Origin of the sequence: Pantanalinema rosaneae CENA516, from assembly GCF_050753385.1 — a bacterium.
In the GTDB taxonomy this organism is placed as follows: domain Bacteria; phylum Cyanobacteriota; class Cyanobacteriia; order Leptolyngbyales; family Leptolyngbyaceae; genus Pantanalinema; species Pantanalinema rosaneae.
Window position 1 is genome coordinate 56,582 of the sequence record NZ_JBLZFZ010000020.1, and the last position, 52,481, is coordinate 109,062.

Annotated in this window: 41 protein-coding genes (1 of these 41 cut by a window edge); 25 read left to right on the top strand and 16 right to left on the bottom strand. The window is 49.5% G+C overall.

Annotated features, from left to right (window positions below; translation table 11 throughout):
• The 3 genes from ACN4EK_RS13775 to ACN4EK_RS13785 form a co-directional block, all read left to right on the top strand.
• Positions 1-51 carry the 3' portion of an anthranilate synthase component II gene (locus tag ACN4EK_RS13775; protein ID WP_431658505.1) on the top strand. 546 nt of this gene lie to the left of the window's left edge, so 51 of the gene's 597 nt are visible here — the last part of the coding sequence; its start codon lies beyond the left edge, outside the window; its stop codon occupies positions 49-51.
• An 83-nt stretch (positions 52-134) separates the two neighbouring features.
• Positions 135-911, top strand: coding sequence for an MBL fold metallo-hydrolase (locus ACN4EK_RS13780; RefSeq protein ID WP_431658506.1), 777 nt, complete (start codon positions 135-137; stop codon positions 909-911).
• A 118-nt stretch (positions 912-1,029) separates the two neighbouring features.
• Positions 1,030-2,643: a peptide ligase PGM1-related protein gene (locus ACN4EK_RS13785; protein ID WP_431658508.1), complete on the top strand. Its 1,614-nt coding sequence runs from the start codon at positions 1,030-1,032 to the stop codon at positions 2,641-2,643.
• Here the strand turns inward: ACN4EK_RS13785 and ACN4EK_RS13790 are convergent.
• Entirely contained in the window at positions 2,640-4,766 is a 2,127-nt protein-coding gene (locus ACN4EK_RS13790) for an NACHT domain-containing protein (RefSeq protein ID WP_431658509.1), read from the bottom strand. The genes ACN4EK_RS13785 and ACN4EK_RS13790 overlap by 4 nt on opposite strands.
• Positions 4,767-4,960: 194 nt before the next feature.
• Between ACN4EK_RS13790 and ACN4EK_RS13795 the strand changes: the two genes are divergently transcribed.
• Positions 4,961-5,542 (top strand): NADPH-dependent FMN reductase, encoded by a 582-nt coding sequence (locus ACN4EK_RS13795; protein WP_431658510.1) that lies wholly within the window; start codon positions 4,961-4,963, stop codon positions 5,540-5,542.
• Between the two features lie 84 nt (positions 5,543-5,626).
• Here ACN4EK_RS13795 and ACN4EK_RS13800 read toward each other — a convergent pair whose 3' ends face one another.
• The 5 genes from ACN4EK_RS13800 to ACN4EK_RS13820 form a co-directional block, all read right to left on the bottom strand.
• Positions 5,627-6,814, bottom strand: a complete 1,188-nt coding sequence (locus tag ACN4EK_RS13800; protein ID WP_431658511.1) for an LptF/LptG family permease — start codon at positions 6,812-6,814, stop codon at positions 5,627-5,629.
• A gap of 66 nt (positions 6,815-6,880) precedes the next feature.
• Positions 6,881-7,609, bottom strand: a complete 729-nt coding sequence (gene lptB / locus ACN4EK_RS13805) for an LPS export ABC transporter ATP-binding protein (protein WP_431658512.1) — start codon at positions 7,607-7,609, stop codon at positions 6,881-6,883.
• Between the two features lie 125 nt (positions 7,610-7,734).
• A complete protein-coding gene (locus tag ACN4EK_RS13810) occupies positions 7,735-8,415 on the bottom strand; it encodes an LptA/OstA family protein (protein ID WP_431658513.1) in 681 nt (226 codons plus the stop codon).
• Positions 8,416-8,577: 162 nt separating this feature from the next.
• Entirely contained in the window at positions 8,578-9,018 is a 441-nt protein-coding gene (locus ACN4EK_RS13815; RefSeq protein WP_431658514.1) for a DUF309 domain-containing protein, read from the bottom strand.
• A 5-nt stretch (positions 9,019-9,023) separates the two neighbouring features.
• A complete protein-coding gene (locus tag ACN4EK_RS13820) occupies positions 9,024-10,211 on the bottom strand; it encodes a DUF58 domain-containing protein (RefSeq protein WP_431658515.1) in 1,188 nt (395 codons plus the stop codon).
• A gap of 351 nt (positions 10,212-10,562) precedes the next feature.
• Between ACN4EK_RS13820 and ACN4EK_RS13825 the strand changes: the two genes are divergently transcribed.
• Positions 10,563-11,786 carry a type IV pilus twitching motility protein PilT gene (locus ACN4EK_RS13825; protein WP_431658517.1) on the top strand — a complete coding sequence of 408 codons (1,224 nt, stop codon included), beginning with the start codon at positions 10,563-10,565 and terminating at the stop codon, positions 11,784-11,786.
• Between the two features lie 74 nt (positions 11,787-11,860).
• Here ACN4EK_RS13825 and typA read toward each other — a convergent pair whose 3' ends face one another.
• The 3 genes from typA to ACN4EK_RS13840 all read right to left on the bottom strand — a co-directional run bounded on the left by typA (position 11,861) and on the right by ACN4EK_RS13840 (position 14,754).
• Positions 11,861-13,660, bottom strand: coding sequence for a translational GTPase TypA (gene typA / locus ACN4EK_RS13830; protein ID WP_431658519.1), 1,800 nt, complete (start codon positions 13,658-13,660; stop codon positions 11,861-11,863).
• 216 nt (positions 13,661-13,876) lie between these two features.
• A complete protein-coding gene (psb28, locus tag ACN4EK_RS13835; RefSeq protein WP_431658520.1) occupies positions 13,877-14,218 on the bottom strand; it encodes a photosystem II reaction center protein Psb28 in 342 nt (113 codons plus the stop codon).
• 173 nt (positions 14,219-14,391) lie between these two features.
• Complete coding sequence (locus tag ACN4EK_RS13840) at positions 14,392-14,754, bottom strand: DUF1830 domain-containing protein (protein WP_431658521.1); 363 nt, start codon at positions 14,752-14,754, stop codon at positions 14,392-14,394.
• A gap of 329 nt (positions 14,755-15,083) precedes the next feature.
• Here ACN4EK_RS13840 and ACN4EK_RS13845 point away from each other — a divergent pair, with 329 nt between their 5' ends.
• From ACN4EK_RS13845 to ACN4EK_RS13870, 6 genes are all read left to right on the top strand, one after another.
• The gene (locus tag ACN4EK_RS13845; RefSeq protein ID WP_431658522.1) at positions 15,084-16,670 is read left to right on the top strand and encodes a photosystem II high light acclimation radical SAM protein; all 1,587 of its coding nucleotides are present in this window, start codon (positions 15,084-15,086) and stop codon (positions 16,668-16,670) included.
• 2 nt (positions 16,671-16,672) lie between these two features.
• Positions 16,673-18,109 (top strand): DICT sensory domain-containing protein, encoded by a 1,437-nt coding sequence (locus tag ACN4EK_RS13850; protein WP_431658523.1) that lies wholly within the window; start codon positions 16,673-16,675, stop codon positions 18,107-18,109.
• 58 nt (positions 18,110-18,167) lie between these two features.
• A complete protein-coding gene (locus ACN4EK_RS13855; RefSeq protein ID WP_431658524.1) occupies positions 18,168-18,797 on the top strand; it encodes a pentapeptide repeat-containing protein in 630 nt (209 codons plus the stop codon).
• 313 nt (positions 18,798-19,110) lie between these two features.
• Positions 19,111-20,220: a hybrid sensor histidine kinase/response regulator gene (locus tag ACN4EK_RS13860; RefSeq protein ID WP_431658526.1), complete on the top strand. Its 1,110-nt coding sequence runs from the start codon at positions 19,111-19,113 to the stop codon at positions 20,218-20,220.
• A 68-nt stretch (positions 20,221-20,288) separates the two neighbouring features.
• On the top strand, positions 20,289-21,083 hold the full coding sequence (locus ACN4EK_RS13865; RefSeq protein WP_431658527.1) for an ATP-binding cassette domain-containing protein: 795 nt from the start codon (positions 20,289-20,291) through the stop codon (positions 21,081-21,083).
• Positions 21,080-21,709 carry an ABC transporter permease gene (locus ACN4EK_RS13870; RefSeq protein WP_431658528.1) on the top strand — a complete coding sequence of 210 codons (630 nt, stop codon included), beginning with the start codon at positions 21,080-21,082 and terminating at the stop codon, positions 21,707-21,709. The genes ACN4EK_RS13865 and ACN4EK_RS13870 overlap by 4 nt, the downstream gene beginning before the upstream one ends.
• Positions 21,710-21,739: 30 nt before the next feature.
• Here ACN4EK_RS13870 and ACN4EK_RS13875 read toward each other — a convergent pair whose 3' ends face one another.
• Positions 21,740-24,541 carry a GAF domain-containing sensor histidine kinase gene (locus ACN4EK_RS13875; RefSeq protein ID WP_431658529.1) on the bottom strand — a complete coding sequence of 934 codons (2,802 nt, stop codon included), beginning with the start codon at positions 24,539-24,541 and terminating at the stop codon, positions 21,740-21,742.
• 282 nt (positions 24,542-24,823) lie between these two features.
• On the opposite strand from ACN4EK_RS13875, the gene ACN4EK_RS13880 reads away from it, so the two are divergent.
• The 4 genes from ACN4EK_RS13880 (at position 24,824) to ACN4EK_RS13895 (ending at position 31,353) form a co-directional block, all read left to right on the top strand.
• Positions 24,824-25,717: a glycine betaine ABC transporter substrate-binding protein gene (locus ACN4EK_RS13880; RefSeq protein ID WP_431658530.1), complete on the top strand. Its 894-nt coding sequence runs from the start codon at positions 24,824-24,826 to the stop codon at positions 25,715-25,717.
• Between the two features lie 695 nt (positions 25,718-26,412).
• Positions 26,413-29,493 carry an MFS transporter gene (locus ACN4EK_RS13885; RefSeq protein ID WP_431658531.1) on the top strand — a complete coding sequence of 1,027 codons (3,081 nt, stop codon included), beginning with the start codon at positions 26,413-26,415 and terminating at the stop codon, positions 29,491-29,493.
• Positions 29,494-29,592: 99 nt separating this feature from the next.
• Positions 29,593-30,666 carry a DUF3616 domain-containing protein gene (locus tag ACN4EK_RS13890; RefSeq protein ID WP_431658533.1) on the top strand — a complete coding sequence of 358 codons (1,074 nt, stop codon included), beginning with the start codon at positions 29,593-29,595 and terminating at the stop codon, positions 30,664-30,666.
• 237 nt (positions 30,667-30,903) lie between these two features.
• Entirely contained in the window at positions 30,904-31,353 is a 450-nt protein-coding gene (locus ACN4EK_RS13895) for a Na-translocating system protein MpsC family protein (protein ID WP_431658534.1), read from the top strand.
• Here the strand turns inward: ACN4EK_RS13895 and ACN4EK_RS13900 are convergent.
• From ACN4EK_RS13900 to ACN4EK_RS13910, 3 genes are all read right to left on the bottom strand, one after another.
• Positions 31,350-31,748: a response regulator gene (locus ACN4EK_RS13900; protein WP_431658535.1), complete on the bottom strand. Its 399-nt coding sequence runs from the start codon at positions 31,746-31,748 to the stop codon at positions 31,350-31,352. The genes ACN4EK_RS13895 and ACN4EK_RS13900 overlap by 4 nt on opposite strands.
• A gap of 373 nt (positions 31,749-32,121) precedes the next feature.
• The gene (locus tag ACN4EK_RS13905) at positions 32,122-33,357 is read right to left on the bottom strand and encodes an ABC transporter substrate-binding protein (protein WP_431658536.1); all 1,236 of its coding nucleotides are present in this window, start codon (positions 33,355-33,357) and stop codon (positions 32,122-32,124) included.
• A gap of 108 nt (positions 33,358-33,465) precedes the next feature.
• Positions 33,466-34,578, bottom strand: a complete 1,113-nt coding sequence (locus ACN4EK_RS13910) for a leucine-rich repeat domain-containing protein (protein WP_431658537.1) — start codon at positions 34,576-34,578, stop codon at positions 33,466-33,468.
• Between the two features lie 739 nt (positions 34,579-35,317).
• Between ACN4EK_RS13910 and ACN4EK_RS13915 the strand changes: the two genes are divergently transcribed.
• From ACN4EK_RS13915 to ACN4EK_RS13940, 6 genes are all read left to right on the top strand, one after another.
• The gene (locus tag ACN4EK_RS13915) at positions 35,318-36,682 is read left to right on the top strand and encodes a CmpA/NrtA family ABC transporter substrate-binding protein (protein WP_431658538.1); all 1,365 of its coding nucleotides are present in this window, start codon (positions 35,318-35,320) and stop codon (positions 36,680-36,682) included.
• Between the two features lie 45 nt (positions 36,683-36,727).
• Positions 36,728-37,570, top strand: a complete 843-nt coding sequence (gene ntrB, locus ACN4EK_RS13920) for a nitrate ABC transporter permease (RefSeq protein WP_431658539.1) — start codon at positions 36,728-36,730, stop codon at positions 37,568-37,570.
• Between the two features lie 58 nt (positions 37,571-37,628).
• Positions 37,629-39,635 carry an ABC transporter ATP-binding/substrate-binding protein gene (locus tag ACN4EK_RS13925; RefSeq protein WP_431658540.1) on the top strand — a complete coding sequence of 669 codons (2,007 nt, stop codon included), beginning with the start codon at positions 37,629-37,631 and terminating at the stop codon, positions 39,633-39,635.
• Positions 39,636-39,817: 182 nt separating this feature from the next.
• Positions 39,818-40,654, top strand: a complete 837-nt coding sequence (locus tag ACN4EK_RS13930) for a nitrate ABC transporter ATP-binding protein (protein WP_431658541.1) — start codon at positions 39,818-39,820, stop codon at positions 40,652-40,654.
• Between the two features lie 201 nt (positions 40,655-40,855).
• Positions 40,856-42,421: a glycosyltransferase family 39 protein gene (locus ACN4EK_RS13935; RefSeq protein ID WP_431658542.1), complete on the top strand. Its 1,566-nt coding sequence runs from the start codon at positions 40,856-40,858 to the stop codon at positions 42,419-42,421.
• Positions 42,422-42,830: 409 nt separating this feature from the next.
• Positions 42,831-43,505 (top strand): cadmium resistance transporter, encoded by a 675-nt coding sequence (locus ACN4EK_RS13940; RefSeq protein WP_431658543.1) that lies wholly within the window; start codon positions 42,831-42,833, stop codon positions 43,503-43,505.
• Between the two features lie 122 nt (positions 43,506-43,627).
• On the opposite strand, the gene ACN4EK_RS13945 is transcribed toward ACN4EK_RS13940, so the two are convergent.
• Positions 43,628-45,079: a hypothetical protein gene (locus tag ACN4EK_RS13945; RefSeq protein WP_431658544.1), complete on the bottom strand. Its 1,452-nt coding sequence runs from the start codon at positions 45,077-45,079 to the stop codon at positions 43,628-43,630.
• Positions 45,080-45,113: 34 nt separating this feature from the next.
• On the opposite strand from ACN4EK_RS13945, the gene ACN4EK_RS13950 reads away from it, so the two are divergent.
• Positions 45,114-46,166 (top strand): WD40 repeat domain-containing protein, encoded by a 1,053-nt coding sequence (locus ACN4EK_RS13950; RefSeq protein ID WP_431658545.1) that lies wholly within the window; start codon positions 45,114-45,116, stop codon positions 46,164-46,166.
• On the opposite strand, the gene ACN4EK_RS13955 is transcribed toward ACN4EK_RS13950, so the two are convergent.
• Positions 46,143-47,591, bottom strand: a complete 1,449-nt coding sequence (locus tag ACN4EK_RS13955; protein ID WP_431658546.1) for a B12-binding domain-containing radical SAM protein — start codon at positions 47,589-47,591, stop codon at positions 46,143-46,145. The two genes, ACN4EK_RS13950 and ACN4EK_RS13955, sit on opposite strands and share 24 nt — an antisense overlap.
• A 115-nt stretch (positions 47,592-47,706) precedes the next feature.
• Between ACN4EK_RS13955 and ACN4EK_RS13960 the strand changes: the two genes are divergently transcribed.
• From ACN4EK_RS13960 to ACN4EK_RS13970, 3 genes are all read left to right on the top strand, one after another.
• The gene (locus ACN4EK_RS13960) at positions 47,707-49,227 is read left to right on the top strand and encodes a phenylacetate--CoA ligase family protein (protein ID WP_431658547.1); all 1,521 of its coding nucleotides are present in this window, start codon (positions 47,707-47,709) and stop codon (positions 49,225-49,227) included.
• A 352-nt stretch (positions 49,228-49,579) separates the two neighbouring features.
• Positions 49,580-49,948, top strand: coding sequence for a J domain-containing protein (locus tag ACN4EK_RS13965; protein WP_431658548.1), 369 nt, complete (start codon positions 49,580-49,582; stop codon positions 49,946-49,948).
• A complete protein-coding gene (locus tag ACN4EK_RS13970) occupies positions 49,945-50,112 on the top strand; it encodes a hypothetical protein (RefSeq protein WP_431658549.1) in 168 nt (55 codons plus the stop codon). Before ACN4EK_RS13965 ends, ACN4EK_RS13970 begins: the two co-directional genes overlap by 4 nt.
• Positions 50,113-50,119: 7 nt before the next feature.
• Here ACN4EK_RS13970 and ACN4EK_RS13975 read toward each other — a convergent pair whose 3' ends face one another.
• Positions 50,120-52,309, bottom strand: a complete 2,190-nt coding sequence (locus ACN4EK_RS13975) for a tetratricopeptide repeat protein (protein WP_431658551.1) — start codon at positions 52,307-52,309, stop codon at positions 50,120-50,122.
• Positions 52,310-52,481: the final 172 nt, after the last annotated feature.

Here is a 52,481-nt window from a genome sequence, read left to right on the forward strand (position 1 = left end):
TCTGGTAAACAGCTATTGCGGAACTTTCTAGCCTCGATCGGCAATCAGTGAGTAGGGAACAATCAACAGGTGGGGGATTTGTGAGCAACGGCTCTGCCCTCCCTGATAACTGGCAATCATGTGGTGAGGAGATTATGAAACGGCGGCAATTCGTGCGATATGCAGGGGCAGGGGCACTGAGTACCTTAGGATTAGGGTTAACTTCTGGACTGTTCCCGTCTCAGGCACAAACGGGCGGTTTATCCGTTCAGTGGTTGGGACATACCTGTTTCCTATTTAGTGGCGGTGGCAAGCGGATTTTAGTCAATCCGTTTCGATCGCTGGGTTGCACAGCAGGCTATCGTCCTCCCACAGTGGCGGCTGATTTGGTGATGATTAGTAGCCAGTTGCTCGATGAGGGGGCAGTAGAAATTCTACCTGGCAATCCCCGCTTGCTCTACGAACCGGGAGTATATCAACTCAGTGGCACTCAAATTGAAGGAATTCGGACGGATCACGATCTAGTGGGTGGCAGACGCTTTGGGATCAATGTGGTCTGGAAATGGCAACAGGGCGGGATCAATATTCTGCACATGGGCGGTGCCGCTGCGCCGATCACGGTAGAACAGCGAATTCTCATGGGTCGTCCCGATCTGTTATTGATTCCGGTAGGGGGTGGACCCAAAGCCTACAATCCCCAAGCGGCAAGACAGGCGATCGAGGTTCTGCAACCCAAAGTGATCGTCCCCACCCAATACCTGACCCAAGCCGCCAACAACGATCGTGCCCGGTGCGATCTGGTGGCAGTGGATGAGTTTCTCTCCGTCATGGGTGGCACTCCCGTCCGGCGAGTCGGTGACTCCATTAGTCTCAGCCCCCGAGATTTACCAGCCAATGGCATGGTAATTAATGTCATGAGCTATCGGTTTTAGCCAGGTAGCGGTAACTTCTGCCTGCTGGCTGCATAGTTCCCGCCACTGGAAAGACCGCTTTTTTCGTGTGAGCCAGTTAACATGACTGGTAAGGTTAGCGGGCAGTAAGCGGGTAGATATGATGCAGGCAGAATTAGAACCTTCTCCAGAGGTGGGCGAACAGTTTCAGCAGCTTAAGGATCAGTTACGCGATCGCTGGCAATCGGTAGAACGGTACGACACCAGCAGCGATGCGGATATTGTGGTCGTGCCGTCTTTAAGTTTGGATCAACGGGAACTCCTGAAAATTGAAGGGTTTCATCATTACGAAGAACGACTACTGTTTTCGTTGATTCGGTTGCGGAATCCGCGCACTCGGCTGGTTTACATTACCTCCCAGCCGTTACATCCCAGTGTGGTGGACTACTACCTGCAATTGTTGCCTGGGATTCCGTTTTCCCATGCCCGCGATCGGCTGTTATTGCTATCGACCTACGATTCTTCTTTAAAGCCTCTGAGCCAAAAAATTCTGGAGCGTCCCCGGTTAATTGAACGGATTCGGCAAGCCGTTCGGCACGATCGTTCCTATCTCAGTTGCTACAACTCCACTCCGGCGGAGCGCCAGTTAGCGATCGAACTAGGCATTCCCCTGTTTGCGCTTGATCCAGATTTACTCCAATGGGGCACTAAAAGCGGCAGTCGGCAGATTTTTGCAGAAGCCAGTATTCCCCATCCCGATGGCAGTGAACTAGTTTGGAACGCCGCCGACTTAGCCACTGCTGCCGCCGAACTCTGGGAGCGTCAGCCCTACTTAAAACGCATGGTCGTCAAGCTGAACGAAGGCTTTTCGGGCGAAGGCAATGCCCTGTTAGATTTGCGACCGTTACAGGAATATGCTCCCGGTTCAGCCACTCACCCGGAACGCGTCGCTGCCCTACAAGAAAATTTTGTCCACCTCAAGTTTGAGGCAAAGGGAGAAACCTGGTCAAACTTTGGCAGTCGCATTCCCGAACTAGGCGCGATCGTGGAAGCCTTTATTGAAGGAGCCGTCAAACGATCGCCGAGTGTACAGGCTCGCATTTTGCCAACGGGGGAAGTGGAAATTCTGTCTACCCACGATCAGATCCTGGGAGGTCCCAGTGGTCAGGTTTATTTGGGTTGTCAGTTTCCGGCAGACGAGTCCTATCGGTTGCGGTTACAGGAATTAGGCTTACGGATTGGCAAAAATCTAGCCGACAAGGGGGCGATCGAGCGCTACAGTGTGGACTTTATTGCTGTGCATCAACCGGATGGCGTGGGGAGTCGGGAGTGGGATATTCAGGCGATCGAAATTAACCTGCGGAAAGGGGGGACAACGCATCCGTTTATGACCCTGCGCTTCCTGACCAATGGACGGTATGACCTCTCTAGTGGCTTGTTCTACAGCCAACAGGGGCGGGCAAAATACTACATTGCTACCGATAACTTGCAGAAAGAGCGCTACCGGGGACTGCTGCCGAATGACTTGATGGATATCATTGCCCAAAACCAACTGCACTTTGATACCAGCACCGAAACCGGAACCGTCTTTCACCTTATGGGTTGCCTCTCGGAATTTGGCAAATTGGGGTTAACCAGTATTGGCAATTCCCCCCAGCAAGCGGAAGACATCTACAGCCGCCTGGTCAAAGCCCTGGATGAGGAAACTCGCCCCCTGTCCGATGACGATCCCAGCGCCAGTCGGTGTATGCCCATGAGTTGGAGTCGAGCTTAGTCAGCAGGCTCATACACCCGTAACATCCGGTCTTCGATCGCGCCCCACGTTTGGGGTGAAACTCGGACTGCCGCCTGTTTACACCGCACCATTAACCAATTGGCATAGAGATAATGTTCTAAATGCTGTAATTCCGTGTCCGATAAACTGATCCAACTCGGATTCAGCCGCAGTGCCGTAAACCAGGTATGCACGATCCGAGCATGAAAATCCTGATGGGCATGATCCGGTTGGCGAATATCCGGGGCTTTGGCTTTCAGCGCTTCCAGCCGCGCAATCAACACATTAAAGTTGACATCATTAAACACCTGAAGTTTCTCTAATTGCTCTACAAACGTTTGGGTCATGGCGCGGGCAAACGCTCGGGGGGGAGCCGCCGCTCGGGCAGGAGTGTGCGTCAGTGTATGGGTGAACTCCGGCACACGGGCATGGGTGAGGGTACGCGCCAGATCCAGAGTTCGTGCCAGACCGGGATTGAGGGCATGGGCAAGATGCAACGCCCGATCGCGGATCAGTGCCAGAAATAGCGCCGTCGTGCGTTTAGCACAGGGATGTAACGCACCGGGAGAATTGCAGGTGATCTCATGCGCCCATTCCAGCAACGCCTCTAGCTTGGGCGTATTGATGTAGGTGCGAGTCTGGGCTTCCATTGCCAGCAGTAGGCGATCGGTTCCCCCTCGCATCAAGCCCGCCACTAACAAAAACACCTCCTGCCAGCGTTCATTGGTTAAATGCTGTTTGACCAGATCCTCAATTAAATAATGGTCATCAATATAGTAAGCGGTTAAATATTCCTGCAATGTGAGATGAGAGAATGAGTAAACATCCTCGGCTCGTTCCACCAGAATCCCCTGCTGAATCGCGATCGCATTTAACACTGCTTCCCCGTTTAAATGTTTGGGCGCATTCAGATTATTGGTGAGAAAATCCCGAATTTGATCGACAATCTCTCGCTGTGAAAAAAACAAGCGATCGGCTTCAAAGCCCACATAGGCAATTTCGGATAAGAGAATTTCTTCTAACTCGGTATTCATGCCGTCATAGATTTGCTCTCGCATGATCCGTTTTTCGGCGGCCCATTCTTCCAGTAACACCCGCAAGGCTTTACGGTACAAACTACTGCGATTGGTAGGAAAGTTTTGCGATCGGTCATAGACCAAACACAGCAAGGTAAGTAACAACGGAGTATGGGCTAACTCCTTTGCCGCTAAATTCTCCGGTTTCTGGAGCAACGACCAACACCGCTGGGCTGTCCCCACAGCTAAATCAGCGTCTGAACTAAACCAATTCCGAATGAATTGCTGAATTTGTGGCTGATCAAAATCTGCCATGGCTACATCGGTAAACCGACGAAAATTATGCCGATAAGCTGCCACCCGACAGGAGGCAATAAAGCGATTTTGATCGTATTGATCAACAAAATTCTGAATCTGATGAATGGCTTCATCCGTATTTTTCATCGGCACTTCATCTAAGCCATCTAACAGAATCAGTAACTTACCCTGTTCCAATAACTTCGCGGTTGTATCCTCCGGATGGGGCAGGTTGCAAATGCGAAATTCCTGGGCGATCGCCGCTTCAATGTTGATTTCCTTCGTAAAATTTTTTAATTCAATTAAGACAGGAATACACTCATGGTCGTAACCGCCATCCGCTCCTTTCAAGGCTTCTAGCCCAATCTTGCGAATAAACGTCGATTTCCCGGCTCCCGGCCCCCCTAACACCATCAAAAATTGCTTCTCATTCGCCACCCGTAAGCCATCCCGCCGAGTGGCATTTTTCGGTTGAAATCCGCGTTTGCCAGTTTGGCGATAGGCTTGTTCTAACCGTTCGATCGAGTCAAACCAACTAATTCCCGATCGATCCAAAAATTGCACTGTCGTATAAATCGACTCTAGAGCAACCGGCTCTCGCATCCCCAATACTTTCAAGATCCCATGTCGCCCTGTAAAATTCTGCACATATTGTTCAGCCGCTTCTTTAATCAGCTTTTCGGTACGTTCATCCAGGGTTTTTCCCATCCAACTAAACATGCGACCACTGCCATCACACAATACCTTCGTGACGATCGTGGCAAGAGCCATGCTGGCAGCTTGAATCAAAATCCGTTCAAATCCGGTCATGGGTGGTTATCTGGTTTGGGTGGGCGATGAGCAATCGGGCATCGAAGCTGGACTAACGACGAAATTTTTCCATAGTGTTCCCCGCTACTCTGTATGTTTAGAATGCCAGGAAAATGCTGTCCCTTTTCGATCAACTTTAATCCTGCCATAGGGATCGACTACCCTAAGGGGAGTAACATTGACGGGGAATTTTTATGAGCTATACGCCCAAAATTCTGGCATTTGCAGGCAGCACTCGCACAGCCTCTTACAACAAAAAATTAGTCAAAATTGCGGCGGATGGCGCGAAGAATGCTGGTGCAGAGGTGACATTTATTGATTTGCGTGACTTCCCAATGCCCCTATTTGACGAAGACTTAGAAGCCAACCAGGGTACACCTGCCCCCGCCCGACAATTCAAGGAGTTGCTATTAGCCCACGATGGTTTATTAATTGCCTCTCCCGAATATAATAGTTCGCTGACGGCTGTGCTGAAGAACGCGATCGATTGGGCATCCCGTCCGGCAGCCAACGAACCGCCCTTAGCCTGTTTCGCCAATAAAGTAGCGGCAATTATGAGTACGTCCCCTGGAGCCTTAGGCGGCTTACGGGGATTAGTCCATCTACGATCGATTTTGGGCAATATCAAAGTGATTGTGTTACCGGATCAAATTGCCGTTGGCAAAGCCCAGGATGTGTTTAATCCCGATGGCAGTTTGAAGGACGCTGACCAGCAAGCGGCGATCGAAAAATTAGGCGCTAATGTCGCTCATGTGATTGCCAAGTTGAACGCCTAAACTCAGCATCTGACTGCCTCGAAAAAATAGGGGCGGTCCGCCCCTATTGATGCTCAATTCGGTTTGTTGCTCAATCTTCGCCAGCTAACGATTGCGTTGGATCAGGATCAGAATTCCTGCCCCTAACGCCAACAGTGTCGGCAACCAGGCACCTAAAAAGGCAGTGAGAATGCCCTGGAAATACAACACTTCACATAGGCTAAACAGGATGTGGTAGCCAACAATCAAAATCAAGCTAATCCCGAAACTGGTTGCCCGAGCAGTCCGCTGCCCTCGCACTCCCAGGGTGGAACCAATCACCCCAAACGCTAAACAAACCAGGGGAAGCGCGACTTTCTGTTCCAGCCGCAGTTCCATCTTTCGTACTTCTTTGCGGCTGCCCGATTGCCGAATCAGATTCAAATACTCCCGCATCTGTGCCATATTCATCTCGCCTGGATCGCGGGAGTTATTGGCTAAATCAAACGGAGTGCGCGGCAGTTGCAGTTGATAGCGCTCAAACCGGAAAATATTGCGATAGGAACCATCGGGCGATACCCCATAATTAGTCCCATTAAAGAAATTCCAGGTTTTGTCATCCGCATCTAATACCGCCGATTCTGACGTGAGAATTTGGTTCAGTCCTGTCTGAGTAAAATCCAAAATCGTTACATCTTTCAGCCGAACCCCATCGTATTCCTTGGCATAGTACAGCCGCCCAATCCGTTTGACCTTTTGCCCATCCTCTTTCTTCTCGTTGTGATATTCCTGATACAGAATGTCACTTTCCCGGTAATTCGGCTCCCGTTTGTTCAGCGCCTGCCGCAGCACCAGGTCAGCCTGCTGGTTACACATCGGCACGATCGCTTCATTAAATGCCAAGGTTAGCCCAGTCACCACTAAACTCATGGCGATCGCAGGCATGACCAGACGATACACACTCACCCCGCAACTCCGCATCGCGATCAGTTCGCTGTCGCTGGAAAACCGCCCGTAGACAATCAGGCTGGCAAGCAACATCGACATCGGAAACGAATAGGTGATGTAGTAGGGCAGCTTGAGTAATAACACCTGAATTGCCGTGGTTGCAGGTAATCCGGCATCTGCCATCTTCCGCATCAGGTCAAATAACACCCCGATCGCTACCCCACCGGAGGACAATGCCACGACACCAAACAGGAATGGCATCAATAGTTCGCTAATAATATAGCGATCCATTACCGTCATGCCGAAGGACAGCCAAGCCAATGGGTTGAACGGTGGTCGATTTGTGGTGGAAACACCAGATGCCATAAGCGTATGAGGTAAAAACGAAACAGCAAAAAAATTAAGCGAACGGTTGCCCCGTCCAAATCACCACTACGGCTGAAAGTGATCGCCGAGATAATATTGTCTAACTAAAGGATTTGTATACAATTCATCCGAACTACCAGCCGCTAAAATTTGTCCGTCTCGCATAATGTAGGAGCGATCGGTAATCGCCAGAGTCTCCCGCACATTATGGTCAGTAATCAAAATTCCTAATTGCCGATCGCGCAACCGCGACACAATTTGCTGAATTTCGGCAATCGCGATCGGGTCAACTCCCGCGAACGGTTCATCTAATAATAAAAATTTGGGTCCCACACGACCTGCCGCCAGCGATCGGGCTAATTCCGTCCGTCGCCGTTCTCCTCCCGAAACCCGAATCCCCAGCGTATTTGCCACTTTTTCTAAGTGAAATTCGTGCAGCAAATATTCCAACCGCCGATTCCACTCCTGCCGGGGCACATTGGTTTGCTCCATCACCAGCAGAATATTCTCCCGCACCGTCAAATTCCGAAAAATACTGGCTTCCTGGGCTAAGTAACCAATGCCTAACCGGGCGCGGCGATGGATGGGGAACGTGGTAATCTCCGTATCATTCAGCCACACTCGCCCCTGATCCGGCTTTTCCAGCCCCGTCGCCATATAAAAGGTCGTGGTCTTACCGGCTCCATTCGGGCCCAGCAAACCCACCACTTCCCCTTGTGCCACGGATAGACTGACACGGCTGACAACGGCTCGCCGCCCGTAGGTTTTATGAACATTCTCCAGTACAATCTTCAACAGCCCACTCCTGGCGACCTCGTTCTACCAAGCCACTCGGCAATGATGATTGTAAGCGAATGCGTCTGCTCGTGGCATCCCCTTACCGAGTGCTACTCCATCCCCTCCTCCGCGAGCGATCGTCCTCAAAGTTGATTCGGACGGCTTGGGGCAGTTTGAGTTGGGGCACTTGGCAAGACGGGCGCTAAGCGATCGGGCGTAATGGGCAATGACCCAGGTGATACTGTACCCGGTGCCGCCCCGGGCAAGGTCGCCGGTGCAGTAATTGGGGTGGAAAATTCCGACTGAGTGCCAAAGGGAGCCGTGGGATTCGGAGTCACGGCAGGGTTAGCGGGGGGTAAGGTGGGAGCCGGAGTATCCTGCACCAAGTAGATAGACTCAACCTGTCTGGGCGGCTGAGGCAATGCCACAAATCGTCCTTCGTCAATCAGATAAGTTACGGTTTCACCCCGCAGGCTATTCCCTTGTTGCAATACATACACATTGCCACTTAAGACAATCCGGCGTTCTTTACTAAAGTATTGAGCCTGAGCCGCCGTAGCTTGAATTTGGCGAGAAGGATAGTTAATTTGCACATTGCCGCGAGCCGTCACCACGCCAGTTTTAGCATTGGCTTCTTGAATATCCGAGCGGAGAGTCATCGGCTGATTGGGCACAGGGGCAGGTACTTGCGCTTCCGCCATCAGGTTACCGATCGGAATCAAGGAACCATCTGCCAGCAGGGTTGTAGATAGAACCGTAGCCGCGATCGCCCCAAGTCGCAGGCGATGCCAGGAAGAGTGAGAGAGCCGAAAAACACACATCATGGAGCGACCAAAATAATATAGTTCAGCGATGAGATTGAAACTGGGCGCTAACCCCTTAAGTTTACCTATATCCTACCGAGAGACAAGCAAATCAATCTTAGATGACTAAAGTAGCTGGACGCGGGTAGGCTTAGAAAAGTTTCTTAAGTGACACATCACCTCCTAGTGCCCCACTCTTTCTAATCGGGGCAGGCGTAGTCCGGAAAGTTCGGGAAATTCTTGAGTGATCGTGGTCGAGGCGAGCGCATCCGGGTGACTGAGGGATTGGGCAACGATCGCGACATGTTCGGCTCCGGTTTGCTGCAAGCCTTGCAGTAATTGCCTGGTTTGTTCGAGCAAGCGATCGAGGTCGATTTCGGCATAGTCCGGTCGATAGCCCTGTAACCGACTCATGCCCTCCCCCAACAAAATCACGGCACCGCGCCAATTGTGATTTTCCAGATGATGCAGTGCCACCGCAATTTGCAGAATCCCTTGATAGAATTTTTTATCCGCCTCGATCGCCTCCATCCATAACGCCTCTAGCGTGTCATGACAGGCGTAAAACTGTTGCTGGTTAAATTGCTCGACACCTAACCAAAATGCTTCGGGAATCGTCTCCATCGGGTTTAACCTCTCGCTCCCAAGGCAGCCTGTAATTGCAGTTGTAACGGGGACTCTGGTTTGATCACAATGCCAACACTCGAGCGGGTCAGCAAAGCAGATTTCGTTTCGCTCTGCCATTGCTCTGGCGGTTGATCCCCCGTCCATAAGATCCAGCGGCTACCGGGCGGTAGAGTATTCAAACTTGCCGGATTTTGTGTTAACCAGACTAAAGGAACGGTTGGCAAACTCTCTGCCCGAATTGATTCCCCAGGATAGGTCGCCGCCAGTGCTTCTAACACACCCTGATTCCCCTGAAGCAAGCCGGTTCCCGCCGTCCACAATCGGACACTCATACTGCAATGACAGGCATAGAAATAGAGGGAAGCCGCCGCAATTACCGCTTGTTCAAAGTCCTCGGGTGGCTCCGCCAAGGTAGTGGACGATCGCCAGGAGGCAGCACTATCTAAACAAATGATCAGTTCCTGTCCCCCCGTAAACACTTCTAATTCCCGGACTCGCAATTCACCATAACGGGCACTGGTACGCCAATGGACAAACCGGGTGGCATCTCCCCAACGATAGGGACGCAAGGAACGGGTCAAGCCTTCGGTCGCCGCCTGGGATCGCCGATCGCTGTTTAACTGCAAGCTGGTATCCCGTCCCATTTCATCAATCAGAGGGCATTGGGTTAAGGGTAATACCGTGGGATAGACGATCGCGATCGCCTTCACGGTATGCGATCGGCGGCACCAAAATAATCCCCAGGGAGCTGCTGTCCTGACCTGGAGAGATTGCCAGCGATAAATGCCCCGACGGGAGGTCGGCTGGGTATAGATCCAGCGATAACTGTCGTGTGGGGCAATTTGTTCGATCGAGGTAACGACGGGTTGCCCTAGCACATGCGGCAATAAGTCCCTGACCTGAAGTAAGGTTTTGCTGTGCTGACTGCGATTCTCAATCAACACTTCGATCGTCAACACATCCCCAGCACTAACGGGATGAATCGGGCACCGCTGAATCTGTAAATGGCGCACCATCCGTTCTGGCAAAATTGCCGCGATCGCCAGCAGAGCCAGTCCAATCCCACTAAGGACATAGAGCCAACCCGCCATTGTATTTGTAGCTGCCATAAAGAAGAAGATCGACACTCCTCCTAACAACCAGCCACTATAGGCAGGCGCAACCCAATGGCTTTCTAGCCAATCAGCCATTCGTCTTGTGATCTTCATTGCCCCATATCCCTGATCAACTCACTATTAACCCCACGAAACCTGTTTATCCGATCAGCCAAAATCGATCGTCGGTTCCCTGCTGCCTGGATCAATCATGGCTTACCCCCAATTCTTTAGCTTGATTTAATGACAACAATCTAAAGATAGAGACTGCTAGAAAGTTACTCGATACAATAATTAGATATCGTTAAAGGCAATGATCCGTAATTTAGCGGTCGGTTTCATTGGAAGCAGGTTTGGCTTCCTCAGGCTAGTTTAACCAGGTTAAGTGGACTCAGTTACCCTGGTTGACATAGTTGCCCGATTCGATGAACTACCAGGAAGATAGCAATGAGCAGTTCGATGTCCCCCCGACCCCACGATAACCCGTCCTCGGTTCCCCCTCCTCCTCCTGCACCCACCCCGATCGTCGCCCAATCCCGCAGTACGATCGAGCAAATGGTTCGGGATGCTCATGCGCGACAAGCGTCGGATATTCACATTCGGGTGGGAGAGTTACCCCGCTTTCGCATCCAGGGGCAGATGATGCAACCGCGTGATCAGGTTAAAGTCACACCACAGATTTTTGAACAATATCTCAACGAAATCTTGACTCCCCACCAACGACAAGACTTTGCCCGGACTAAGGAGCTAGACACCGCCATCTACTATCCTGACTTAGTCCGCTGTCGGGTCAACGTGTTTGAGTCGTTAACGGGGGGCGCGATCGTACTGCGATTGATTTCTCTGGAAGTTCCTTCGATCGATGGTTTGGGCTTACCCGATGTCCTGAAATACCTGGTGTCCTACCCTCAGGGCTTGATTTTGGTGACTGGCCCAACGGGTTCCGGGAAATCGACCACCATTGCCGCCATGATTCGGCATTTGAACGAAAGCCTGAATAAACATATTGTAACGATCGAAGATCCGATTGAATATGTGCATCCCTCCCAAAAGTGCCTGATCAGCCAACGGGAAGTCGGCTTACACACCTTGGAATTTGAACATGCCCTACGCGCCGTGTTGCGGGAAGACCCGGATGTGATTCTGATTGGGGAAATGCGCGATCGAGTTACCGTCGATACCGCATTGAAAGCGGCTCAAACCGGGCACTTAGTGTTGGGTACTCTCCATACACGCAGTGCTTTGAATGCTCTGAATCGCTTACTCAATATCTACAACCCGGACGAACAGCCTGCCATGCGGGTACAGATTACCGAGTCTCTGGTTTCGGTGATTGCCCAATTACTGATTCCGACCACGGATGGTCGGCGGACGGCCGCCCACGAAATCCTGATTAATACCCCCGCCATGCAGGATTATTTGCTCAAGGGCAATGAAGCTGAGGCATTCCAGTTAATGGAAACTGGAACTAACGAAGGGATGCAGGTGATGAACCAGGTGCTATGTGATCTGGTGCTGCTGGGTAAGATTAGCCCGGATGAAGCGGTGAAAGCCTCACCGGATGCGGGTGATCTGCGGCGACGAGTCCGCAATGAAGGCTTTGATCCCTCGCGATCGTCGAATCGTGATTTTGAAGGCATGGGAACAGGACGGGAATATCGCCCCGTGTAGGCGGAAGCCGTCTACAAATGCCAATTAGCCATGTGGGACAGTCCTCTCGGATTGCCCCACTCTGATGAACTAGCCTACTTTTTACCTGCCAACTTTTTTACCTTTGCCAACTTCCGCAAGCGGATTGACTGGGGGGTAATTTCCAGCAATTCATCGGGACCAATATATTCCAACGCCCGCTCCAGGCTCATTTCGACTGGGGCTTGCAATTGTACCAGTTCCTCGCCACCCGATGCCCGGTGGTTGGTCAATTGCTTCGTCTTACAGACATTCAGTTCCAGATCCTGCGGACGATTATGTTCGCCCACAATCATGCCCTTGTACACCCGAGTGCCAGGGATGATGAAAAATACTCCCCGATCCTCCGCATTCTTCATGGCATAGAAGGTGGCTACCCCTTCCTCAAAGGCAATCAGCACCCCATTCCGACGGGCTTCAATTTCGCCCGATAGCGGACGGTAATCCAAAAAGCTATGGTTCATGATGCCTTCGCCTCGGGTCATCCGCATAAATTCACCCCGGAAGCCGATCAAGCCCCGCGCCGGAATCACAAACTCTAACTGAGTGCGTCCGTTTGTCCCTACCTGCATATCCTGCATTTCACCCTTGCGTTGCCCCAAGCGTTCGATACAGCTACCCACCGCTTCCTCAGGCACATCCAGCACCAGGGTTTCATAGGGTTCGCAGGGTTGCCCATTTACTTCCCGATAGATCACCTGAGGCTGGGATACCTGGAATTCATAGCCTTCCCGCCGCATGGTTTCGATCAAAATTCCGAGGTGAAGTTCTCCCCGACCCGAGACAAGATACTTATCGGGAGAGTCGGTTTCTTCTACCCGTAGAGCCACGTTCGTCTCCAATTCGCGGAACAGGCGATCGCGCACCTGGCGAGAAGTCACCAGCGACCCTTCTTGTCCGGCAAACGGCGAGTCATTCACCGAGAAGGTCATCTGTAACGTGGGTTCATCGACTTTAATCAGGGGCAGAGCTTGGGGATCATTTGGATCCGTAATGGTTTCGCCAATATTGGCATCAGCAAAGCCAGCTACCGCCACAATATTGCCTGCCGAAGCAGATTCAATATCAATCCGCTTCAGTCCTTCAAAGCCCATCAGCTTGGTGATCTTGGCTTTCACCATCTGTCCGGTTTCCGTCATCAGCGCAGCTTGCTGCCCCATGCGGATCACGCCATTGTGGATCTTGCCAATCACAATCCGCCCCAGGTAATCCGAGTAGTCCAGGGTCGTGACTTGCAATTGCAATGGCTTTTCTGGATCACCAACTGGCGGGGGCACATGGCGCAGAAAGGCATCAAACAACGGCTGCATGTCTACCCGTTCATCTTCGAGCTGATCGATCGCGAAGCCAGCTAAACCAGAGGCAAACAGGTAAGGAAACTCACACTGGTCATCATCTGCGCCCAGTTCCAGAAATAGATCTAAGACTTTGTCAATTGCCCCGTGGGGATTTGCCTGGGGGCGATCGATTTTGTTGACCAGCACGATCGGGCGTAGCCCTTTTTCCAGAGCCTTCTTCAACACAAACCGAGTTTGGGGCATCGGACCTTCGTTGGCATCCACAATCAGTAGACAGCCATCCACCATTCCCAATACCCGCTCTACCTCGCCACCGAAGTCAGCGTGTCCCGGCGTATCAACAATATTGATCAGCGTATCTTTGTAGCGAACCGCCGTATTCTTCGACAAAATTGTGATTCCCCGTTCCCGCTCTAGCGCGTTCGAGTCCATCACACAATCGGGTACGTCTTCGCCTTCCCGAAACGTTCCAGCTTGCTTAAGGAGCGCATCAACGAGGGTGGTCTTGCCGTGATCAACGTGAGCAATGATGGCAACATTGCGGATAGGCAGGGTCATAAAAAGGGATCCAGGTAAGAGAGGATGTGTGAGTAACTGGCTTCTTAAGCAAGTTTTCCTAAAGACAAGTCACGAATTCTGGTAAAGAAGCCTTAACAATTCTAACCTAATCTACACAACGATCGCCGAGTGTTTCCGACGAACTGATTCAAAAAAGGGCACAAAAATTGCGCCCTTGCAGGAGTCAAGTCACCCTAAAGAGTACCTGCGTCGCACCTAACCGTCAGATTTAGTAAAGCCCAGATCATTCTCTTGAGCATAGCGTTCCATAAACCGCATAAAGCGATCCCATTCTTCTACCGACTTCATTAAGTAGACCGCTTCTAACGCTTCGGGTTGACCATTGATAAATTTTGCTTTCACTTCGCGGGTACTCAGTTCGCCCTCTTCATCAATTAAATACATCCCGGTAATTCCTTCAGGCTGAGCACTGGTTAATGCCTTGGGATTTTGGAAATAGAAAGTTGCTGTACCATTGCTACCATCCCGCGCTCGCGTCAGCCGCACATCAGGAATTACATCTTCATCCACGCCTCTCGCAAATTGAATTCGAGCCATATTGATGCCTACTGTGTTGTGAGTCACTATTCTCCCATCATCCCATCATCGGGGGTAGGACTAGTACAGCTTGGCAAAAATCACTCCACCAACCGATCCCAGACCCACCTGCTGTCCTTGACCTGAGGTATCCCCCAGCAGAATCAGGCAATCCGCCACTTCAGTCAAGACAATCAGGAGGCAGCCGCAGGCTCGGTAATCGATTCACTTGGCACTCCCATGCCATCATTCAATTCCTCTAGGCGTTGCTGATGCTCTAGATCTAGAGCCGTTGGCAGAATATCTTCTACTTGCAGTCGATCGCAGGGGATCGTATCGGACAGAATTGCACTTGCCATCATGCCACAGTGGATTTCTAGCAAGCCTTCAGGGGGAGCTTCAAAGATCAAGCGCTGACCCGGAAACACGACGCGTTCAAAATACCAGTTGGCAATATTGGCAATGCGGGCGATTTGCATGCGACTAGTCGCATTGACATAGCAGCAAACAATGGGATCGTGGCTACCGGACGGTAGGGGATCAAGGACTTGAGCCATGATTAAATAAAGTTAAAAAAGATTCTGAGGCATTAAAGGTTATATACAAGCTAACACCGAGCGATCCCCTACGGTTGTAAATCCGGTTACCATCTCAGCGATTCTATGAGTTACTGCCCTCAAATCCCCCTTAAGGATGACTCGGCATTTACACAACGATCGTACTGAGGTAACGTGCTGCCACCCCGACTAGCGTTCATCTTTCTCTGTTGACAAATAAACCCCTGTAATGATCGTGACCAATTGATCATGCAGGGAAAAGAAGTCGGTGGTATCGTAAAGTTATATGAAAATAGTTTTCAGATTTCTGACTTACACGATTATTGATAATGACCAACCGGATTCTTTACGTTCGTCTCCCGTGTAACCCGATTTTTCCGATCGGGGTGGTTTACCTGGCCGCTCATGTCCATAAAGTCTTTCCGACGATTCCTCAGAAAATCTTTGATCTAGGCACCGTACCGCCTCTGGACTATGCTTCAGCGCTGGATGCCTGTATTGATCAATTTCAGCCCACCTTACTGGTTTTCTCCTGGCGGGATATTCAGATTTATGCCCCGGTCGGTGGGCGGGGAGGCAATCCACTCCAACATGCCTTCGAGGTGTACTATGCCCGCAATCCGTTGATTAAGCTGCGGGGAGCCTTAGGGGGCTTGCGTGTCATGACAGCCTACTACGCCGAACTCTGGCAAAACCTGAGCTTAATTCGGCGCGGCTTAAACCGGGCTAAACGGTATCAGGCTCAGGCACAAGCCGTCGTCGGTGGTGGGGCAGTCAGTGTATTTTATGAACAGCTAGGCAAGAGTTTGCCTAAAGGGACAATCATCTCCGTCGGGGAAGGAGAGATGCTCCTGGAAAAACTGCTACGGGGGCAAGACTTCCAAGATGAGCGCTGTTATGTCGTGGGGGAAACTACTCCCCGTGATCGCTTAATTCATGAAGCTCCGGCGGCGATCGAGAAAACCGCTTGTAACTATGACTATATAGAAACGATCTGGTCAGAATTTGAATATTATTTTCAGGCAGAAGATTTTTATGTTGGGGTGCAGACGAAACGGGGGTGTCCTCATAATTGCTGCTACTGCGTCTATACGGTAATTGAAGGCAAACAGGTGCGGATCAATCCTGCCGATGAAGTGGTGGCAGAGATGCGCCAACTTTACGATCGCGGCATTCGCAACTTCTGGTTTACCGATGCCCAACTGATCCCTGCCCGGAAGTATATTGATGATGTGGTGGAACTGCTGCAAAAAGTCTTAGATGCTGGTATGCAGGATATTCACTGGGCAGCCTATATCCGAGCCGATAATTTGACCCCAGAACTGTGCGATCTGATGGTCAAAACGGGGATGAACTATTTTGAGATCGGCATTACGAGCGGTTCCCAGGAACTGGTACGCAAAATGCGGATGGGGTATAACCTGCGGACGGTGCTAGAAAACTGTCGTGACCTGAAAGCGGCGGGATTTAATGATCTGGTATCGGTCAACTATTCCTTTAATGTGATCGACGAACGTCCGGAAACCATCCGCCAGACGATCGCCTACCACCGGGAACTAGAGAATATCTTTGGGGCAGACAATGTTGAACCCGCCATCTTCTTTATTGGACTCCAACCCCATACCCATCTGGAAACCTACGCCTTCCAAAACCGCATCCTTAAACCAGGGTATAACCCCATGAGCCTAATGCCCTGGACCGCCCGCAAACTCCTGTGGAACCCGGAGCCTCTGGGTTCATTTTTTGGGGAAGTGTGTCTGCAAGCCTGGCGACAGAATCCCAACGATTTTGGTCGCGAAGTGATGAATATTTTGGAAGCTCGCTTAGGTCGGGCAGATCTGGAAGCCGCACTCACAGCTCCGATCGCAGCCCCAGCCACCACCCCATCGCCCTCAGTTCTTGTTACCCAGTCCTGACCATGTTAGAAGGCTCGATTCTGCATCAGTTGAAAGTAGCACACCAACCGGGGCAACCGGGGAAACGCGCCCTCAATTTTGGCGTGTACTACAAAAATACCCTGGTGGCACTGTGTCACGCGCTGGAAGACTGTATTCTGTCCTGCCATAGCCAACCCTTAGTGATTACCGCTTTTCAACGGGGCAAATGGTACTTACAGGAAGCCGATCGCTATGCTGAGTTAGCCGAACGATCGCGGCAGATCGTGATCATGGCAACCCCAGATGCCGGATTTGCCGAGCATCCCACCAGTCAGCGATCGAATGTAGAGCTAGTCCATCTACCGCCTGAGGATCCGGTGGCACAGGAATGGCACTTGATGATTCTGGCTCCCACCTATGCAGCGATGGTGTTGTGCCAGGAGCTTGCCCCGGCAGATTATGGTGTCCAAGGAATCCCCTCGGAGGATCTAGAGCGCAAGTTCTATGGCTTCTGGACCTTTGAGAGCAATTTGGTACAGGAAACGGTAAAACTGACGATCGATCATATCCAGCCATACAACCCCACCCTGGCAGCACAGCTAGCGACCCAGGTACAGGAGATTACCACCACGCCAGCCGAAACAACGGATGATTTGGGCGAGATCGTAGCGCGGGTCGTCAATTACCTGCAATCCAGTCAGATCAGTTTAACCAATCCAGCCGCCGCCCAGATTTCAGCCAATCTGCACCAGGATATTCTGGACAACAATTTAGTATCCAATGAAGTCCAGGCCTTCTTACGCATGGCGCAGTTAACCGATCAAGCCGATGCCATCAATCCCACGGCAGCGGCGGAAGTGGCGGTTTTAGCGGAAGCGATCGGGCAACTGCTCGATTTACCTGTTTGGCAGCTCCATCGCTTGAAACTTGCTGGATTGCTGCATCGGTTAGCTCCGCTCCAGAAATCGGAACCCATGCTAACCGCCAGAACCACCCGTTATAGCGATACCGCCGAACCAGCCGCCCCCAGTTGCCCCCTCATCCCTGGTGCCCAGGTGTTACGCACAATGCCGCGTTTACGAGCGATCGCAACCATTATCACCCACCAAACCGAACATTGGGATGGGTCAGGACAACCCGCCGGACTGGCAGGAGATGAAATTCCACTGGAGTCCAGAATTTTGGGATTAGTGGAAGATTTCCAACAACGACTAGCCCAGATGCGCTATGCCCAGGCACAACAGCAGACGGTCGGAGTCCCTGATCCGCTCAGTCCGGCGGAAATGATGGCAAAAGCCTTAGCCGATTGTCGGCAACACCAAGGCGATCGCTGGGATCCCAAGCTAATGGAAACCCTATCCCTCCTCGTTTGCGGCTTACAACAGGGATTAAATCTTTCAATTAATCTGCCCAAAATTTCGGCGGGGCTATGGCTGATTGATTCTCACTGTAGCGATACCCTGTTTGGCAACCCCTAATCCCTAACGACCTGATCTCCCTATTTCCCTCATCCCCTATCCTTCCCCTTGTCAACCTATGAATCTCAATGCCTTGCGTTCTGGAACCCTGAAGCAACTGCCTGGTGCCGATTTAGAGGATGAGGATCTATCCGGTCAAAATCTGCAAAATGTTAACCTGGCTGGAGCAAGGCTAATGGGAACCGATTTGAGTGGAGCCTGCCTCACTGGAGCCACCTTAGATGGAGCCACCTTAATTGGCGCGAAGTTGGTTGGGGCAGATGTGCGAGCCAGTTTGGTGGGAGCCAATTTAATGCAGGCAGACTTGACCGAGGCAGATTTGCGATCGGCGAATTTGCGCGGAGCCAACCTGATGCGATCGCGCTTACATAGAGCCACCTTTGCCGGAGCGTTTCTCAGCGGGGCCAACCTGATGGGGGTCAATTTGCAGGGGGTGGATTTACGGGGAGCCGACTTACGAGGGGTGAATTTAAGCGGAGCAAATTTACAGGGGGCTAACCTGACACAAGCAGATTTACAAGGAGCGTTGCTAACCGAGGCGAACCTGGAGGAAGCGGATCTGCAAGCCGCCAACCTGGCAGGTGCTAACTTAGCCGGAGCAAACTTGTTGTGTGCAGAGTTAGCCAGTGCCAGTTTAGAGGGGGCAAATTTAGTTGGAGTCTGTCTGGTCGGAACCAATTTAGAGTAGGGGACAGAACGAGTCACCCGCAGATCTAAGAGCATTGACTAATCTCTATCCGTTGCCAGAGCGTTCTATGCCTTTGGTAGCGGATTTTGCATTAGAGCTAGCGCCTCTTCCTACAGCTCCTACTGTGTACACACAAGTACAGATCGGGAAGGTAAATTTCTATTGACATAATTAAATTCTGACACTATCAAAATTTCTTAAGACTCTCTTAAGTGAAATCTGATCACCCTACATTAGGCTTAGGAGAGTTCGGAATTTTTTCTGAAGAACCTTTGGGCAGCTTTAAGCTAATTTTAAAAATAAATTGTGTTTGATGAAGACCGTTTTAGTTGTTGAGGATGATCTACTCGTTCGTGAGATGATTCAGGACTTGCTGGAGATTGAGGGCTTTCACGCGATCGGAGCAGAGAATGGTAATGCGGGAATTCAACTCGCCCAAGAGCAATTACCTGACATCATCCTGTGTGACGTGGAAATGCCGGGACTCAATGGTTATGATGTCCTAACAGCGTTACGCCAAAATCCCCTAACTATCAGCATTCCATTCATTTTTTTGACTGGCAGAGACCGGCAGACTGACTTTAGACAAGGGATGAATTTGGGGGCAGACGACTATTTGGTCAAACCCTGTGATGCCAAGGAATTATTAACCGCAATTACCAGTCGGTTGGAAAAGCACCATGCTCTTCAATCGCAAACTCAGAAGCAACTGGATGATTTACGCAGTAGCATCGCCCTGTCATTGCCGCATGAGTTACGCACACCATTGACGGGAATTCTGAGTGCCGTCGAAACCCTCCGTGTCCTGGCAGATGGCATCGATCGCGAAACGGTATTAGAAATTGCCGATGCCGTCCAGATTTCGGCGGAACGCTTACATCGGTTAATTCAAAATTTTTTACTCTATGCTCGTCTCGAAATCGCCACTCACGCCCCAGAACCACAACCTACAACATTAGTTAATGCCACCCAAAATCCGGCTCTGTTGATTCACCAAACCGCTCATCAAATCGCACAGCAGCGCCAGCGATCGCCGGATTTACAGATGGATTTACAAAATGTGGCGATTGCCTTTCCAGAGTCAGAATTATGTAAAGTGCTCCAGGAATTAATTGATAATGCGTTCAAATTCTCGAAATCGGGTCATACAGTACAAATTACCAGTCGGATTGAACCAGACTTCTATCAAGTGCAGATTACTAATCAGGGGCGGGGCATGACGGCGGAACAGGTCGCCAATTTAGGAGCCTATATTCAGTTCGATCGCAAGTTTTATGAACAGCAAGGGGCAGGCTTAGGATTAACAATCGCCAAACGATTATTAGAACTTTATGGCGGCAAGCTGATCCTTCACAGTATTCCAGAGCAGCAAACCACTGTGCAACTGATCCTTTTAAGATCTACTGAGATCAGTGATTGGTAAGCGCGATCACAGCACCACTTTTGATCAGGGATGGTAAGTTTGAAGCAGTCTCCATCAGTACAGCCATTATGGAACAGGACAGCATCGTCCCGCCGCACCATCACCCCATTGATGCGATCGAGTTTTGCCAGGTTGGTTTTGCCGTGGGGGGGCGTTCTCTCCTATCGCAATTAAATTTTACGATTCCCACGGGAACTGCTTTAGTCCTATTAGGTCGGAGTGGTTCTGGAAAAACGACTACCATGAAACTGATTAATGGCTTGCTGATGCCAACCAGTGGAGCGGTGCAAGTTCAGGGGCAAGCGACAACTGCCTGGGATCCAATTCAACTGCGGCGACAGATTGGCTATGTTATTCAAGAGACGGGCTTATTCCCCCATTGGACGATTGAACAAAATGTGGGTGTCGTCCCCAGGTTGCAAGGCTGGAAGTCCAAGCAAATCAAAAATCGGGTGTATGAATTATTATATCTGGTGGGCTTAGAGCCGAGCGAGTTCGCCCATCGGTATCCCTATCAACTGTCTGGTGGGCAACGGCAACGGGTGGGAGTAGCCCGATCGCTGGCTGCCGATCCGCCGATTTTGCTAATGGATGAACCCTTTGGTGCCTTAGATCCGATTACCCGACTGGAACTCCAGCAAGAGTTTAAACAACTCCAGCAAGAATTAGGCAAAACCGTCGTCTTTGTCACCCATGACCTTCAGGAAGCCCTGGTTTTAGCGTCCCATATTGGCTTAATGCAAGCCGGAGAACTTGTGTTTCTGGGTACACCTGAGCAATTTCTAGAATCCTCCCATCCCGAAGCCCAAACCTTCCTGGCTACGCTGCGATCGCTCGACCAATTTACATCATTCACCCCATGAATCAATTCTTTTTAATTCGCTATGCGGCGGACATTTGGCAACACACGATCGAACATTTAATTTTAGTCATGATTGCCCTGGCGATTGCCATTATTGTTGGCATTCCCTTAGGAGTGATGATTACTCGCAAAAAAGTATTCCGTCAGCCGGTACTGGCGATCGCAAATACACTACAAACGATTCCGAGCTTGGCATTATTTGGGCTACTGATTCCCCTGGTCGGGATTGGAGCCATTCCAGCCATTATTGCCCTAACACTGTATTCATTTCTGCCAATTATTCGGAATACTTACACCGGGATTATAGGAATTGATCCATCTATCCGCGAAGCTGGACGTGGTATGGGAATGACCGACTGGCAATTACTCACACAGGTTGAATTGCCGCTAGCCATGAGTGTGATTTTAGCAGGAGTCCGAGTTGCAGCGGTTTTAGCGATCGGCATTGCCACAATTGCCGCCGCCATTGGTGCGGGTGGACTGGGAGTTTTGATTTTTCGCGGTATTTCAGTTGTCAATGATCAACTCATTTTAGCTGGAGCCATTCCCGCCGCCGCGATCGCTCTGGTCATTGACTACGGCATTGGCTGGATTGAACACCGCTTAACTGTGAAACGTCATTCCTAGCCCCCCGACCTGACTTAAACCGACTACCAATCAGGCAGACTGTAACGGTAAAGGCACTGGCACAACGGATGCCAAGGTTTGTCGGATCGGAATTTCAATCCAAAACTCCGAACCCTGTCCGGGTTCAGACGTACACCACAAGGCTCCTCGATGTTTTTCTGTGACAATTTGATAACTAATCGATAGGCCGATGCCAGTGCCCTTGCCAACCGGTTTAGTGGTAAAGAAGGGATCGAATAATCGTTTACGCACCGCTTCAGTCATACCAGAACCACTATCCGCAATCTGAATCGTGATTAGATCGGTCTGTTTGACGGCTGTGCCAATAGTGATCGTTCCCGTCTTAGGCGTAGGTTGCTGTGGTACCGTACCCCAATCGCCTTCGATCGCATCGATCGCATTACTTAAAATATTCAGAAATACCTGATTCAACTGTCCGGCATAGCACTCTACCAGGGGTAATTGACCATACTGCTTAATTACCTGAATTTCCGGCGAATCCGGTTTAGCTTTTAACCGATGTTGCAGAATCAGTAAGGCATTATCAATGCCCTCATGAATATCTACCGGCTTCATTTCGGCTTCGTCCAACCGCGAAAAATTGCGGAGTGATAGAACAATTTGTCGAATGCGATCGGCTCCTAATTTCATGGAGGATAACAACTTCGGTAGATCTTCCATGATGAAATTTAAATCCAGGTCAGCGATCAATTGTTGCAATTCGAGTGGCAATTGGGTTGTATGGCTTTGACATAACTGTCCTAAATGCAGCAGATTATGAATGTACTCATCAGCACAGGCAATATTGCCAGAAATAAAGTTGACCGGATTATTAATCTCATGGGCAACGCCAGCCACCAGTTGTCCCAAACTCGACATTTTTTCCGCTTGAATCAGTTGAGTCTGGGTTTGTTGCAGTTCATGTAAAGTCTGTTCTAACTGTTGGGCTTGAGCCGTTGCCGTTTCTGCGGCCTTCCGGCTTTGAGCGTATAACTCCGCCTGTTGAATCGCGATCGCCGCTTGATCAGCTAGTTGTTGCACCAGATCAATTTCTAACCCTTGCCAAATCCGAGGAGCCTTACATTCATGCCCCACCAGTAACCCCCATAGATCAGGTCCAATCCGGATAGGCACAACTAAATTAGCCTGCACCTGCATGTCTTGTAAAAACTGAATATGACAGGGGGCTAAATCGGACTGCGCCACATCATTCACTGCCCGAATGCGCCCTTTTTGATAGAGTTGGGCATGGGTTTGGGGAAAACATTCATCCCGGTAAACCTTCCCCAGCAACGACAGCCAATCCCCCGACACCGATTCAACCACCACTTCCCCTTGCCAAAAATGGGTGAATTGATAGATCACCACGCGATCGGTATCCAGTAACTTGAGCACCTCCCGCGCGATCGTTTTTAGAATCGTTTGCAGATCCAATGTTCGTCGGATTTGGTTGGTGATCTGCTTCAGCACTCGATCTACCTTCCAGGACTGTTGCAGTTCGGCAGTTCGGGTCTGCACTTGTTGTTCCAGGTTGACATTCAATAACTGCACTTGTTGATACAGTTGGTACTGCTGAATTGCCATCGCAAAGTGATGCCCTAACACATGTGCCAGGTCAACGTCATCGCTACTCCAGGTAATTGCTTGTTTATGTTTCACCTCCCGCCATGCCGTAAACGAGAGTCGCGGCTGTTGTAATCCAGTTTCACTGCGATCGACCCGTCCTGCCCACAGGGTTTCCACATCAACCTGATTGCGAAAGATGGTTAAACATCCCAGGGTTTGGTGGGCATAGCGTAGCGGGACGATAATTAGACTACGAATTTGAGTTGGACGGAACGCCGGAAATAAAGGCGAGAAATCATCTACTAAATATAAATCGGAAATTACATAAAACGGCATCTGTTCAACCGCTGGTGGAATTGAACGAGTTGGGGCATCAGCCGCTAACAAACAGTGTTGCCAACTCGATTGATGCTCCAACCAATCATCCGTTAATTCCAGGGCGATCGGTTGCTGACCGCAGGTATATAACTGACTGGATTGCCCCTCGGAAGCAGTGATATACAGTCTGCCCCCTGCCCCTTGAAACACAGCTACCGTTGCTTCCAGCGCCGCCTGAAGTTGGCAATCGGGTAAAACATGTAACAGGCTGGTAATGCGATTAATAGTGGCTTCCCGTTGAGCCTGCGCTCGCGTTTGTTCGAGTAATGTGGCTTGCGCGATCGCGATCGAAACTTGATCAACCACCTGTTGCACAACCTCCAACTCCGATGCTAAAACCGGACGGGCTTCCGAATGGTGCGAGACAAGTAGCCCCCAGAGTTGTAAAGGCGCATCAACCGTTTGCAAGTCGCGACTCAGAATTGGCACTACTAACGATGATTGCACCCCCATTGCCGTCAGATAAGCAATATGGCAGGGGTCTGCCGGACGATACTGAATCTCTGGTGTTGATAACAATGCCCCCGTTTGGGGACAGTCTAAATCACTAAAGCCAATCCGTTGTGTTGCGACATCCACGATGGAACGTTGACGAGTCGTAAGAAACAATTCTCGTTTATGCTGAGGAATATCTTCCGCCGGAAAGTTTAGACCTAGCAGTGAAGGTAGCCGTTGCGCCTGAATTGATTCCGCAATTACCTTACCAGTGTTGTCCGAGTGAAAGCGGTAGACCATCACCCGATCAGTGCCTAAGTAGGAGCGAACTTCTGCTACGGTTGTCGTGAGAATATCGTGCAGTTCGATCGATTGACGAATACGATAAGTAATTCTTTGCAGGAGAATTTCTTGATCTAAGTTCGACTGCCATACCCCTTCACGAATCTTCATGATTGTTATCTATTATACATTCACTGCCATTACGTCTTAGTATATGGGCTTAAAATTAAAAAAATATAAATCATTAAGTTTTTTACGATAAAGATTGAGCAAACACTCAAGGCAAACCAGGGTTTTTCTCGTTAAAGAACATAGTAATTAACCAAATTCAACCTTGAATTCCCGTTGTTTTAATGCAATAGAACTGATAGTCTCCGTAAAGTTACTTAAGCAGCATAAAGGAATCATTTAAGCTAGGTTTTTCTCAGGGTTATTACGTTCACCAACTGAACTATGAAACGCTTCTTCAGCCTATTTCTGATTGCGATCGTCCTCACACTGGGGCTAGGGAATTGCCAACCGCAATCTTCCTCAGTAGGGCAAACCAATTTAGTGATTGCTTCCAAAGGTTTTACTGAGCAAGATATTCTGCAAGAGCTATTGGCACAACAAATTGAGCACCACACTAATCTCACAGTCGATCGACGGCGATTAGTAGGCTTCGTCAGTCATAAAGCATTACTCAGTGGTGACATTGACGCGTATGTGGAATACACAGGCACAGCCTACACGGGGATCTTTAAACAACCGACAATTTCCGACCCCCAGGAAATCTACCGGCGCTTACAGTCCCTCTATGCTAAACATGCCATTACGGTGTTGCCGTCATTGGGCTTTGAAAATACCTTTGCCATGATGATTCGGGGGGAAGATGCCCAAACGCATCAGATTCAAACCCTATCTCAAGCCGCCCAATATACTCCCCAATGGCGAGCCGGATTTGGCTATGAGTTTTTGGAGCGGGAAGATGGGTTTCCCGGATTGGCAAAAACCTACAATTTGCAATTTGCCCAACCACCCCAGGTAATGGATTTAGGTTTAATTTACCGCGCCCTCATGCAACATCAGGTAGATTTTATCGCCGGAAATTCTACCGATGGACAAATTGCCCGTCTGGGTTTGGTGGTACTTAAGGACGATCGCCGTTACTTCCCGCCCTATGAAGCCGTCCCCTTGATACGTCAGGCAACGTTACAAAAATATCCCCAAATTCAGACGGCGATCGCTCCCTTGAGGGGGCTAATTTCCGCCGATGAAATGCGACAAATGAATTACTTAGTGGAAGGTGAACTTCAGGATATCAAAGTCGTTGTTAGCAATTTCCTACAATCAAAACGGTTGTTATAAGCGACTCCCAGCCCCACACTGGTTCCTCGCTCTAACCCAGAAGCAAAATTGCCGACAACTGGAGTTGACAGCAATTTTCACTTGGTTAAACCACCCCATTCCCTACTCCCCACTCCCCATTCCCCATCTTCACTGTGGTTTATTCATCCGATAACGGCTGTAAGGCACAAGTAGACGCTATGGTTACACCAGTATGCTTAATCATGCAGGACTAAATCCATCTTTGGATAACGGCGAGATCTATCCAAGGATAGGTTTCTTGAAAGAAGCATGACCTTTAGGTAGAAATTTGGGGAATTTACCTCACCTTTGCTTGATCGTTGCAAATACCTACTCCAACGCTCTACAACTGGCTATTTCACAGGTTTATATCCATTAGCAGAGTAGGTTCAGCAATCAGTTACCTCTTCAGAAAGATTCCTGAAGGAATAAAACAGCGTTCAATTGAATTACTTCAACTTGGAGAAAGCAACACTATTCTTACCTGAGTGAGATAGACCAATGAGTTCATTTCTCCTTTCACCTGCATAAATGTAGTAAGCATCATCTCAAATTGGTACTAAACAAATCATGCTTTGGTGGTCTCACAGTCCGTGTTGAGGCACACCATCGTGGCTGCACAGCGATCGCGGCAGTCTATTTGATATTGACGAACACACAGTAACTAAGGGAAAACCATGCTTCAGAACGGAAACATGCTGTTGGGTCTAGCAGACCCACATTTATGGATAGCACAAGCTGTTGTTCAAGGCTTTCAAACCCCGGAACAGGCAGCCCTATTTTTTTCGGGGCCACGCTTCTTTGTAGCCTTAGTCGCAGGGTTAGTCTTGGCGTTTGGTTTCCAATTGCTCCTGACCAACCTGTCAGTCGCCGCAGGCATCTCTTATTTAGGTGCGAAATCAGACTCCGATAGTCACGACTCTGGGAATGGAGGTGGTATTCGTAAAATTGGCACCGCGATCGGGATCTGGACGCTAGTCACCGTGAGCATTGCCTTGTTTGTTGCCTGCCTATTAGCCGTTAAACTCAGCCTGATCAATAATGTGGTTCTGGGTGGCATTGTCGGTTTAGTCATCTGGGGCACCTATTTTTGTTTACTGGTTTGGATCAGTTCCACCACCGTGGGTTCCTTGATCGGTTCTGTCGTGAATGCTGCCGTTTCGGGATTCCAGTCGATCGTCGGTACAGCTTCAGCCGCATTCGGGGCTAAAGTCGCCCGAGATCAAATCATTTCTACCGCCGAAGCGGCTGCCATCGCCGTCCGCCGGGAACTGACTGCCGGAATTGACCCGGAAACACTACGGGAAAATTTAGAAGATTATTTGGCAAAACTGCGTCCGGCAGAACTGGATATGGGTCGGATTCGGCGGGAGTTTGAGAACCTGCTGAATGATCCCGAACTGATGAATGTGGCTGATCCGGATAGCCTCCGCAAAATTGACCGCGCCGCGATCGTGGAACTGGTCAGCAGTCGTAGTGACCTATCGAAGCGGGAAGTAAATCGAATTGCCGATCAACTGGAAGATGCCTGGCAACAAACGGTTCGCAAGGTTAGTAAACCCGATCCAATGCGCGAGTTGGTGGACTATATTAAATCCGCCAGTCCTAATCAGTTGTTCTCTGGTGGGGTAGAACAACGGTTAGATCAACTCGTCAATGAACTACGACAGCAACGGCAACCCGATAATAGCTCCGGTGGCTTTACGCAATTCCTCAACGGCTTGATGGGCGTTGCCCTGGGACGACTTGACCTGAATGATTTTGATGTCGATCGCATCCTGAACCAATTAAAATCTGCCCGGGATCAAGTCACGGATCAAGCGGATAAAGTGGTAACGATCGCCACGAGTAGTCAGCCAGTGAATACACCTCCTAGTGTGATTCGAGCCGATGTCGAAAACTATTTGCTGAACACTTATTCCTGGCAAATGACCTCTGAGACAATCCGCCGGGATTTTCCGCAAGTGCTTTATGATCCCAGCGCCAATGCAACATTAGTTCGTCATGAACTAGAACAACTCAACCGCTCGGAATTTGAGCAACTCTTGCAATCCCGAGGCGTATTTACCCAGGATGAAATTCATACCATCTCACGGGAACTGGAGGCAGTTCGACGCGATGTGTTGAAGGAAGTAACCGGACAGGAAGAACGCATTAAAGCCCGCGCCCTACAGGTACAGATTGAACGATTCCTGCGCACAACTTCCAGTGCAACCTTATTAGACACAGCCGCTTTAAACCGAGAGTTCAAACCGATCCTGGAAGACTCAGATGTGGATGCCACTCGCCTACGGGAACGATTCTTACCCTATGGTCGCGGCACATTAGCAGGACTCCTGAATCAACGGGGTGATCTAACACCACTAGAAGTTGAACAAGTGGCAACGGAACTAGAGCGGGTCTTTCATCTGACCCTGTCAGACTCAGAAAGTGTGCAACAGGGAGTGAAAACCCGCGTCACCAACCAATGGCAACGGGTGGAAGATTACCTGCGGAACACGGGTAAAGCGGAATTAAATCCAGACGGCATTGAGCGGGATCTGAAAACGCTGCTCTCCGATCCCCAAACGGGTATGCATGACATTCGGGCGCGACTCTCCCATTTCGATCGCGATACGTTGGTGCAACTGTTAAGCCAACGGCAGGACTTAAGCGCCACTGAAGCCAATCAGATCATTGATCAGGTTGAAAGAAACTGGACTCAAGTCACCCATGTTCCCCAAATGGTGGCAGCTACCGTCAGTCATCAGTACGATAAGCTGATGACCACGATCTCCGATTACCTGCGGAATACGGGTCGAGCCGAACTAAATCCGGAGGGGATTCAACGGGATCTGAAGATGCTGTTAAGCGATCCACAGATTGGGGCGATCGCCCTGCGGGAACGGATTAGCCATCTCGATCGCGAGAGTCTGGTACAACTGCTAAGCCAACGGCAGGATATGACCGAAGCAGAAGCAAACCAAGTTGTGGATCAGGTGCAAAATACGATCCAACAAGTGCTGCAAGCGCCTCGCCGTTTGGCAGTGCGGACGCAGAATCAATTGAATGACTTCAGAACCGCGTTAGAAGACTACTTGCGCAACACCGGCAAAGCTGAACTTAACCCAGACGGGATTAAGCGAGACTTACAGCTATTACTGAATGATCCTCGATTAGGGGTAGAACGCCTGGGCGATCGACTGGCGCACGTTGACCGCTCCACGATCGTGGCACTGCTGTCCCAACGCAAAGATATGACCGAAGCAGAAGCCAATCAGATTGTGGATCAGGTATTGGCAGTCCGGGATCAAGCCCTGGAGCAAGTTCGGGCAGTGCAACAACGCATTCAATCGGTACTGGATTCCATCACCGCCAGAATTCGCAACTACCTCAACTCACTAGAACGTCCCGAGTTGAACTATGACGGGATCAAGCAAGATCTGCGTACCCTATTCGACGATCCAGAAGCCGGATTTGAAGCCCTGCGCGATCGCCTATCGCAATTCGATCGCGGGACACTCGTTGCCTTACTCAGCTCACGGGAAGATATCTCTGAAGCAGATGCGGAACATATCATTCACCAGGTTGAACGGGTTCGGAACAGTGTTCTCCATCGAGCAGAACGGGTGCAACAACAGGTGCAACGTCGTCTGGATGACTTGAAACATCAAGTCCAGGAACAGACGGAAGAAACCCGTAAAGCTGCCGCAACCGCGTCCTGGTGGTTGTTTGCTACCGCCCTGACTTCAGCTACAGCCGCCGCGATCGCTGGAGGTCTAGCGGTCGGCACCTAAGGATCACTCAGCTTTGATCACGTACAGAAGCATGGACTGGGTAAGATACTCTGATAATGAGTAACCTTACGCAGTCCTTTATTTTCAGTTTCTCCACCTATGTCCTACCCATTCTTACTCAGTCGGGCGTTACTCCAATTTGAACAGGGAGCAGAAGCAGTGCTGAACGAGATTTCAGCCATCACTGTCACCCCAGATCAACACCTGTGGATTGGCTCCGACGAAGTAAATACGATCGAGCGCTTAACCGAGATCAAACCTTATATTTTTGGGCAGCATCAACCCTTTAAGATCAGTGATTTTATTGACTTGCGTGAACCAGATACCGAAATTGATATCGAGGGATTGAGTTATGACAATTCCTACCTCTGGTTAACCGGCTCCCATAGTCCAAAACGGTCTAAAGCCAAGGGCAAAGATGCTCAAAGGGACATGGAGCGGTTGGCTAAAATCAAAACCGAACTGAATCGGTATGTGATCGCGCGAATTCCTGTGGTGGATGGCAAATTACAGCAACAGTGTGCCCATCCTAAATCTGAGCAACAGCCATTAACCGCCGCCCGATTGCAATATACCGAGGACGGCAATCTGCTGACCGAAGCGCTGAAGGATGATCCGCATCTGGGTGTATGGTTAACCAATCCCATTCCCAGTAAAGAAAACGGGTTGGATATTGAAGGATTAGCCGTTCACGACGATCGCATCTTTCTGGGATTACGGGGTCCGGTGTTACGCGGATGGGCGATCGTGTTAGAAATTGCCGTGAAAGAAATTGAGCCGGGTATCCTGGGGCTGAAGAAAATTGGTAAGAATAAACAGCTTTATCACAAGCATTTTGTCAATTTACATGGCTTAGGAGTCCGCGAAATTTGCCTACACGGGAATCATTTAATTATCCTGGCAGGTCCCACTATGGCACTCGAAGGAGCTATGCAGGTTTTCTGCCTGAAGCATATTCTCGATCGCTCAGGGGATAGCCTTTCTAGCCTTGAATCTGGAGAGCTAAAGCTGTTGTTTGATTTACCCTTCACGATCGGCAGTGATCATGCCGAAGGCTTAGTCGTAGTACCTTGCCTGGGCTACGATGATGCCCTCATGGTGGTGTATGACTCCCCCGATCCCCGCCGCATTGTGGAGCCTAAAGCGGTGTTTGCCGATATTTTCCGATTATGAGTAAGTGCGCTCCATCGCATGTTAGAGCCGGATCGAACTAAAAATCTCCCCTCCGATAGCTGCTTACACCAAAGCCAATTCGTTACATTTAGGTAGTTTCATAAATCAAAGTTATATCGAAATCTCTCACTTCAAGTTAGTAGCATCTATATTACTATTCATATTTTGAGTGATAGTCCTGCTCATCACTTTTAGCGAATCAATCATCATTTACATTGATGTTAAGTCTGAATTGTCATGAATACCATGGTTATGAGTGTAGGACAGCTAGAGCGTAGCCTGTCCCAACAAATTCAAGCCCTTTATTACGAACGCTTGGGGCATCGTCCCAGTAAAGTGACGTGTCAGTTATTCGATGAAAAACTAGCGATCGTGATCGAAGACTCGATTACTCAGCCCGAGCAACTGCTCCAAAAAGAAGGACAGGAAGCTTTAGTTGAACAAGTCAGAGCCGATCTAAATTCAGCCATGCAAGCTCAACTAAAAAACACGATCGCGTCGATTCTCAGCACTGAGGTGCTAGATATCATGGCTAATTCCACCCTGGAAACGGGTAGAACCGGCATTATCGCGGTATTGGATAGAACCCCACAGGTTCGCAATCCTGAGTCAATTCCCAAGTCAAAACACCGCCATCAGACGAATGACGATCGGGATGGGCAGGTGGCACAGACCCAAGCAGACTAACCTGTCAAATCACTAGCTTTGATTGAGCTTAACTGCCGTTGAATCACCGCTTCTAACTCATCCAACATGTAAGGTTTACTGATGTAGTCTACAAATCCCGCCTGTAACATTCGTTCCCGATCTTCTTTGCGAGCCAGGGCGGTCACAGCAATCACGGGAATCTCCTGAGTCAGGGGATCGGCTTGTAAGTATTGGATCACTTCCAGTCCACTCAGCGTCGGCAACATAATATCCAACAAAATTAAATCTGGACAATGGCTTTTGGCAATCTGCAATGCCACCTGACTATCGGTTTCACCAATAAATTCAAACTCCAGACTCTCCAGAACATAGCGCACTAAAAGGAGATGATCCTCATTATCATCAACGACCAGAATTAGAGGTGGTCGAGTCATACGCTGGTGAGGACTATTACAGGACAGTGATACATCTATACCCACGTTGGAATCTCCGTCGTCAAGAGGCGCTGTGACCAGAGATGACTTGCAAAGGCATTCTTTTGGCGGGGGCGATCGCGCCGATGAAAGAGTGGCTCACATCACTTACGCCAGGTTAATGTTCGTCCTCAATATTCTTTAACGAAAGTTTCAGAACAAACATCAAGCTAGTCGCATGAGACTTCTCCTTTCTCTATAAAACAACATTTTTAGAAATAATGAAGTAGTAGTTGCCGTAATTAATTTACTCTCAGGAAATCCCTTGCCATTATGTTCCTGTGAAACACTCTGCCACAAGGGAATTCCTCGATCGTAAGGCAATCTCGACTATTTACTTCAAAAAGGTAAATTTACCATTCTTACCATCTGGCTCCATCTTAATTTGTGCCACATAAAACTCTTTCTGGACAATCTCACCTTCCGGGGTAAACGAAATCTCTCCTAACGGAGTGTTGTAGTTACCCGCCAATACCTGTTGATTCAATGCTACTCGCAAGTCTCCTAGAGGCTTTTGAGCTACTTTATTCTGTTGATCAACCGTCTTCAGGGCTTCTACAAACACCTGGACTCCAGCGAATGCCTGGGCACTGAATTGAGGTGGCTCTTTTTTATACTGCTCAAAATAGGCATCTCGAAAGGCTTTGTTAATGTCGCCTGGATGTTCAGGACTATAGGCTTGAGCAATTAAAATCCCATCACATAATGCCTTGCAAACCGAAAAAATATTAGAAGTATTTAACCCATTACCACCGATAATCGATCCTTTGTAGCCTAACTCTCGGAGCTGTCGTACTAGATTACCGCCATCGGCTGCCAGCCCTGAAATAATCACCAGATCAGGCTTTAAGTTTAGGGCAGTCGTTACCTGGGTCTGGAAATCGGTATCGGTGGTTTGAAACTTCTGTACCGTGACCACCTCTAACCCTTGATCCTTAACAGTTTGTTGAAAGATTTCGGTTTCCGATTTGCTAAACGCGTCATTTTGGGCAAAGAACACTGCCACTTTCTTAATATTGGGATCAATCTTTAAAGCGGCTTTGACTGAGTTAGGAGCCACCACCGCCACCGGAGCCGATACCCGCGCCACAAAATCACCAATCTGGGGAATCCCTTTTGCTGTATTAGAAGGTCCTAGCACAGGCACTTTTGCCCGATCGGCGATCGGATCGGCACTAAAGGCTTGCTGAGACAGGGTAGGCCCGACAATCCCCACGACTTTGTCTTTAGTAATCAACGTCTGGAAGGCATTAATCGCCCCCTGCTCATCCCCTGCCGTATCTTGAAACACCAGGCGAATGGGTGTGCCGTTAATCCCTCCTTGATCATTGAAGTATTTTTCAGCAATTTTAGCGCCCGCAACCTGCTCCTGCCCCAATAACGCCACATTACTGGTTTGGGCTACCCCAACCCCGATCGAGATCGCACTCCCGCTATTACGGCTGGCACTGGTCTGTTCAGCCGCTCCCGGACTGGCGGTATCCCCAGGTGTGCCCGAGTCAGACGGTGTACAAGCCGCTAACAGCACAACTCCGGCGGCAAACAATCCTGATAAACGATGATTCACCATGGTTCTCTCCCAACCCCTATGTAATCAAACTAGGCTCAATAAATTCTCTGCACATCTTATTTCACCGGAAAAGTGAACCAGGGGCAATGGGCAGCGATCGCAATCCCCTCAGAACCGACAGATCGAACTGGGTTGCACTGGACAGGATTTTTGGGACAGGGGAGTTTCGCGAACATCAAGCTGTTTTAATTGCTCCAGAGCGGTCAGAGGACTGAGATCTGACACTGACGTATTAAATAAATCGAGGTGGACCAGATTTTCTAAGGACGCGATCGCCCTCAGGTCAGCCACCGATGTATTAAATAAATCTAAGTGGGTCAACTGCTGTAATCCTGTCAGGGGCGACAGATCCGCGACTTGAGTATTACCCAACGATAACTCGGTTAAATTAAATAATCCCGCTAAGGGCTGAATATCCGTAATCGGATTCTCAAACAACACTAACCGTTCCAGTTGAGTCAATGTCGCTAACGCCCGAATATTGGTAATGCGGTTTTCAAACAGTAATAGAGTTTTGAGGTTGGTTAAGCCAGCCAGGGGCTGCACATCGGTAATTTGATTCTCATGCAGCGACAAGTATTCTAACTGTTTCAGGTTCGCTAAGGGTCGCAGATCGGTAATGCGATTGCGAAATAGTCGGAGATGGGTCAGTTTCGTCAGGGTGGCTAACGGACTCAGATCTTGAATTTGATTGTCATATAGAGCCAGGTGCGTCAGATTGGTTAGCCCAGCCAACGATCGCAGATTGGTGATTTGATTGGTATCCAGAGTCAGCAATTGCAACTTAGTTAACCGAGACAACGGCTGCAAATCCACAATCCGATTCACATCTAACGCCAATTCCGTCAGGTTCGTCAAATTCGCCAGGGGACTGAGATCAACAATCTGGTTACTACTCAGAGCCAGTCCTTGCAGTTGCGTCAAAGCCGCTAATGGACGCAGATCCGCCAGTTGACTATTACTCAGATTCAGAACGATTTGGGTAGAGAGATGCTGCTCGGCAGTCTGACAGTCTTCTGTACCCGCGATCGCCAATAGCAACTGAATCGTATATTGCGTATCGGCTGGCAGCGTCGATCGTCGATCGCACCAATCCGCAAACCGTTGCCCTTCAGATAAGGGATTTGCTGCCGCGATCGCTCCCGAACTGGAGACGGCAATCAAGCTGAAGGCGAGTGCAGACATCGATCGTTGCACCCCATCACGAATCCAACTCCACATAGGCTGACCTGCTAGAATTTCTTCCACCTTAATTGATGCTGCCTTGATCAGGAAATAGAGCCATTTTTAGATTAGCTGTAATCGCAACCATAGAGAATCATCAATTATTTAGCTGATTGAGAAGCTTTCCAGGTTAAAGATTAAGCATTTAGTCATGATTTAAGAACTAATTTTTAGGAGTACCTAACAGGTAAAAGTGTAAAAAAATTTATCATAGACCGTTTGCTCAACTGAAGTGCGATCGAAGTAATGATTCAGTTTCGTAGCCACTATAAATGAGGAAGCTGGGTAAGAAAATAGAGCTATAGCAAGGACTTTAAGCTTTAAAGCTATTTTTTCCTGATTAAGAAATACTCGCTAAACGTGTTGCTTGAAATGTCTAGTTCACCCCAGCTTCAGCGATACTAACCACCTCTATAGACTTTGATCTATGATGTATTGCCTCTAAACCGCCACACCTCAATATCTACTTATAGATGCTATTTAAGATCTATTTAATCTTTAGCGTTCAAAACCAACTTTTTAGGCGTGAAACCCGCTACACTAACTTACAAGTTAGCTGAATACCCCATTCAACTGACCTCATTGTTCGTCACTAAGACAAAAATGCTGTTGGTTTAAGTACCTGGTTGCAGGTTGCCGTTCAGTGTTCAGTCTTAAATAGGTTCGCTCAAAGTTTTTCGTCACATTCACCTATCCCATTCACCACTCCTCATGTCGGGGGAGTACAGGAGGTTTTATGTCAGAATTTTCTAGATTGTCTCGGCGTAAGTTTGTTACGACCGTAGGGGCTTCAGCAATCAGCGCTGTATTTCTCAAAGGTTGCTTAGGCAACCCACCCGATGAGGCTAGTACAGGACAACAAAGCCCGTCTGCGGCTCCCGCTGTCAATGTTGCCAGTGGTGAAACGCCCGAAGTCACAACCATTAAATTAGGATTTATTCCGATTGTTGAATCGGCTCCATTAATCATTGCCAAGGAAAAAGGCTTTTTTGCCAAATACGGCATGCCCAATGTCGAGATTTCCAAGCAAGCCAACTGGGCATCGGCGCGGGACAACGTGGTGATTGGCTCAGAAGGGGGTGGGATTGATGGCGGTCAGTGGCAAATGCCCATGCCCCACTTAATTAGTGAAGGCATCATTACCAATGGCAGAAAAATGCCGATGTATGTGCTGGCGCAATTAGTCACCCAGGGGAATGGCATTGCCATTTCAGGCAAAAATCAGGGCAAGGGCATTAACCTGAAAATTAGCAACCCGGACTACATCAAAGCCTTTGAAAAGACGGAAGGCAGAAAGTTTAAAGCGGCTCATACCTTCCCCAATGTGAACCAGGATTTTTGGATTCGCTATTGGTTTGCAGCGAGTGGAATCGACCCCGATCGCGATATTGATCTCCTGGCTGTGCCTTCCGCCGAAACCGTTCAAGGCATGCGGACAGGTAGTATGGATGCCTTCAGTACCGGCGACCCCTGGCCCTACCGGATTGTATCGGATGACATTGGCTTCATGGCGGCATTGACCGAGCAAATCTGGCAGTTCCACCCGGAAGAGTATCTGGCAATTCGTGCCGATTGGGTGGATAAGCATCCCAAAGCGACAAAAGCAATTCTGAAAGCGGTGATGGAAGCGCAACAATGGTGCGATCGCCCAGAGAACCGCCCAGAACTGATTAAGATTGTGGCAGGACGGAGTTACTTTAATGTGCCCGCCCAAGTCATCACACCGCCCTACGAAGGCAAGTATGCGATGGGCGATGGGCAACCGGAAGTCAACAACTTCAAGAGCAGTCCTTTGTACTGGAAGGATGATATTGGCAATGTGTCCTATCCCTATAAGAGCCACGATCTCTGGTTCCTGACGGAAACAATGCGCTGGAATTTCCATAATGGTGCGATTAAAGATTTTGATACGGCAAAACAGTTAATCGATCGCGTCAATCGGGAAGACCTCTGGCGGGAAGCGGCGAAAGAAGCGGGGATTGCGGCGGCAGATATCCCCAGTAACACCTCTCGCGGAGTTGAGAAATTCTTTGATGGCATTCAGTTTGACCCCGAGCAGCCGTCCGCTTACCTGGCAAGTTTACAGATCAAACGCGCTTAATTCCTTCATTCCCTCAGCACTTCTAAAACTTGGAGCACTTAACTCATGGTGGCAAACGCACAAACTCGGACACCTGGAACCAACTTTTCCGGATCATTGAAATCGTTTTGGCAGAAGAACGGCGACAATATTTTCTTACCCCTGTTGGGAGTCATTGGCTTTATCGCCATTTGGCAACTTATATCCATGTCCGGTATCACCAAACTACCCCCACCTAGTTCGATCATTACCGATAAAAACACCCGGACATTGTTGCTCTATCCGTTTATGGATCGGGGTGGGTTAGATAAAGGCTTATTCTGGCAAACCCTGGAAAGCCTCAAGCGGGTTGCCTTAGGTTATAGTCTGGCGGCGATCGTGGGCATTGGCTTAGGCATCCTGGTCGGGACGCAACCCAAAATTAACAAAGCGCTCGATCCCCTGTTCCAATTCCTGCGGATGATCGCCCCTCTGGCGTGGGTTCCCATTACCTTAATTGCCTTGCCAAACGTCCAAACCGCTGCCATCTTCGTAATTTTCATTACCGCGATCTGGCCGATCTTGATTAACACCACAGTCGGTGTGCAACAGATTCCTGATGATTACAAGAATGTGGCACGCGTGTTGCAAATCTCACCGCGCAAATACTTCTTCAAGATTCTGATTCCCTCTGCTTTACCTTATATCTTCACGGGATTACGGATTGCGATCGGTCTTGCCTGGTTGGCGATTATTGCGGCTGAAATTGTCATGTCGGGTGTGGTTGGCATTGGCTTCTTCATCTGGGATGCTTACCAACAAAACTATGTGAGTGAAGTGATTCTAGCCGTGATTTACATCGGCGGTGTGGGCTTAATCCTCGATCGCTTTGTCGCCTGGATTCAACGCCAGATCTTGCCTCAAAGCTAAGCATTAATCTCACCTCATTTCCTGGCTCTGTTCATTATTCACTCATCCCATCACAGCCATGACTGCATTTGTAGCGGTAGACAATATCGATAAGGTGTTTTCCCTGTCCAACGGGGGTTCCTATCTGGCCCTCAAAGGCATTGGTTTAGAGATTCAAAAAGGAGAATTCATTTCCTTAATTGGGCACTCTGGTTGTGGTAAGTCCACCTTACTCAACATGATTGCTGGGTTGGATATGCCCTCTGAAGGAGTCGTATTACTGGATGGCAACACGATCCAACGTCCCGGGCCCGACAAGATGGTGGTATTCCAAAACTATTCCCTGCTGCCCTGGCTGACGGTACGAGAAAATATTGCTCTCGCCGTTGACGAAGTGTTAGCACACTTAGCCCCAAACGAACGGCAACAGATTGTCGAACAACACATTAAAATGGTGGGCTTACAGCCCCATGCCGAGAAGCCACCGGGGATGTTATCCGGCGGTCAGAAGCAACGGGTAGCGATCGCGCGAGCCCTAGCCATTCGTCCCAAGCTGTTACTGCTGGATGAACCGTTTGGCGCGTTGGATGCCTTAACTCGTGGCAATCTGCAAGAACAACTGATGCAGATTTGCGAAGAAAATCAAGTTACCGCCGTGATGGTGACGCATGATGTCGATGAAGCTGTCCTCCTCAGCGATCGCATTGTCATGCTGACTAACGGCCCTGGGTCACAAATTGGCGGCATTCTAGAAGTAGATATTCCCCGTCCCCGCAAACGCATGGAAGTGGTGAAACACCCCAGTTATTACAGCTTGCGGAGTGAAATTATCTACTTCCTCAATCAGCAAAAGCGGATCAAAAAACTTCGGGCGAAAAAGACGGCGGTGGTTGCCCGTCATGGCTTGGAGAAGGTGAATCTGGACATCGGCTTTGTCCCACTTACCGCCTGTGCGCCCGTGGCGATCGCCAAAGAAAAAGGCTTCTTTGCCAAACATGGCTTAGATGAAGTGAACCTGGTGCGGGAAGCCAGTTGGCGGGGGATTGTCGATGGCATTGCCGGTGGTTATCTTGATGCAGCGCAAATGCCATCAGGGATGCCGGTCTGGCTGACCTTAGGCGGACACAATAATACCCCCCTCCCGACCGTCACCAGCCTGACCATGACCCGCAACGGTAATGCGATCACCCTGGCACATAAATTCTATGAGCAAGGAGTGGTCAGTGCAACGGACTTCAAGCGCATGTTGCTGGAGTCTACCGAGCAACGGCATACTCTGGGCATGGTGCATCCCTCTTCTATGCACAACCTGTTATTGCGCTACTGGTTAGCGGCTGGGGGCATTGATCCCGATCGGGATGTGCAACTGAAAACCATTCCTCCGGCTCAGATGGTGGCAGATCTGCGATCGGGCACGATCGATGGCTATTGCGTCGGGGAACCCTGGAACCTGCGAGCGGCGATGGAAGGAGTCGGCTTCACGGTTGCTACTGATTTGGAAATCTGGCAGGGACACCCTGGGAAAGTGTTAGGAGTTCGGGAAGATTGGGCGGCGGCCTATCCCAATACCCATATTGCTCTGGTAAAAGCCCTGCTGGAAGCCTGCCACTATTGCGCCGATCCTGCCAATGCCGAGGAAATTCGCCGAATCGTGGCGGGACGCGATTATGTCAGCACCAGTATGGACTATGTGCATCTCGGTGATCCCAATGCCTTTACCTGCGATCTCGCTCAACCAATGCGGGAGTATGCCCACCATGCGTTCTATGGCGAAGGCATGAACCGTCCCAGCCGCACTGAGACTCTGTGGACGATGACCCAATTGGCTCGTTGGGGGGATACGCCCTTCCCTCGTAACTGGATGGAGATTCTAGAGCGCACCTGTCGAGTCAGTGTCTTTAGCATTGCCGCGCGGGAATTAGGACTACTGGATAGTTCCTACAGCCGGGGCCCAATCCGATTCTTTGACGGCACCGTGTTCAAGTCCGACGATGACCCGATCGCTTACCTGAACAGCCTCGAAATCAAACGGGATTTCAGTGTGGCGGAAGTGATCATTGATAGCCGTTCCCCTCGTGTTGCCTGATATCACTGCTACCGGGATTGCCGATCGTCACCAGCCATCGGCAATCTCTTTTCCAGTCCCTGATTCATCACCCCCCTGAAATCATCATGACACCACCCCTTGATGTGCCAGCTTCCACCCAGAAATCTCATCCTATAACTGCTATACCTGACCAAATCCATCAACCTCATTTGTCGTTCCCTATGCCATCTCTTACAACTACTTTAAAGCCTCAGGTTAAACCAACATCTGATCAGTTTCTTGTCATCAAAGAACTCTCCAAAGTTTATCCCACTGCGAAAGGTAATTTTGTTGTCCTGGATGGAGTCAATTTAACTATCGCTGAAGGTGAATTCATTTGTTTAATTGGTCACTCAGGCTGTGGCAAATCCACCCTGTTGAATATGGTTTCGGGCTTCAACCAACCCACTACTGGAAGCGTCACCCTGAACGGCAAACCGATTCAAGGCCCTGGGCCCGATCGCATGATGGTATTCCAAAACTATGCCCTCCTCCCCTGGTTAACGGTGTTTGAAAATGTCTACCTGGCAGTCGATTCTGTTTATCCCAATAAATCCGTCGCTGAGAAGCGGGAAATTGTCCGGGAACACCTGGCAATGGTGGGGCTAAGTGAAGCAGCCGAGAAACAACCCACCCAGATTTCCGGGGGGATGAAACAACGGGTCGCGATCGCGCGGGCTTTATCGATTCGTCCGGAATTGCTGATTTTAGATGAACCGTTTGGGGCGTTGGATGCGATCACCAAAGAAGAACTACAAGAAGAATTGCTGAAAATCTGGCAGGATCACCGTTGCACCGTGTTGATGATTACCCACGACATTGATGAAGCCCTATTTTTAGCCGATCGTCTGGTGATGATGACCAATGGGCCGGCTGCCAAAATTGGGGAAATCATGACGATTCCCTTCCCGCGTCCCCGCGATCGCACCCGGATTATGGAAGACCCGGAGTATTACGAATTACGGAACTATGCCCTCGACTTCCTCTACAACCGCTTTGCCCACGATGATGATGCGTGATTTAGAGTGACGACTAAATTGCGCGGCGGGCTTAGTGCGAGTCGGCATAGCTCCGGCGATCAGCAAACCTGGAGCAATTCTAGGGTAATCTCCAGGTTTGCGGTTGCCGGATGTTTGTATCGTTAAGTGCTTTACCCGAGTGATCAAAATGCTGTAAGCTCTGGGCGGTGATCTGTGCAACGTCTGGACAGCAACAAAACTATGGAACGGATCGAGGGAGCAACCTGGAAAATTCTCCCGCAATGGTGGCGCTATGTGGTGATTGGGTTGCTGGTACTCGGCATCTTGTTCCGCTTCTATCACCTCGATCGCAAGCTGTATTGGCTGGATGAAACCCACACCTCCCTACGAGTGCTGGGCTATACCAAAACGGAAGTCGTTGACACGCTATTTACTGGCAAGGTGATCACGGCTGCCGATCTACAACAATTTCAGCGTCCTGATCCTGATCGCGGCTGGGATGATACCGTAACCGCCTTACAAGGCAATGCCGAACACTCCCCCCTATATTTTTTGATGGCGCGGCAATGGGTGAACTGGTTTGGTTACTCGATCGCTACCATGCGGAGTTTACCCGCTCTCATTAGTCTGTTAATCTTTCCCAGTCTCTTCTGGTTGTGTCAAGAATTGTTTACAGCACCAGCCGTTGCCTGGTTGGCGATCGCGTTAGTTGCCATTGCCCCGCTCCAGGTCTTGTATGCCCAGGAAGCCCGACCCTATAGCTTAGGGGTAGTCATGACTCTACTCTCCAGTGCGGTGTTGTTATGGGCAAGGCGTACCAAAACACAAGTCAGTTGGTTCACCTATGCCATTACGATCGCCACAGGATTGTATACCCAATTATTATTCATTCTGGTGGCGATCGCCCACGCTATTTATATTGCCGTTATAGAAAATTTTCGTCCCAATAAAACTCTCTTCAGCTACACTCTAGCCACCAGTTTGGGAGTGCTAGCGTTTATGCCCTGGTTACAAATTCTATTGCGGGATTGGCAACAGGTACAAACCATTACTATTTCTCTTAAAGAATATCTTGCCCCGATCCGATTGATAGAACGATGGGGACTCAATTTGAGCCAGGGGTTACTTGGTCAACCCTTGGACTATGCCAGTTTAATTCCGATCGCATTGGCAGGTTATGCTTTTTATTACCTGTACCGTCGTACCTCCCGCTCAGTCTGGTTATTGCCCTTCGCGATCGCAGGTGTGGGATTCTTCGGGTTAGCCGTTCCAGATCTGATTGCCGGTGGTCAGCGATCGATCCGAATTCGTTACCTGCTACCGTCCTTTATTTGCCTGCAAATTGCTCTGGCATATCTATTTGCCACTCAAGCGATCTGGGTCAAAACCGGGCAACAAAAATTTTGGCGCGTGGTGTTGATCATGCTGATCACGGTGAATGTGATTGCCTGCTCCATCAGTTCTCAGGCGATCGTCTGGTGGAATAAACAACCCTCTCGCTGTGGCTACTATCCCATTGCTGCTCAGGTAATCAACGCCAGTCACAACCCGTTGGTGATCAGTAATGGACCGGCGGTAGATCTCGTCGCGTTTAGCTACTGGTTACAGCCGAGGATTGCTTTACAACTGGTCAGCGATCCGGCTCGGTTCCAAGTCGCACCGGGATTTAACACCATCTTACTGTTTAACTCCAACCGCCGCCTGCGCCAAGCCCTGATCGATCAGGGCTATGAGTTAACTCTAGTTGAAAAGGAACTCGGCTCCGAGGATCTAGATATGCCGCTCTGGTCTGTCAGACGAGCCTAAACATCGTGATGTAATTCCTATTTCTAAGCATCTTTACTCAAGTTAAGACGGCGCTCCATTAGCTTAATGTGCAAAGGTTAAGTGGTTACTTTCAATCAGTGAACTGTAACCGATAAGCCACTTTATAACATTAGAGAGTGTGACACAGCGCACACAATATAACTTTGCGGAATTCACTCTAAATTTAGTCATCCTGCTTTCATTACTTTAATTGATTGAAACGACAAAAAAGACTATTTGCTCTTATACAGAAGAACCCATAGTCTTTGACTATGGCATTGTCGAGAAATTTATATCCAGCCCACCTGAGATACAACATTGCCTCTCTTAACCCTCTCTAATCAAGCGATCGCGGTAGAGCAAGAGGGCAGGAATCTTATCCATGAATTTTGAGTATTAAGGAACAACTATGAACTCGTTAGAAGGAACCTTGATGACCGGGGCAGCGGTGGCTTTTGCGACCACCTTTGACGACAACATATATCTGACCGTTTTCTTTGGTAAGGTGAACCGAACTTTCCGTCCTCGTCATGTGGTTATCGGAGAATATATAGGATTCACAGCGTTAATAACTGTCAGTTTAGTTGGTTTTTTGGGGCGGTTGATGATTCCAGAGGTCTGGATCGGGCTACTAGGGTTGTTGCCAGTCACGATTGGCATTAGTCAACTTATGAATCGAGGAAATGATAGTGATACTGTCCAGACCGTCTCCAGTAACCTGAAAGCCACACCGGAAAAACCACGTAGATCAAGGAAGTCTATTTGGGCAACCCTGCGCGATCCCCAAACTTACCGAGTTTCTGCTGTCACCATCGCCAATGGCGGCAACAATATTGGGATTTATGTGCCTTTGTTTGCCGCCAGCACCCTTCCCACTTTGGGCGTTATTGTAAGCATCTGTTATGCCACGATCGGACTGTGGTGTTTTCTGTCCTATCACCTGACTCGTCAGCCAGCGATCGCCTTTGTCATCGCTCGTTATGCGCGTAAGGTCTTCCCATTTATTTTAATTTGGTTAGGACTCCGAATTGTGATTGGCAATGGCTCCCATCAACTTCTACTTTCCTTCTTGTTCCCTAATTAAAATCGTGGATGCAATCAAATATTACACCGCCACTTCATCTCTGATCATAACTAATTGAATTGGCGCATTTGTGGCTCTGCTTCTGAACTATACTTAGATCAAGTTTAATCGGTCAGACAGGTCTAAGCGGCTGAGGTTGGAGTTTGGGAAACGGATTTCAATCGTCGTGGCTGTAACCAAAATTTCCCCAGCACTAGCACTAATACAGGTAATCCGATCGTTACTAAGCTTCTGAGTAAGGAATTGCCTTGAAACAAGTATTGCATACTACTGGATAACCCAAATATCAATGCCGTCATCCCAAATAATGGTGCTCTGGGTTGGAGGGCAGCAAACGTAATCACGATCGAGGCATACCAGGGCATCAACCAGGAGGTGGCAAACAGAAATAGTACCAGCGTCACCCAACCCATATCGGCAATCAAATTGAGGGAGAGATAATTGGGTTTGCGCCAAATCCGCATGAGTATCGCCAGATAAAACAGACCAAACGCGATCGTCAGACCTTGGACTAACTGGGCTAACCAGGCTTTTTGTTGCGCTAATGATAGCGGTAGTAATGACAAGCGGCGCAATTCATTCATGCTGGACATGACCAACGCCGGAATCGAGGAAAGATATTGTCCTACCACCCCCGGATTCAGCAAACTTTTCCAGGCAGATACCTCTGGTAAAATCTTCCAACTTAAGAGGAGCACTAGCACTAATGAAACTAAACCAGATTGGAGAAGTGCTTTCCAGTAGCGTTTGCGGCAGAGAAATATCATCACCAACGGCATCCAGACGATCGGTAGAGTTTTAGACAGAAAGCCACCCCATAACGCAATCACGGCGGCGGTGTACCACTTCCGGGTTAAACTACCGACCAGCAAAATCAAACTGGTGGATACCAGCACATCAATATGGGCACCGGCGACCTGTTCCATTAACAACAAAGGATTCAGCAAGTAAGCCAGCGTCACTTTCCCCCGTTCCGGTACAATTAACTGTTTCCAGATTAAATAACCATTCAGGATATGCAGTCCCAGGCAAAACCCTTTGTAGACATAAACCGCCAGGATGGGGCTAATGGAGACAAATAGTGCCGATGCTGTAAATAATAGTTGGGAGAGTGGGCCATAGGTGGACGTTTGCCCCCAATCGACGAATTGAAACAGTTCTGAGGCATAGCTGCCCATTGGGGTTAAGAAAGGATTGCCGCCCCGCAGATTCATTAACCCCGAATGCAGATAAATATAGACATCGTTCCCCAGGGGATAGGCAATGAAGGCTAGGAGCAGAAAGATCCACGATCGCCGCAGTACCGTTTTGAAGTCAGTCACCGCATCCTGGGGCTGGCGACTCAATACCCAAATCAGATACAAGCCATATAACAGGACATAACTGAGACTAATGCCTAAATGGCTACCCCAATTGGGAAAGGTGGCAAATTTCTGCCCCCCTGCCAGGATGTAATCAAACTTCTCTAATCCTAAACGAGTCAGCATTACACTCAGATAAATGGCAACCAACAATGCCAAGTTCGCCAGTCCTCGATGGTTTTGCATAGATAGTCGTTCAGAATCTTTTCCCATTTAAGCCTGTGCTTGCTTAAATGAACAATGAGAAGTGACCAATCCCCCATACCCGATTGTGCGTAAACGATTGCTGCGACTAATGCTAGGCATCACATTGGTTCTGTGTCTGATTGGCACCTGGATCGTGTGGCAGACTGGCAAGATCAGCCTAGAATCACCGACTTGCCTCACAACCGATCAGACCAACTCCATTTGTTATCGGTTACGCATCCTATCGACCCAGTCAACCACCGCGATCGCCACTCATCCGACTGGCTCAATCTTGGCGAGTAATTTTCGTGAGCGGATTCAACTCTGGGATTTACAGACAGGTAAATTACTGCGATCGCTCTATGGTCATCACGGTTGGATTACCGCCCTGGCGATTAGTGCCGATGGCAAGATGTTGGCAAGTGCCAGTTTGGATAGCACCATTCGCCTGTGGGATGTCCCCACGGGGACGTTATTAGGCACACTCAACGCGGGCAGAATGACCCATTTAGCCTTCAGTCCAGATGGGAAACAGTTGGCGAGCAGTAATCAGACCAGCCAGTGGGCAGATCAAAAGACCAGTGCCGCCGGAGTGGTGCTCTGGGATGTCACAACCCAACAACTGCGCCAGCAGATTTCCCGTCAACCCACAACCGCGATCGCCTTTAGTCCCGATAGCCAATTACTGGCAATCAGTCATCCAACGGTGGAAGTCTGGTCACTGGGAACGCAACAAATGCTCTACAGCCTTAATTTACCCAAAACACTGGCATTGGGATTCACACCCGATGGGCGCTGGTTAGTGACGGGTGGCGACACGATCAACACCTGGAATGCCAACACGGGGCAACCCATCTACACACGCTTGTCTCCGGCGGCTGAAGTTGCCCTTAGTCCCAATGGCTCTTTGTTAGCGACGGTTGAGGGGAGTATTGTGCATTTGTGGCAGGTGCGATTACCCCGATATTTAGGCGATTTACGGGGGTCAAACTACAGCCGAATTTTGGTTAACTTCGGGTTATTTGGTCGAGCGATCGTGATTGCGGGCAGTGACGGCATTCGCCTCTGGCAACAACAATCACAACACCAGTCAACGATCGGAGGTAGACACTGATAACACCTCTGGTTGAGAGGAGAGAATTGGCTCCGATCCAGGGGATGGAGTGGATTCAAACCCATGATGACCAAAGCTGGTTAACACACTTTCCAAGCTTGGGAGTAGGTGATTGACTTGCTTGAATCGAATCAGTAGATCCCAGATCGGTTCTGCCTTTTTCCAGGCTCCCGTATAGGCAAGATGCCGCAGGCGATCGGCAAGGCTATCTTTTGTCCAGGCTCCCCGGAAAATGGCACTCCAGCGATAAAACTCTCGGTACGATCGCCAATAGCCCTCCTCCAACACCTCTGCACTCATTTGGATTGGACGATAGATGGCATGGCGAGTATCATACAAATCCCAATTGTCACTGGTCATCCGTCCCTGTGCCATCATGCGATCGTAGAGCAGTGTCCCCGGATAGGGCGTGAGAATATGGAAAGTCGCCGTTTCTATGCCCTGAGTCACCGCCCATTCCACGGTGCGATCGAACACGGTAGCATCATCACTGTCCATGCCATAGACAAAGCTACCATTCACCATCACCCCACAATCACGTAAGCGTTGAATTGCCGCGTTATAGTCCCGATTCAAATTATGGTATTTGTGTTGTTCTCGTAGATTATGGGGATTCAGCGTCTCAAACCCGACAAATAAACTGCGTAATCCCGCCGCCACCGCTTTTTCTAATAATCCCGGTTGCAAAATCGATTGTACGGTTGCCGCCGCTTGCCAGACCCGCCCCATCCCTTTCATGCCCTCAAACAATTCGCTGGCAAAGGTGGCATGACCAAACAAATGATCGTCCAAAAAATACAGATGTTTACCCGGTAAGCGATCGATTTCGGCTAAGGCATCGTCCACAGGTTGGGTATAGAATGATTTGCCGCCCTTGTAGAACGCATCTTTATAACAGAAGTCGCAATGATGGGGACAGCCTCTAGAGACGACGATCGAGTTGGGAACGAGATAGTTATAGCGTTTGATCAAATCCCGCCGCATCGGGGGCACTCCCACCAGCGATCGAATTTTGGATTGATACATTGGTTGGGGAGATCCCGATCGGAAGTCTTGCAAAAACTGCGGCCAGGTATCCTCGGCAGGACCCAAAAAGATCGTATCCGCATGGGCAGCCGCTTCCCGAGGTAATGCCGTCACATGCAACCCACCCAGCACCACATACGCCCCTTTTTGGCGATAATGATCGGCTAATTTGTAGGCACGATAGGCAGAGGTAATGTAAACCTGAATCACGACTAAATCCGGTTGATCATTGAGATTTAGCACTTCCACATGCTCATCTTGCAGATCAATTTCGTCGTCTGGGGCGAAATAGCCCGCGATCGTGGCTAATCCTAACGGAGGAAACAAATGATACTTAATCGGTCGCCAAAACGGACTGAGAGCCTCGGTCAAAGCGGGCAAAATCATCTTGACTTTCATCTGCCTTTACCCAGAAAGTTCCCTGGAGCTACACCCCCAGCACAAATGATTCCCGAACCTCTACAGTTATTTTTTGTGTAAAATTTGAAACATCAGGAAATATTACCCATCTTCCATGCTCACCAATCGTCCCCAGCAAACGATCGCGGCTCTGCAAACCTTCCTCAGCACCTCACTCGATCAACTCCTGAGTGAAACCACGATCGCCCAAGCCGAAACGAACGTCTTGAATCTGTTTCATCGGGTGGCGAGCAGTGTGCCAGCGTATCAAGCCTGGTTGCAAGCACAGGGGATTGATCCGGCAGGAATTCAGACGATCGCGGATTTCCAGCAATTACCGCTATTAACGAAACAGAACTATCTGCAACGGTATAGCCTGTCAGAACTATGTCGGCATGGGCAATTAGAAACATGTGATATGGTCGCCGTGTCATCCGGTTCGACCGGACAACCGACCTTCTGGCTGCGATCGCTGACCGATGAATTTCAGATTGCCACTCGATTTGAACAAATTTTTTATGATAGTTTTCGAGCCGATACTCACCGGACATTAGCAGTAATTTGTTTTGCCCTGGGAACCTGGGTCGGTGGTATGTATACCGCCAACTGTTGTCGGCATCTCGCCAGCAAAGGCTATCCCATCACCGTTGTCACTCCAGGGAACAATAAAACTGAAATCTTTCGAGTCATTCAGGCGTTAGGAAGTAGCTTCGATCAAGTCGTATTATTAGGCTATCCACCTTTTCTCAAGGATGTCATCGATCAAGGCATTACTGAAGGTATTAACTGGTCACAATATCAGATCAAATTAGTCATGGCGGGAGAAGTGTTCAGTGAGGAATGGCGATCGTTGCTGGGCAAGCGGTTAAGCTCAAACCAACCCTGCGATGATTCTGCCTCGTTATATGGCACCGCCGATGCTGGAGTGTTAGGCAACGAAACGCCCTTAAGTATCTGTATCCGCCGTTGGTTCGCCGATCGTCCTGATGTAGCAAGAGAGTTATTTGGGGAATCGCGGTTGCCGACATTGGCGCAATATGATCCCTGTAGTCGGTTCTTTGAAGTGCAAGACGGTACGCTATTATTTTCTGGAGATAACGGTATTCCCTTAGTGCGGTATCACATCTCCGATCAAGGTGGGATCATTCCCTATACTGAGATGATGCAGTTTTGCCGCGATCGTGGCTTTGATCCCATCCAAACCCTACACGCCTTTAGCAATCAAACCCAGGAAATCCGAGGCATTCGACCATTACCGTTTGTTTATGTGTTTGGTCGATCGCATTTCACGCTCTCCTATTTTGGAGCCAATATTTACCCGGAAAATGTCACGGTTGGGTTAGAACAAGCTCCTATTTGCGAATGGGTTACAGGTAAATTTGTCATGCAGGTACAGGAAGATGGCGATCGTAATCCCTATTTAGCGATCGTTGTAGAACTGGCTCCTGGGGTGAGTGATAGTGATGATAAACAATCAACCATTGCCACATCAATTCACCATCATCTTTGTCGCCTAAATAGTGAATTTGCCAATTACGTTCCTGTACCCAAGCAAATGCCCCAAATCACGCTCAGACCAACGGGCGATCCAGAATACTTCCCGATCGGGGTCAAGCATCGTTACACACGCCAGTAAAGCGATCGCCCCATTACTTTCCATCTATCTTGCGGCTTTCGAGTCTCATTCGCTAGTTCAGGTCAAGAAACCTTGTAAATCTGTCGTGGAGATGGATTGCTGAAGACCAGGTTCTGCCACATGGGTGACGAAATACTACAGATTTATTTGCTAAGCTTTACAGCAGTTAACCAATAGTTAATTAAACTCCGTACTGAAGCCCCTCAGTACCCTGGTAGAGGATCGTAAATGTCCTTTAGCAGGCAATTTTTCGACTATACATTCATGCCAACTTCTAAATCCTTCTAAACCTAGAGGGATAAACTTGGTATAAAAAAATACTTGTAATTCCACCAACAGGGGAATACTACTGATGAATTTATCGCCTGACATGGATGATTTTAATCGCTGCTGTCGCACCTTGCAGGTCAGCCCCAGAGCTTCCCTAGAGGAGATCAAGGCTGCCTATCGGCAATTGGCTCGGCTTTATCATCCCGACTTAAATCCACACAATCACAATGCTGAAGAGTTTTTGAAGGAAATCAATATTGCCTACGAAACCCTCTGTTGCTATCTGGCTACCTCGTCTGCTCAACGGCGCGGTGTCGTGTCAGCGAAATCCTCGACTGGCAAACAGATGGCAGACGATCGCGGCGATCGTGCCGCTCAAAACACGGTCTACAGCGTCTTTGTGGATGCCTTACTTGGAAACTCTGGACAACGATTGGATTGGGGACAATGAACGAGACACCTTGTGAATTAGAACTGGTTGAAGCGTTATTTAGAACGATCGCTTACGCCTTAGAAGATCTGTATTGCAAGCAAAGAATTTCGGCAGAAGAATATGAACTCTTGATTGATTCCGTCTGGTCAACTCTAGGGTATGGGACTAAATTACCTGATTGACTCCTGATTAATCTCGCAAAATATTGGGAATATCGGGTACGACTGGATCTGGTAAGGTGGGTTGAACAGTACCAGATTGGGTGGGTGATGGATTGCCAGATTGCCCCTGAGTTGCCCGCACCTTGGCGGCTTGCAATCGTTGCTGAGTCTGACTCTTACCGACCTGGGCAATGTCATTGCTCGGATTAACCTTTAACGCCGCATTAAACATCGTCAGGGCTTCATCTAAGCGATTGGTGTTCAGCAACACTGACCCTTGTTGAGCGATCGCATTGGCATCATTACCATTCAGGCTACTAGCTTGGGTAAAGGCAATCAGCGCTTCGTCATAGCGCTTTAAGGTCTTCAAGACCTCGCCTTTGGCATACCAGGCATTAAACAGATTCGTATTTAAACTCAGCGCTCGATCGAAGGCAGTTAACGCGTCGGGATATTGACCCGCCTGTTTTAGGGAGTTACCGGCTGCTAACCAAAGACGGGGATTTCTTGGCTCCAGTTTCGCCGCCTTATTATATGCCGCTGCCGCATCCTTGGGCTGATTCATGGAGGTGAGGACAATTCCCTGGTTATACAACGCTGCCACCGATTGGGGATTCCGTAAGGTGGCGTACTGCGCGGAATACAATGCCTCGGGATAACGGCGTAATTGCCAGAGTGCCACGCTGCGATTTAACCAGATATCTGACGCGATCGCGGGATCGCCTAACGTCGTCTCCCCCTGGAGTGCCTGATCATAGGCTTTGACAGCCGCCTCATAATTACCCTGACTGTTGAGAATTCTGCCTTTGTTATACCAGGCTTGGGCATAGTGGGGATGCAGTTGTAACGCCCGATCGACCGCCGCGATCGCCGCCCCATACTGCTGCATACTCCACAGGATCACTCCCCGGTTATTCCAGGTATCGATATCATTGGGGTTAAGGGCAATGGCTCGATCGAGGGAAGATAACCCTTCCTCCGGTTTGCCCTGTCCTGCTAGTGCCACCCCCCGTTGATTCCAAGCCATGGTCGGACTAGCGACTACATCCCAGCCGGTATTCGTTTGTAGTGCTTGATCGCAGGCGGCGAGCGCCTCTGTATGTTGCCCTAATTTATTCAATGCGGCACAGCGATTGACTAAAGCAGGCACATAGTTTGGCACTAATTTCAATGCCCAATTAAAGGAGGTTAGCGCTTCCGCCTGACGGTTTAAGCTGGCTAACGTCACCCCTTGCTTCGTCCAGGCTGGGGCATCGGTGGGATTTTGGGCGATCGCCTGGTTATAAGCATTCAAGGACGCTTGATATTGCTGCGTCCGTACCGTCGTCGTGCATTGAGTCGTGACATCCGGCGTATTCAAGGAATTTAGTGGCGCACGATCGCACTCCACAACCGCATTCGAGTAGCTGCCCAGCCGACTTTGGGCAATCCCCTGGTAATACAATGCGGTGGCAGAGCTACTATCGCCCCAATTCTGGTTCATCTGAATTGCCTGGGTGCAATCAGACAACGCCTGCTGGTTTTGTCCCAACTCCAGTTGAATGCTACAGCGTTCGGTCATTGCCTGCGAATAACTACCCTGAAGCTGGACTGCCGTATTCAACGCCGCGATCGCGTCCGTAAATTGGCGTTGTTGTTTATAAATCACCCCTTTCTGGAACCAGGCGATCGCCGGAGAACCTTCCTGCCAGTTGCGATCCAATTGTATCGCTTGGTCACAGGCGGCGATCGCCGTAGCCCCCTGGTTGATTTGGGCTAAGGCAGCACACTTAATCCACAACCCCTCCGAAGATTCCCGTCGTAACTTTAACGCCAGATCAACGGATGCCACTGCCTCCGGAGCCTTCCCGGACTTCAACAAAATTTGACTCCGCAGTAACCATAACGCCGGATCACCTCGGTTAATTTTGATCGCTTCATCACAGGCCGTTAACGCCTCATCATATTTTTTCTGCTGATACTGCATCCGGCATAAATTCGTCCAATACTCCAACGAATTCTGGTCTTCCCGCGATCGCCGTTTCTTGCCAAAAAACAAGAATTTCGCCAGTTTGACCGATCGATCCTGGAATTGTTCGGAGTTAGCAGCCCTAGCCGTAGTCGCCGCCACTCCAGGTAAGAGGGGCATGAACACTGGCCATAATAACCCAGCGATCAATAGGCTGAAGGTCAAGCCGTGAGGACGAATTACCAAGCGTCGCAGTCGTTTGTTGTCCATAGAATTGATCGTCTGGGTGATCCGCTTAGTTAAAGCGGGGTGGTGCTTCTACCGGAACCGGATCGCCTTCCGTCGGGATCGTAGGTTGGGTCGGTAGTGGGGGAGCCGTCGGCGTCGTCGAACTGTCCGGGGCTTGCGAGGGCGGTGGGGGAGCTGTCTCTTATACACATCT

Excerpts from the sequence above, each read along its gene's own strand:
- ACN4EK_RS13785 (WP_431658508.1), top strand. The coding sequence starts at position 1,030 with ATGATGCAGGCAGAATTAGAACCTTCTCCAGAGGTGGGCGAACAGTTT.
- ACN4EK_RS13895 (WP_431658534.1), top strand. The coding sequence starts at position 30,904 with ATGAATACCATGGTTATGAGTGTAGGACAGCTAGAGCGTAGCCTGTCC.
- ACN4EK_RS13875 (WP_431658529.1), bottom strand. The coding sequence starts at position 24,541 with ATGAAGATTCGTGAAGGGGTATGGCAGTCGAACTTAGATCAAGAAATT.
- ACN4EK_RS13870 (WP_431658528.1), top strand. The coding sequence starts at position 21,080 with ATGAATCAATTCTTTTTAATTCGCTATGCGGCGGACATTTGGCAACAC.
- ACN4EK_RS13780 (WP_431658506.1), top strand. The coding sequence starts at position 135 with ATGAAACGGCGGCAATTCGTGCGATATGCAGGGGCAGGGGCACTGAGT.
- ACN4EK_RS13880 (WP_431658530.1), top strand. The coding sequence starts at position 24,824 with ATGAAACGCTTCTTCAGCCTATTTCTGATTGCGATCGTCCTCACACTG.
- ACN4EK_RS13820 (WP_431658515.1), bottom strand. The coding sequence starts at position 10,211 with ATGGCTGATTGGCTAGAAAGCCATTGGGTTGCGCCTGCCTATAGTGGC.
- ACN4EK_RS13850 (WP_431658523.1), top strand. The coding sequence starts at position 16,673 with ATGTTAGAAGGCTCGATTCTGCATCAGTTGAAAGTAGCACACCAACCG.
- ACN4EK_RS13890 (WP_431658533.1), top strand. The coding sequence starts at position 29,593 with ATGTCCTACCCATTCTTACTCAGTCGGGCGTTACTCCAATTTGAACAG.
- ACN4EK_RS13860 (WP_431658526.1), top strand. The coding sequence starts at position 19,111 with ATGAAGACCGTTTTAGTTGTTGAGGATGATCTACTCGTTCGTGAGATG.
- ACN4EK_RS13800 (WP_431658511.1), bottom strand. The coding sequence starts at position 6,814 with ATGGCATCTGGTGTTTCCACCACAAATCGACCACCGTTCAACCCATTG.
- ACN4EK_RS13905 (WP_431658536.1), bottom strand. The coding sequence starts at position 33,357 with ATGGTGAATCATCGTTTATCAGGATTGTTTGCCGCCGGAGTTGTGCTG.
- ACN4EK_RS13840 (WP_431658521.1), bottom strand. The coding sequence starts at position 14,754 with ATGGCTCAAGTCCTTGATCCCCTACCGTCCGGTAGCCACGATCCCATT.
- ACN4EK_RS13925 (WP_431658540.1), top strand. The coding sequence starts at position 37,629 with ATGACTGCATTTGTAGCGGTAGACAATATCGATAAGGTGTTTTCCCTG.
- ACN4EK_RS13975 (WP_431658551.1), bottom strand. The coding sequence starts at position 52,309 with ATGGACAACAAACGACTGCGACGCTTGGTAATTCGTCCTCACGGCTTG.
- ACN4EK_RS13945 (WP_431658544.1), bottom strand. The coding sequence starts at position 45,079 with ATGGGAAAAGATTCTGAACGACTATCTATGCAAAACCATCGAGGACTG.
- ntrB (WP_431658539.1), top strand. The coding sequence starts at position 36,728 with ATGGTGGCAAACGCACAAACTCGGACACCTGGAACCAACTTTTCCGGA.
- ACN4EK_RS13865 (WP_431658527.1), top strand. The coding sequence starts at position 20,289 with ATGGAACAGGACAGCATCGTCCCGCCGCACCATCACCCCATTGATGCG.
- ACN4EK_RS13790 (WP_431658509.1), bottom strand. The coding sequence starts at position 4,766 with ATGACCGGATTTGAACGGATTTTGATTCAAGCTGCCAGCATGGCTCTT.
- ACN4EK_RS13960 (WP_431658547.1), top strand. The coding sequence starts at position 47,707 with ATGCTCACCAATCGTCCCCAGCAAACGATCGCGGCTCTGCAAACCTTC.
- ACN4EK_RS13885 (WP_431658531.1), top strand. The coding sequence starts at position 26,413 with ATGCTGTTGGGTCTAGCAGACCCACATTTATGGATAGCACAAGCTGTT.
- ACN4EK_RS13900 (WP_431658535.1), bottom strand. The coding sequence starts at position 31,748 with ATGACTCGACCACCTCTAATTCTGGTCGTTGATGATAATGAGGATCAT.
- ACN4EK_RS13935 (WP_431658542.1), top strand. The coding sequence starts at position 40,856 with ATGGAACGGATCGAGGGAGCAACCTGGAAAATTCTCCCGCAATGGTGG.
- ACN4EK_RS13930 (WP_431658541.1), top strand. The coding sequence starts at position 39,818 with ATGCCATCTCTTACAACTACTTTAAAGCCTCAGGTTAAACCAACATCT.
- ACN4EK_RS13845 (WP_431658522.1), top strand. The coding sequence starts at position 15,084 with ATGACCAACCGGATTCTTTACGTTCGTCTCCCGTGTAACCCGATTTTT.
- ACN4EK_RS13795 (WP_431658510.1), top strand. The coding sequence starts at position 4,961 with ATGAGCTATACGCCCAAAATTCTGGCATTTGCAGGCAGCACTCGCACA.
- ACN4EK_RS13955 (WP_431658546.1), bottom strand. The coding sequence starts at position 47,591 with ATGAAAGTCAAGATGATTTTGCCCGCTTTGACCGAGGCTCTCAGTCCG.
- ACN4EK_RS13815 (WP_431658514.1), bottom strand. The coding sequence starts at position 9,018 with ATGGAGACGATTCCCGAAGCATTTTGGTTAGGTGTCGAGCAATTTAAC.
- typA (WP_431658519.1), bottom strand. The coding sequence starts at position 13,660 with ATGACCCTGCCTATCCGCAATGTTGCCATCATTGCTCACGTTGATCAC.
- ACN4EK_RS13915 (WP_431658538.1), top strand. The coding sequence starts at position 35,318 with ATGTCAGAATTTTCTAGATTGTCTCGGCGTAAGTTTGTTACGACCGTA.
- ACN4EK_RS13965 (WP_431658548.1), top strand. The coding sequence starts at position 49,580 with ATGAATTTATCGCCTGACATGGATGATTTTAATCGCTGCTGTCGCACC.
- ACN4EK_RS13825 (WP_431658517.1), top strand. The coding sequence starts at position 10,563 with ATGAGCAGTTCGATGTCCCCCCGACCCCACGATAACCCGTCCTCGGTT.
- ACN4EK_RS13855 (WP_431658524.1), top strand. The coding sequence starts at position 18,168 with ATGAATCTCAATGCCTTGCGTTCTGGAACCCTGAAGCAACTGCCTGGT.
- ACN4EK_RS13810 (WP_431658513.1), bottom strand. The coding sequence starts at position 8,415 with ATGATGTGTGTTTTTCGGCTCTCTCACTCTTCCTGGCATCGCCTGCGA.
- ACN4EK_RS13940 (WP_431658543.1), top strand. The coding sequence starts at position 42,831 with ATGAACTCGTTAGAAGGAACCTTGATGACCGGGGCAGCGGTGGCTTTT.
- psb28 (WP_431658520.1), bottom strand. The coding sequence starts at position 14,218 with ATGGCTCGAATTCAATTTGCGAGAGGCGTGGATGAAGATGTAATTCCT.
- ACN4EK_RS13970 (WP_431658549.1), top strand. The coding sequence starts at position 49,945 with ATGAACGAGACACCTTGTGAATTAGAACTGGTTGAAGCGTTATTTAGA.
- ACN4EK_RS13910 (WP_431658537.1), bottom strand. The coding sequence starts at position 34,578 with ATGTGGAGTTGGATTCGTGATGGGGTGCAACGATCGATGTCTGCACTC.